Genomic DNA, 56,082 nt, shown 5'->3' with positions numbered 1-56,082 from the left:
CGGCCGCATTTGCCGGCGTCCGCGGGCGAGGCGACCGGATTCGACGAGCTGGCCGAACCGCACCTGGCGTACCCGGCCGCGGGCGCGCTCGGTCCGGCGGAGGCCCCGGACTGGGGCACGGTGCTGCGCGAGTTGTGGCCCGCCGCGGTGGTCCGCGCGCTGGCCGGGTTCCGCTCCGGCGACTGGGTCGCGGCGGGGCAGTACCACCTGGCGCTCAGCGCGCTCGTACAGCGGCTCACCGGTTTGCTGGGCCCGCCCGAGATGGTGCGCCGGGCCCCGCCGGCGGTGCTGTCGGCCATGGACCTGGCGGATGCGGCGACCGACGAGGAACGGGAAGAGAGGACCGGATGAGCACGCAGCACTGGCTCCGGCGCTACGAGCCGGTCCGCGACCCCGTGGCGCGGGTGGTGTGTTTTCCGCACGCCGGCGGCGGGGCGCGGTTCTTCCGGTCCTGGTGCGCCGGCCTGCCGCCCGGCGTGGAGCTGTGCGCGGTGCAGTATCCGGGCCGGGAAGACCGGATCCGGGAGCCCTGCGCGAGCGAACTGAGCCAGATCGCCGACGCTGTGGCGGAAGAACTGCTTGCCCGGCAACGGGTCCCGACCGTCCTTTTCGGACACAGCCTCGGCGCGGCGGCGGCCTACGAGACCGCGTTGCGGCTGCGGCGGGCGGGGGAGGCACCGGCCGCGCTCGCGGTGTCCGGGCGGGCGGCCCCGCACGATCCCGGCCGGATGCTGCACCGGACGAGCGACGACGAGCTGTGGGACGACGTCTGCCGCAGCGGCGGGACCAGCGCGGAAGTGCTGCGCAGCGCGGAAATGCGCGAGCTGATGCTGCCCGTGCTGCGCGCCGACTACCGGCTGAGCGAGCGCTACCTGCCCGGCGCCGAGCGGCCGCTGGACTGCCCGGTGCTGGCCTGCAACGGCGACCGGGACCCCGAGGTCGATCCGGATTCGCTGCCGGGCTGGCAGGCCGTCGCCGCGCGTCCGCTGCGGCGCCGGACCTTCCCCGGCGGGCATTTCTATCTCGTCGACCAGCGGCCCGGCGTCGTCGCCGCGGTGCTGGACCTGGTGTCCGCCACGACCCCGGCCGCCGTGCGCTGGCCGAGCATGCCGTGACCGCCGCACCGCTGGAGGCGGGGCCCGCCGCGGCGTGGCAGGAGGGATTCGCCGCGCTCGCCGCCGCGGATCCGACGCTGGTGGAACTCGCGCGGCGCCAGCATGCCGCCCGCCGCACGCGGCTGAATCTGGTGGCCGCCGCGGGACCGACCCTGTCGGAAGTCGTGGCGGCACAGGCGCTGGGCTTCGGGTCGGTGACCGCGGAAGGCTACCCCGGGCGGCGTTACCACCCGGGAGCCGAGCAGGTCGACGAGGTGGAACGGCTGGCCGTGCGCCGCGCGGAGGACTTGTTCGGCGCTCAGGGCGCGAATGTGCAGCCGCTGTCCGGTTCGGCGGCGAACCTGGCGGTGCTCAGCGGGTTGCTGAAGCCCGGCGAACCCGTGCTGTCGCTGGAGTTGTCGCACGGCGGCCACCTGTCGCACGTTTCCGGACGGGCCAATCTGTCGCGGTGGGTCGAATCCGCGCACTACCACCTGACCGCCGCCGGCGAGCCGGACGAGGACGAGTTGCTGTCCCTGGTGCGCGAGGTCCGGCCGCGCCTGCTCATCTGCGGCGGCTCGGCCTGCCCGCGGAAGATCGACTTCGCGGTGTTCCGCCGGGCCGCCGACGAGGCCGGGGCGCTGCTGATGGCCGACATCAGCCACATCAGCGGGCTGGTGGCGGCCGGAGTGCACGCGTCGCCGATGCCGTATTGCGACGTGGTGTCGACCTCGACGTACAAACAGCTGTGCGGTCCGCGCGGCGGGCTGCTGCTGTGCGGCCGCCGATCGCCGGTGACCCGCGCGATGCTCGACCGGGCGGTTTTCCCCGGCCTGCAGGGGACCCCGGACTTCGGCGCGATCGCGGCGAAAGCCGTCGCGCTGCGGTTCGCGGCGGGCCCGGTGTTCGCCGAAGCGATGCACCGCGCGACGCGGTACGCCGGTGTGCTCGCGGACGCGCTGACGGCCAGCGGAGTCGCACTGGTCGGCGGCGGCACCGACACCCACCTGATCCTGGCCGACCTGCGCGGCGCGGCGGCGACCGGGGCGCAGGTCGAGGACGCGCTGCGCGCGTGCGGGGTGCTGGTGAACAAGAACCTGGTCCCGGACGACCCCCGGCAGGCGGGCGAGACGAGCGGCATCCGGCTGGGAACGAACGAACTGGCCTTCCGCGCGCTGACCGACGACCAGGTGGCGGCGTTCGCGGCGGAACTGGCGGAGGTGGTGGCCCGTCTCCGCGACGGGGAATCGCCCCGCGAGTGCCAGGCCGCGCGACGGCTGAAGGCGACGGCGGAAGGGCTGGCCGCGGAAGGGTTCGTGGCGGGTTTCAGCGGCTAGCCAGGACGGCGGGCCCGGCTACTGCCTCTCAAAGGTGCTGGAAAACGCGCCGGTCTCGCGCTGGCCGTGTCGGCGATCGCGTTGCGGCGGGCCACGCGGGCGCCTGCGCGGCCGAGTGCGGCGGCGTGGGAGCCGTGGCCGGTGGGCGGCGTTGGTACCGGACGTGCTCTCGCCGCGGACTGCCGCGGCGCCCGCCTCCTCACGCGATCCGCAGCGGAAGCTTTTCCAGCCCTCGCAGGCTGAACGACGGCACCCGCCGTTCCTCGCGGTCCGCCTGCTCCAGTACCGGGAAGCGCGTAATCAGCTCGCGCAGGGCCGCCGCGGTCTCCACCCGGGCCAGCAACCCCCCGACGCACGCGTGCGCACCGCGGCCGAAGCCGAGGTGCGCTTTGCCCGAGCCGCGGTCGAAGCGGAGCTCGTCCGGGTCCGGGTAGCGTTCCGGGTCGCGATTCGCGGCGCCCAGCAGGAGCATCACCGTGGCGCCTTCGGGGATCACCGTCTCCCCGATCGGATAGTCGCAAGCGGTCACCCTGGTCGCGGTCTGCACCGGGCTGTCGAAGCGCAGCAGTTCGTCCACCGCGACGTCGACGAGCGACGGATCGGCCCGCAGCTGCGCCAGCCGCTCCGGGGCGCGCAGCAGGGCGAGCATTCCGTTCGCGATCAGGCTGACCGTGTTGTGGTGCCCGACCATCAGCAGGAACACCCCGTTCACCAGCAGCTCCGGCAGGCTCATCCGGCGGTCCGCGCGCATGGCGGCGACCCACCGGCTCAACAGGTCGTCGCCGCCGCGCCGGCGGTGGCGCACCAGGCGGCCGAAGTACTCGCCGCATTCGCGGGTCGCCTCGGCTCCCGCGCTCCGGGCCTGTCCGGTCAGCAGCCAGTCGGGATCCGAGACCGCGCCGAACGCGCGCGACCAGCGCTCCAGGAGCGGCCAGTCCTCCTCGGGGATGCCGAACAGCGTGCCGATCAACGAGATCGGCAGCGGATAGGCCAGATCCGCGACCAGGTCGACGACGCCGGGCGCGCGGGCGGCGAGCCGGTCGACCGCGGTCCGCGCCGCTTCGGCGATCGCCGGGCGCATCCGCTCGACCGCGGCGGGCAGGAACTCGGCCGAGACCGCGGTGCGGATGCGCGGGTGATCGGGCGGGTCCAAGGCGTTGAGGGGCAACGGAAACCGGTCGTCGATGCCGCGCGAGCGGAAGTACTCCGCGTATCCGTCGCCGCGGGCGAGATCGCAGCTGAGCCGCGGGTCCCGCAGCCCTGCCGCGACGTCCGCGTACCGCCCGGCCAGCCAGACCCCGGTTTTCGTGCGGACCGCGGCCGAGCGGCGGATCCTGGCCAGGCGCGGGTACGGATCGTCCGCGTAGCCGGCGGTGACCGCGTCGTCGAAGAAGTCGCTGGCGTTCATATTCGCGTCCCCAGGAAGTGGCGGTGCACGGACCGGTCGTAACACGATGTCCGGCGGAACCGTTCCATCATCCCGGAAAGGGCGGCCGATTGTGAAAATCGTGGTGACCTGCCAGCCCGCGGTCGGGCATTTCCACGCCGTCGCCCCGCTCGCGCGCGCAGCCGTGCGCGCCGGGCACGAGGTGGTGGTGGTCACCGGGCGGGGCATGGGAAAGTGGGTGCGCGACGCCGGTTTCGACGTGGTCGAGACCGGGCCGGAGTGGCTCGCCGGACGGCCGCGCGCCGGGTCGTTCGACAACGAGCGCCGACGGCTTCGGCTGATGTCGATGGGCACCGCCGCCCTGCTTCCCGGAATCGTCGACGCGCTGCGCACGCTCGGCGCGGACCTGCTCGTGCACGAGTCGCTGGAATGGGCGGGCCCGCTGGCCGCGGACGTCGCCGGGGTCCCGTTCGCGTCGCTCGGCCAGCTGCCGCGGATGCCGCGCGCCCTGCAGGCCGAAGCTCTTGCCCCGCCGTGGAATTCGGCGCGGGAACGGCTGGGCCTCCCGGCCGACCCGAAGCTGGAACGGCTGTGCCCCTACCTCTACCTCGACGCGTACTTGCCGAGCATGCAGCCGCTTTCGGAGGATCCCTTGCTGTGGTTCGGCTCGCGGGAGGAGGACGCGATCGCGCATCCGGTCCGGCCGCCGCTGTGGCAGGCCGCCGCCGAGACGCTGCCGGACTGGCTGTCCGAACCGGACGGACGGCCGCTGGTCTACGTGACCATGGGCACCGCGTTCAACACCGAGCCGGAACTGTTCGCCACCGTCGCGAACGCGTTGCGCGGCGGCGATTTCCGCGTCGTGCTGACGGTCGGCAAGGGCGTCGACCCCAGCGGGCTCGACGGCGATGGGGTACACGCGGTGGAGTATCTCCCGCAGTCGCAGGTGCTGCCGAAGGCGGACGCCGTCGTGCACCACTCCGGCTATCTGACCACCGTCGGCGCGCTCGCGCACGGACTGCCGATGGTGCTGCTCCCGGTCGCGGTCGACCAGCCCTACCACGCGCACCGGCTCTCCGCCGCGGGCGCGGGAATCCGGCTGGACGCCCGGAATCTGACCGCGGGCCTGGTGCGGGACGCGGTCGAAGAGACGCTGCGCGAACCGCTCTACCGGGCCAACGCGAACCGGCTGCGCGCCGAATTGTGGTCGATGCCCGCCGAGGACGAGGCGGTCGGCCTCCTCGAAAAGCTGGGCGCGCGCGGCGAACCGGTCCGCCGCGCCGCCGGATGAGGTCTTTCCCCGCGGATTTCCCCAGTGCAGAGGAGTTGGACATGGATGCGGTTGCCGGAACCGAGTGGGTCCCGGCCGGGCTGCCGGTGCGGCGGGTCCTGCTGACCGGGGCCACCGGACGGGTGGGCGCGCGGTTCCTGCCCCGGCTCAAGCAATCGGGCGCGGAAACGCGGCTCATGGTGTGGAGTCCCGGCCCGGGAGTGCGGAGCAGCGCGACGATGATCGTCGGCGACCTCGCCGAGGCCGGCGCTTGCCGCGCCGCGGTCGAGGGAATGGACGCGGTCGTGCACATCGCCGCGGCTTTTCAAGGGCTCGGGCCGGATCAGTCCGAGGAGGTGAACTTCCAGGCGACCCGGCAGCTGGCCGTCGCTGCCCGCGACGCCGGGGTGCGGCGGTTCGTCCAGCTCAGCAGTTCCCTGGTCTACGCCGACGGCCCCGGTGCCGCGGCCGAGGACGCCCCGGTGCGCGAAAGCGCGGCGGCGAGCTTCCCCGCGGCCAAGCTGGGCGCCGAGCGCGCACTGTCCGATGTGGACGGGCTGGAAAGTTCGGTGCTGCGCCTGGCGTTCACCTACGGCGAGGGCGATCCGCACCTCGCGGAAGCGATCAGCTGGGCGCGGCGTGGCGGTGCGGGGCGCATGCATCTGGTGCACCACGCCGACGTCCGGCAGGCGATCCTGTGCGTGCTGGCCGCCCCGGAACTGCCGCGCCGGGTCTACAACGTCGCCGACGACCGCCCGGTCGAGCCGGCCGAATTGCTTGCCGCCACAGAAGGATTCGCGGTGCGCGGGCAGGTTGAAGAAGGCGCGGTGACGGAAACGGAACCGGGCGCGCAGCCGTTCGGACGAGTGCTGGCCGCCGAGGCGATCCGACGGGAGCTCGGGTTCGCACCCGAGTTCCCGAGCATCGAAGCGGCCGCGGAAGAGGGGGCGTTGTGAGCGTGCTGGACGTGTACAACCCGGCCGACGGTTCGCTGGCCGGCCAAGCGCCGGTCTGCGACGAGGCGCGGCTGGGACAGGTGATCGAGCAGGCGCATCGGGCCTGGCCGGGCTTCCCGCCGGAGGAGCGGCGAGAAGCGCTGCTCGCGGCGGCGAAAGCGGTGTCGGCTCAGGCACGTGCGCTCGGCGAGCTGATCACCCGCGAACAGGGGAAGCCGCTGGCGATGGCGGTGGCCGAGGCGTTCGCGGCCGCGGCTTTTCTGCGGTACAACGCGGGTCTGGCGCTCGAACCGGAGGTGCTGCGCGAGGATCGCCGCGGCTACGCCGAACTGGTGCGCCGGCCGCTCGGAGTCGTCGCGGCGGTGACCCCGTGGAACTTCCCGGTCGCCGTCGCGGCCGCCAAGCTCGCTCCGGCGCTGCGGGCGGGCAACGCGGTGGTGCTCAAGCCGTCGCCGTACGCGCCGCTGGCGACGGTGCGGCTCGGCGAAATCCTGGCCGCGGCGCTGCCGCCCGGACTGTGCACAGTGGTCTGCGGCGACGGCGCGCTCGGCTCGGCGTTGGCGACGCATCCGCTGGTGCGCAAGGTGAGTTTCACCGGATCTACGGCGACCGGACGGGCGGTGGCCGGACAGGCCGCCGACGGGATCAAACCGGTGCTGCTGGAACTGGGCGGGAACGACGCCGGGATCGTGCTCGACGACGCGGACCCGGCCGCGCTGGCCGAGCAGGTGTTCTGGGACAGCTTCGCGAACAACGGACAGGCCTGTGTGCTGATCAAGCGGCTGTACGTCCCGCGGTCGCGGGCAGGGGAGTGGGTCGAAGCGCTGGCCGCGCAGGCGGATTCGGTGGTCGTCGGCGACGGGATGGTCCGCGGCACGCAGCTCGGCCCGGTGAGCACCCCGGCGCAGCACGAGCGGATCGCCGGGCTGGTCGCCGCGGCGCTGCGGGACGGCGCGAAGGCCGCGGCGGGAGGGAAACCCGGCGAAGGCCCCGGCCTGTTCTACCCGCCGACGATCCTCGCCGACGTCACGGACGACATGGCGGTGGCGGCGGAGGAACAATTCGGCCCGGCGCTGCCGGTGCTGGCCTACGACACCGAGGACGAGGCGCTGGCGCGCGCGAACGACAGCAATTTCGGCCTCGGCGGTTCGGTCTGGTCGGCCGACCCGGAGCGGGCGTGGCCGCTGGCCGGCCGGCTGGAATGCGGCACCGCGTGGGTCAACGCGCACGCGGACTTCGCGCCGGACCAGCCCTTCGGCGGGCTCAAGCACAGCGGCATCGGGGTGGAGAACGGGACAGCGGGCCTGCACGAGTACACCGCCGCGCAGGTCCGCTGCCGTCCGGCGGATCAGGTCAGTCCGCTGTAGAACATCGCGCCGATCACCGCGCGGTCGTCCTGCGGCAGCCGCGCGTGCGGCGTGGCCCGGCCGACCAGCGCGAGGCACTCCCGCGGCTGGTAGACGAAATCCTTGCCGCCGCGGGGGAACTGCCCCTCGGAGACCACCCAGCGGCCGAGCGAGCTCGCGGTGTCGGTGGCCTGGTCCAGATAGGAGCGCATCGGCCCCGCCTCGCCGTCCACGGTGAACAGCAGGGACACCTCGCAGGTCGGCATGTCGGTGTGCACGCCGAGGAAATCGCCCTTGCGGTAGCGCAGGTAGGTGCAGCGGGTCGGGTACATCGCGCGGCCCATCCGCCTGCTCACGTCCGCCACCAGCACCGGGTCCTCGTGGATCTGCACGAGCGTCGGGCCCGCGCCGAGGTACATGTTGCTGGACTTGCTGGTGAGCGCGTCGTGCAGGACGTCCCAGCCGGGATCCGGGCCGCCGGCGAAGGCCATCCCGGCTGCCGGGTCGAGGTGGTCCAGTTCGGCCGCGCACCGGCGCAGCGTCTCCGCGGAGACGAAATCGTCGATGTGCCACCAGAACGAGTCGTTGTCCAGTTTGGACAGATAAGCGTCGCGGCGGCGGGTGGACTCGGCGAGCAGCCGGGCGTAGTCCTCGTCGTCGCGTTCGCCCGGAGCGCGGACCACCCGGCCCTGCAACGCTTTCGTCACGAGCGGGCCCTGCGGGAACATCTCGTCGTAGCCGTCGGTGATCGGGGCGATCCCGGCGCTCTCGAAGTCCATCGCGGACACCGCGGGCCCGCCGCCGGACACGATCAGCTTTTCGAAGAGGCCGATCGAGGCGGGCGGGTCGTCGGCGGCCCCGAGATGGCGGCGGATGCGCCACCGCCGCCATTCGAGCTCGACCTCGTTGACCCGGAACCGCGGCCACCGGTACTTGCCGCCGGCGTCGTACAGGAGTTCGCGGACCGGGCCGGCGTCGATCTGCTGATTGAGTGCGGCCGATGTGGCCACAGCTTCGGGAGAAAAGGTCGGCATGTCCCCAGTTTCCCGCTGTGGCAACGAAAAGTCAGCAGCGTGCGACGTCAGGAACTGAGCAGCGCGACCACGTCGGCGGCGCAGCCCCACGAATACATCACGCCGCTGCCGCCGTGGCCGTAGTTGTGCACCACCACCGAGCCGCCGTCGCGGTCGGCTTCCAGCCGGACCTCGTCGCGGCCGGGCCGGAACCCGACGCTCGCCTCCAGCAGCTCCGCGCCGGCCAGCCGCGGCTCCACCCGCACGCAGCGCTCCAGGATCGCGGCCACCTCGGCGTCGGACGGCTCGGGGTCGGCTCCGCCGGTCTGGACGCCGCCGAGCACGACGTGGTCCCCGTGCGGCAGGTAGGTGGCCCACTCCGGGTTGATCGGAGCCTCGAGGAAGAAGCTCTCGAGCCCGGGGTCGGCGACGACCACCTTGATCCCGCGCACCGGCTCCACCCGCTCGTCGGCGGCCAGTTCGCGGGCGGCCAGTCCGGTGCAGTTGACCACCGCCGGGCACTCCTCGCTCGCCTCGGCGAGTGAAGCGGCCGGGCGCACCTCGAGGGTCCCGCCGCCCGCCTCGAACTCCGACCGCAGATGCTGCAGGTACTTCGGGGTGTCCACGATCGGCAGCGTGACCCAGAACCCGGTGCCGTAGCCCTCGGGCAGTTCGGCGGGCTCGCACAGCCGGAACCCCTCGGTCTGGTCGGCGCCGGGCGGGATCGCGCCAGCCGGGCGGGCGACCAGCCTGCCGTCGAGGACGCGCACGCCGGGCGGCGCCGCGCGGAGCCGGCGCAGGGTCTCCTGCTGCCAGCGGTGCCCGGGCGAGCCGGGCGGGTCGAGGTTGGGCCCGACCATCGCCGCGGCCTTCGTGGAGGTGGTCTCCTCCGGCGGCGCCGCGGTCCGGATCCGCACCCGGCTCCCGGCCTCCTGCAGGGCCAGCGCGGTGGTCAGGCCGATGATCCCCGAGCCGAGCACCAGCGCGTCGGGCGCTGCGGTCATGTCAACCTCCCTGGAGCCGGCCGGCTCCTTCCCGCGGGAGGTCGCCGTCGGCGAATCGTCGCCACAGTTCGCGGCGCCGAGGCTTCCCGCTGGTCGTGCGCGGGATCGTGCCCGTCGCCGCGGAGAGCATGATCAGCTCGGCGCCCGCGGCCAACCTTGCCAGGTCGGTGCGGGCCAGGTCGAGCAACGCGGGGTCGGCGTGTTCCGCGACGACCACCGCGACCTGCACCCCGTCGGCCACGCCGAGCAGCACCGCCTGCTGCCGGCGCGGCAGTCCGTGCGCTTCGAGCGCCGCTTCGAGGTCTTCGGCGAACACCGGCCGTCCGCGCACCTTCATGCTGTCGCCCATCCTGCCCAGCACATAGAGCTGTCCGCCGCTCAGGAAGCCCGCGTCCCCGGTGCGCACGGCGCCGCCGGCGAACCGGGTGGTCTGCGCGACCGCTCCGGCGTGGTAGCCGTCCGCGACCGAGGGCCCGGCCACGGCGATCTCGCCGACGCGGTCCTCCGGCAGCGGATCGCCGGAGTCGTCCACCACCGTCACCGAGACCCCGGACAGCGGGCGGCCGCAGCCCACGAGCGTGACCGCTTCGCCGCCGGCCTCGGCCGGGGCGATCGACCGGGTGGTCCACCGTTCGTCGAGCCGGGAGCCGGTGACCGCGAGCGTCGCCTCGGCGAGTCCGTAGGCGGGCAGCAGCGATTCCGGGGCGAACCCGTACGGCGCGAGCAGGTCGGCGAAGGCGCGCAGCGTCGGCTCGGCCACCCGCTCGGCGCCCACGATGACCGCGCGCCACTCCGAGAAATCGCAGCCGGACAGTTCGGCGGGCCGGACCCGGCGCAGGATGTGTTCGAGGCCGAAGGTGGGCATCGCGGTCAGCCGCGCGCCGGATTCGCCGAAGCAGCGCAGGTATCGCGAAGGCCGCCGGAGGAACTGCTGGGGCGAGCACAGCCACAGGTCGGTCTGGTTGGTCACCGGCGTGAGCAGGCAGCCGATCAGGCCCATGTCGTGGTGCATCGGCAGCCAGGACGCGGTCGGGTCGTCCGGTCCCATCGCCAGCCACTCCCGGATCGCGCGCACGTTCGCGGTCAGCGCGGGGAACGGGACGCGCACGCCGCGCGGGCGGCCGCTCGACCCGGAGGTGAACTGCAGCATCGCGAGGTCGGCGGCGGGGACCGGCGGTACCGGCCCGCCGCCGGGCGCGCCGTCGAGCAGCACCGGTTCCGGGCCGACCGCCTGGCGCACGGTCTCGGCCAATCCCGGTGCGGTGCAGACGAATCGCGGCCGCGCCGTCTCGGTCAGCGAGGCCAGCAGCGTCCGCCACTGCGCGAGATCCTGGCCGAACAGCGGCGGGCTGGCGGGGGCGGGCACCGTGCCGGCCAGCATCGCACCGAAGTACCCGGTGACGAAACCGGGTCCGGTCGGTTCGACCACCAGCACCACGTCGCCCCGGGCCGCGCCGCGCTCCAGCAGTTCGGCGGCGCGCGCGTGCACGGCGGCGGCCAGCCGCGGGTAGTCCCAGCGGCTCCACTCTTCCTCGTCCCCGGCGAACCGGATCCCGGTGTCCGGCCTGGGTTCCCACAGCCACCGCAGGAGCGCGAGCCGGTCGGTTCTCGGTGCGTCCATGCGGCCATCGTCGCGTACGGGCGTCCCGCGCGTCTCGCGTGCAACCGGGCCGTCCGACGTTGCGGGTGCCGCGACCGGTCCGGCACCGTTCCCTGCGCGCGTCCCGCGCTCGCCGCGGGCGTCCGGCGGGTGTCCGACTGGGGGATTTCCCCACTTGCACGGACCGCCGGCAGTCCTCCAGGGAGGTAGTCAAGTGTCGCGATCCGACGTCGTCTGCGGGCTCAAGCTCACCCATGACGGTGCGGTGGCGGTGATCGACGGCAGCAGGCTGGTGGCGTCGGTCGAGGCGGAGAAGATCGGCAACCGGCCGCGGCATTCGGCGCTCGACGACGCCGCGGAGATCGTGCGGGAACTCGCCCGCGACGGATTCGGCCCGGACGCGATCGACCGGGTCGCGGTCGACGGCTGGGCGGCCGAACAGGACGGCCCGCCCGCGGTCGGGTTCACCGCGCTCGACGGGCAGCGGATCGCCCTCCCGGTCGCCGGCTACGCGGACGAACCCGGTCCGGCCGCGCCGCCCGCGGCGTTCTCCGGGACGCACGCGGTGCTGGGCGAGCGGGGGCCTCGCGGCTACGCCGGCTACACGCACGCCACTGACCATCTGCTGTCCAGCTACTGCACCAGCCCGTTCGCCAAGGAAGGCCGCGCGGCGCTCGGCATTGTCTGGGACGGCGGGATGCCGCCGTTTCTGTACCTGGTGGACCCGCGTGAGTCAGCCATCACCCCGATCGGCACGCTCACCGGCGTTTCCGGTGCGCTGTACCCGGTTTTCGCCTCGCACTTCGCACCGTTCCGGGTGGACCGGCGGACCGCGGACCCGGACCGCCGGTTCGGGATGGAGGCGCTGTTCCCGGTCTCGGGCAAAGCGATGGCGTACGCGTCGCTCGGCAAGCCGATCGAAGCGGCGGTCGACCGGTTCGAAGAGGTCACCGCCTCGACCGCGCCCGCGACCACCCCGATGCGGTGCTACCAGTGGAGCGCGGAGGCACTGCGCCGGGTGCGCCCGCTCGGGCTGTCCGACGCGGAACTGCTCGCCTCGTTCCAGGAAGCGCTTTACCGCGGGCTGGAACGGGGCCTGCGCGCGGTTTTCGCCGCACGGCCGGAGCTGGCCGGACTGCCGCTGTGCGTGTCCGGCGGCTGCGGGCTGAACATCAAATGGAACGCGCGGCTGCGCGGCAGCGGCCTGTTCCCGGACGTGTGGGTGCCGCCGTTTCCGAACGATGCCGGGTCCGCGATCGGGGCCGCCTGCGCCGAAATGGCGCGCACCACCGGGAAATTCGCGCTGGAGTGGACGGAATTCGCCGGACCGCCGGTGCGCTGGGACGGCGCGGTTCCCGACGGCTGGTCGGCGCAGCCGTGCGACGTCGCGGGCCTGGCCGCGCTGCTGGCGCGCACCGGGGAGCCGGTCGTGGTGATCACCGGCCGTGCCGAACTGGGGCCGCGGGCGCTGGGCAGGCGCAGCATCATCGCGCCGGCGACCGACCCGGCGATGCGGGACCGGCTCAACGAGATCAAGGGCCGGGAGTCCTACCGCCCGGTGGCCCCGATCTGCCTCGAACACCGCGCGCCGGAAGTGTTCGATCCCGGCACGAGGGACCCGTACATGGTTTTCGACCACGCGATCCGGCCCGGCTGGCAGGACCGGGTCCCGGCGATCGTGCACGTCGACGGCAGCGCCCGGCTGCAGACCGTCGGACCGGACAACCAGCCCGCGCACGAACTGCTGTCCTGCTACGAGCGGCTGACCGGGATCCCGGTGCTGTGCAACACCAGCGCGAACTTCGCCGGCCGCGGCTTCTTCCCCGACCCGGGCTCGGCGATGAGCTGGGGCGGCACCTCCTACGTGTGGTCGGAAGGCACGCTCTACCGCCGGGACGAGCGGCAGTGAACGGCGAACTGGCCCCGCTGAGCGCGGCGGGGGAGAAGCTGGCCGGACTCGCGCAGCGGCACGCCGCGGAGTTCGAGCCCGCGGCCGCCCGGCACGACGCGGAGAACTCCTTCGTCACCGAGAACGTCGAAGCCATGCGGGCGAGCCGGTTCCTGGCCGGAACCGTGCCCGAGAGTTTCGGCGGTCTAGGCGTGACGTCGCTGCACGACCTCGCGGTGGCGGTGTCGCGGCTGGCGCGCGGCTGCCCGGCCACCGCGCTGTCGGCGAACATGCATCTCGGAGCGGCGCTGCTCCTCGCGCGCAGCGCGGACACGGCCGGCCTCGACCCGGCGCACCAGCGCGGCCTGCGCGGTCTGCTGATGCTGCTCGGCCGGTGCCGGGTGGTGCTTTCGCACGCGGGCACCGAGCCGGGCGCGAGCCTGTTCGCGCCGGCGACCGAGGCGGTTCCCGGCCCGGAGGGCTACCGGGTGACCGGGCGGAAGTCCTTCGCCACCAACGCGGAAGTCGCCGACGTGTTCACGGTTTTCCTGCGCGTGCCCGGCTCCGACGGCGAACCGCGCGCGGGCACCGCGATGATCCGCCGGGACACGCCGGGACTGCGCGTCGAACGGACCTGGGACGCACTGGGCATGCGCGGCACCGGAAGCCACGACGTCGTGTTCGACGGCTGCCTGGTCCCGGCGGACGCGGTGCGGGTGCGCGGCAGGCTCGGAGTCGCCTCGGCCGAGGAGTGGATCGGCGTCCTCGCGGTGAATTACCCGATGCTGGGCGCGTATCTCGGGATCGCCGAATCCGCCGCCGAACGGGCCCGGCAGGCGGTGCGCGCCAGGGCGCGGCCGGGGTCGGCCGAGCAGCTGGCGGAACTGCGGCTGCTGCTGACCGGGGCCAGGTCGGCGTTGTCGCGCACCGGGCAGTTGCTGGACGAGAACCTGGCCGGGCCGCTCGGGGACGGCGAGGCCGAGCAGCTGATGGCGGAATTCCAGTGCGCCAAACTGATCCTCAACCGCGCCGCGGTGGACGCGGCGGACCTCGCCATGGCGGTGGTCGGCGGCCGCTCCTACCGGTCCGGCGACCCGCTTTCCCGGCTCTACCGCGACGCCCGCGCGGGCGGGTTCATGCAGCCGTTCTCGCCGGGCGAGGCGCGCGCGTTCATCGGCGCGGCCGCGCTGGCCGATCCGCGCGAAAAGTGTTGATGCACAGAGGTTTTCGCTGACGCCGGAGGTTCGTAGGATCACCGTGTGACGACGCGAACCGAAGCGGAGGTCCGCAGCCAGATCCGGGAGATCGTCCTCGAACTGGCTCCGGGCTCGCCGGAAGAGACATCCACCGACCCGCTGCTGGTCGAAGAGCTCGAGTACCACTCGCTGGCGCTGCTCGAGCTCGCCTTCGCCCTCGAGGACGAATTCGACCTGCCGCCCATCGACGAGACCAGCGTGCAGGCGATCAAGACGGCGCGGGACATCGAGGACTACGTGCTGAGCCAGCTCGGCAAAGCCGGGTCCGGGGTTCCCGCCGAGCCCGCGCCGGCGGAGTGAGCCCGCGATGGCCGGGCAGGAGATCGTCTGCGGCCTGAAGGCCACCCACGACGGAGCCCTCGCCGTGTTCGAGGGCGACCGCCTGGTGTTCTCGGTCGAGGCCGAGAAGCTGGAGAACCGGGCCCGGCATTCGCGGCTGGCGGACATGTCCGACGTGATCGCGCTGCTGGCCGCGCACGGGCTCGAAGCGCGCGATCTCGACCGGGTCGCGGTGGACGGGTGGGTGCAGTCGGGCGACGGCCGCAACGCCGTGGAGGTGCTGAACGACGGCCCGCATCTGCTCGACGTCGCCGGGTACAGCGTGCTCGGCTCCCCGGAACAGCCCCTGGACGCGCTGGTGCGCACCGCGGGCAGCGGGCTGCCGATCGGGGAGAAAACCTTCGAGTACTCCAGCTACACCCACGCCACCGGGCACGCGATGGCGAGCTACTGCACCAGTCCGTTCGCGAAAACCGGCGAGCCCGCGCTGGTGCTGGTCTGGGACGGCGGGATGCCCGCCACCGTTTTCCGCTTCGATCCGGATTCCGCGTCGCTGCGCTCCTACGGCGCGGTGCTGCCGGTCGCCGGCTCGCTGTACCCGATCTTCGCGTCGTTGTTCGACCCCTTCAAGGTTTCCGGGAAACAACGCCGGGACAAGGGCGACTTCGGCGATTTCGCGCAGCTGGAGGCGCTCCTGCCGGTTTCCGGCAAGGCGATGGCCTACGCGGCGCTGGCGGAGCCGGACGAGCGCGCGGTCGAGCTGATGATCGAGCACACCCGGAAGGCCGGGCAGATCGGGGTCGCCGGCGCGTTCGTCTGGAGCCACCGGGTACGCGCGGCGCTGGCCCCGCTCGGCTTGTCGGACGCGGCGGTGCTGGCTTCCTTCCAGGAACACCTTTTCCGCCTGCTGCTGCGCGGATTGCGCGACGGCCCCGTCGCGCGCCTGGTCGCCGACGGCCTGCCGCTGTGCCTGTCCGGCGGCTGCGCGCTGAACATCAAGTGGAACGCGCAGCTGCGGGAGAGCGGCGTCTTCTCCGCGGTGTGGGTGCCGCCGTTCCCCAACGACGCGGGTTCGGCCATCGGTACCGCGTGCGCGGAAATCGTGCGCACCACCGGGAATCCGGCGGTGCGGTGGTCGGTGTTCTCCGGTCCGGACGCCGGGCCGGTGTCCGGACCGGAACCGGGGTGGCTGGAGCGCGAGTGCCCGATCGAGGACGTCGCCCGGCTGCTGCACCAGGTCGGCGAGCCGGTGGTGCTCGTCAGCGGACGCGCCGAGCTCGGCCCCCGTGCGCTCGGCCACCGCAGCATCGTGGCCCCGGCCGCGCCCGCGGCGGTGCGCGATCGGCTCAACGAAATCAAGCTGCGGGAGTCCTACCGGCCGGTCGCGCCGATCTGCCTCGAAGAGCACGCGCCGGAGATCTTCGACCCCGGGGTTCCCGATCCGTACATGCTGTTCGAGCACCAGGTCCGGGCGCAGTGGCAAGAGCGGGTGGCCGCCGTCGTGCACTCGGACAACAGCGCGCGGCTGCAGACGGTCTCGCCGGAACACCCGTTGCTGCACCGGTTGCTCACCGCCTATCACGCGCTGAGCGGGGTTCCGGTGCTGTGCAACACCAGCGCCAACCATCCCGGCAGCGGCTTCTTCCCGGACGCGGCCTCGGCGATGCGCTGGGGCGGGACCCGTTACGTGTGGTGCCGCGAGCGGCTCTACCACCGGCCGGACGCGCCGGTGCCGGACGCGCCGTGACCGGCCCGCCGCGCCGGGCGCAGATCTCGCAGCGGCTGGAGATGCTGCCCCCGATCGCGTTGCGGGTGGCCGCGACGCTCGGGCTCGCCGACCTGATGGAATCCGGACTGTCCGATGTGGAGGAACTGGCCGCCGCGGCGGGCTGCGACGCGGACGCGCTCGGCCGCCTGTTGCGCTACCTGGCGCAGCTGAACGTGTGCCGGGCCGAGGACGGCGGCTACCGGGTGACGCCCGCGGGACGGCTGCTGCGCAAGGACCATCCGGCCGGGCTGGCCGGCTGGCTCGACCTCGACACGGCGGGCGGGCGGATGGACCTCGCGCTGACCGGGCTGCTGCACGCGGTGCGCACCGGGGAACCGGGCTACGACGCGGTGTTCGGCCGCTCGTTCTGGGCGGATCTCGGCGCGGACGAGACCTTGTCGGACTCGTTCGACCGGCTGATGGCGGGCAAGGCGGCCGCGGTGGCGGGCGACCTCGCCGCGCACGCGGATTTCTCCGGCGGCGGCGAGGTGGTCGACGTCGGCGGGGGCAGCGGGCAGACGCTGGCGGCGATCCTGCGGGCCCATCCGGACCTGCGGGGCTGCCTGTTCGACCAGCCCGGCCCGGTGCGCGCCGCGCGGCGGACCGTCGACGCCGCCGGGGTCGCGTCGCGGTGCCGGCTGGTGGAGGGCAGCTTCCTCGACGGCGTACCGGCGGGCGGCGCGGTGTACCTGCTGGTGGACATCCTGCACGACTGGGACGACCGGACCGCGGAACGGATTCTGCGCGCGTGCGCGGCCGCCGCGCGTCCGGGCGCGCGGATTCTCGTCGTCGAACGCATTCCGGACGAGGACATGGGCGGCGACGGCGCGGCCGCGGACCTGAAGATGCTGGTGCTGTTCGCCGGGCGGCAGCGCAACGCCGCGCGGATGCGGGAACTCGTTGCGGCAGCGGGGATTTCGCCCGGAACCGTGCAACTGCTTCCGTCCGGATTCTCGGTTTTCGAGGGTAGAGTCGAAGCATCGGCGATCGCCGGCTGAAGCCGCAGAAAACACTTGTCGCGAACAATTCCGGGGAATGTGAGTGCGCAATGGGTCGAATGCTGGTCACCGGGGCTTCCCGGGGCATCGGGCGCGCGATCGCGGTGCACCTGGCCGGGCAGGGGCACGACGTCGCGGGGTGCTTCCGCACCGGGAGCGAGGAAGCCGCCGCCGTCGAGGCCGAGGTGACCCGGTGCGGCCGGCGGGCGTTCTTCGAACCGTGCGACGTCGCCGACGCGGACGCGGCGGACGCGTTCTTCGCCGCCGCGGAGGAAAAACTCGGGCCGATCGACGCGCTCGTCACGAACGCGGGGATCACCCGGGACGCGATGAGCCCGCTGATGTCCCCGGCGGACTTCGCCGAGGTCGTCGCCGTCAACCTCACCGGGGCGTGGAATTTCTGCCGGGCGATGGCGTTCCGGATCGTCAAGCGGCGCGGCGGCGCGATCGTGGCGATCTCGTCCGCGGCGGGCGTCTACGGCCACGCGGGCCAGTCGAACTACGCGGCGGCGAAGGCCGGGATCATCGGCATGACCAAATCGATCGCCAAGGAGATCGCGCCCTACGGCGGCCGGGCGAACGTGGTGGCCCCCGGGTTCATCGAAACCGACATGACCGCCGCGCTCGGGGCGAAAGCGCGCGAGCGGGCGAAACAGGCGATTCCGTTGCGGCGCTTCGGTTCTCCCGGCGACGTGGCCTCGCTGGTGTCCTTCCTGCTCTCGGAAGAGGCGGGCTACATCACCGGCGGGGTGTTCCCGGTCGACGGGGGGATGGTGCTGTGAGCGAGCGGAGCGCGCCGGCGAGCGCGTGGCCGCAGCTGCGCGAGGTCGCGGTCGTGCCGGGCGACCCGGTCCGGGTGACCGCGTCCGCGGTCGTCGTGCCCGCCGGGAACCCTTATCTGGAAGCGCATTTCCCCGGCGGCACGATTCTGCCCGGGGTGTTCGTGCTGGAAGCGGTGGGGCACGCGGTGCGCGCGGCGGCCGGCGCCGGGACGGAACTGCTGGAACTGACCTCGGCCCGGTTCACGCGCCCGGTGCGCGAACACGACCGGATCGAGCTGGAAGTGCTGGTGTCGCGGGAAGAATCGGGACGGCTGAAGGCGTCCGCGAGCTGCCGGCTCGCCGAGGGACCGCGCACCGCCACCGTCGAAGCGGTTTTCGGCAGGCGATCGTGACCGGCGGCGTGTGCCTCGACTTCGGCGACATCAGCGCGCTGCTGCCGCACGGGCGGGCAATGGTGCTGGTGGACCGGATCTGGATCGCCGCGGACGGCCGGTCGGCGGTCGCGACGAAAGCGGTCAGCGGCACCGAATACTGCTTCCGCGAAGCGGACGCCGGATGCGGCTACCCGGAATCGCTGGTGGTCGAGTCGTTCGGCCAGACGGCCGCGGTGCTGTGGCTGCACGGCCGGGCGGGCGACGGGAGGCTCCCGATGTTCGCCGCCGCCCGCGACTGCGTTTTCACCGGGCGGGTGCCGCCCGGGACCACCCTCACCCACGAACTGGAACTGGAACACGCGTCGGACGGTTCGGCGATGGTGTCGGGCCGGACGAGAGCGGGCGCGGAGCCGGTCGCGACCTTCGGGTCGCTGATCGCCGTCGCCCGCGCGGCGCCCGGAACGGACGCCGAGGACGGCCCGCCAGGGCGGGAAGAAAGGTGAGACAGGGATGAGCACGGCGAACGAACGGCTGGAGGAACTGCGCGACGTGGTCGCGGAGGTCCTGGAGGTGGAGACCGAGGAGCTCACCGACGAGGGCGACTTCCAGGCCGACTACGAGGCGGACTCGCTGCGCGCGATCGAGATGCTCGCGCGGATCGAGAAGAAGTACCGGATCGAGATCCCGCAGAAGGAACTCGCGGAGATGCGGAACCTGAAGACGGTCTACGAGGTGACGGCCCGCCACGCCGGATGGCAGCCGGTGACCGCGTGAGGCAGTGACGGGCACTGCGCGCGAACGCGCGCCGACGGCGGGCAGGAGGCCCATGAACCGGGTATTCATCACCGGACTCGGCCCGATCTCGAGCATCGGGGTCGGTTCGGCCGCGTTCGAGAGCGGCCTGCGCAGCGGGCACAGCGGCATTTCGCCGATCACGTCCTTCGACACCGCGGGTTTCCCGAAGGTGCTGGCGGGCGAGGTGAAGGCGTTCCGGCCGGAGACGGTGCTGCGCCGGCTCGACGTCAAGGCGTGGGGCCGCAGCAGCGTGTTCGCCGCCGCCGGCGCGCGGCTGGCGGTGCGCGACGCGGGCCTCTCGACGGACCAGGCGCAGCCGCACCGGGTGGCGGTCGTCGTCGGCACCACCAGCGGCGAGGCCAAGATCACCGAGGAGTTCGGCCGGGCGCTGGCCGAGGGCGGGTTCCCGGCGGTGCCGCCGGAGGTGTTCGAGCAGCTGCCCGCCGACCGGCTCGCCGCGGCGGCGAGCGAGGAGCTGGCGGTGACCGGCGAATCGATCACCCTGGCGACGGCGTGCTCGGCGAGCAACTACGCGCTCGGCTACGCCTACGACCTGATCCGCCAAGGCGAAGCCGATGTCGTGGTGAGCGGCGGCGCGGACTCGGTGTGCCGATGGGCGCACGCGGGCTTCCTGCGGCTCGGCGCGGTCGCCGACGAGGCGTGCGCGCCGTTCGACCGGGACCGGTCGGGCATGGTCACCGCGGAGGGCGGCGCGATGCTGGTGCTGGAGAGCGAGGATTTCGTGCGGGCCCGCGGCGCCTCGCCGTACGCGGAGGTGCTCGGCTACGCGACCAACTGCGACGCGACGCACATGGTGGCTCCGGACGCCGCGTCGATCGCGAGGTGCATGCGGCTGGCGCACGCCAACTCCGGGGTCCGGCCCGACGACGTCGACTACGTGTGCGCGCACGGCACCGGAACTCCGGCGAACGACGCGACCGAAGCGGCGGCGCTGTACGAAACGTTCGGCGGCGCGGTGCCGCCGGTCAGCTCGATCAAATCGATGCTCGGGCACGCCATGGGCGCCGCGAGCGGCTTCGGCGCGATCGCTTCGGCGCTGGCGCTGTCGAGGGGATTCCTGCCGCCGACGGCGAACTGGCGCAGCCGGGACCCGGAGATGGCCTGGCTCGATCCGGTGCCCAACAAGGCGCGCGCGGCGGACGTGCAAGTGGCGCAGAACAACGGTTTCGCCTTCGGCGGGAACAACGCGATCGTGATGCTGGGGGCGGTCTGATGGGCGTGCTGGCGATCACCGGGTTCGGCGTGGTGAGCCCGGCCGGGGCCACCGCGGCGGAATTGGCGGGCGCGGTCGCGGCGGGCCGGTCCACCGCCCGCGCGGTGGAATGGCCGGAGGTCACGCTGCCCACCGGGACCGCGCACCATCTTCCGGAATTCAGCGCGCGGGCCGAGCTGGGCCGGCGCGGGACCGGGTTCTTCGACCGCCGCACCGGGCTGGCCGTGGTCGCCTGCGGCCGCGCGATCGAGGACGCCGGCCTGGACATCGGCGAGGACGGGCACCGGACCGGGCTGGTGCTGGGCACCACGGTCGGCAGCGCGCAGGCGGCGGTCGACTACGCGGCGGAGACGTTCACCGAGGATCCGCCTTATCTGGTCAATCCGGCGCTGTTTCCCAACACCGTGCTGAACGGCGCGGCCGGGCAGGCGGCGATCCGCTTCGGGCTGCGCGGGGTCAACGCGACGGTCGCGGGCGGACCGGTCGCGCTGCTGTCCTCGCTTCGCTACAGCGCCAACGTTTTCCGCACCGGGCAGGCGGACGTCCTGCTGGCCGGCGCGGTCGAAGAATTCACTCCCCACTCGGCGTGGCTGTGGGCCGGGCTGGGCGGAGCCGGTGCGCCCGGCGAAGGCGCCGCGGTGTTCGTGCTGCGGCCGGCCGAGTCGCTCGGGCACCGGCCGGACGCGGAGATCCTGGCGACCGCGGCCGGGTTCTGCCCGAGCGGGGAGGACCGGGTGTACGCGCTGGCCGACTGCGCGCGGCGCGCACTGGAGCAGGCCCGCGTCGGAGCGGAGTCCGTCCGGACAGTCGCTTCGGCCTCCGGCGCGGACGAGGTGGCCGGCTGGCGGGCGCGGACCGAACTGGAGGGCCTGCTCGGGGTCGAGGGCGCGGAGCATCTAGCGGCGGGCGAGCTGGCCGGGAACTCCCCGTCCGCGACCCCCGCGGTCGAGCTGGCGCTGATCCTCGCCCGGCACCGGGCCGAGCCCGCGCGCGACGGCCAGATCGCGTTGCTGGTGGCGAGCAGCCCGGCAGGCGCGGTCGCGGCCGCCGTGGTGAGGGGGTGGAGCCGTGGCGACGATCGCGGCTAGCGCGGTGCGCAGCTGCCTCGGCGACGGCCCGGCCACCTTCGCCGCGCTGCTGGCCGGGCGCGGCGGAGCCGCCCCGCTGCGGTACGTGGATCCGGATCTGGTCAACGTCGGCGCCGCGTACGAAATCGACGAGGAGACTTCGCACCGGAGAGCGGGCACCTGGCTGGCCGCCTGTGTCGTGGAGGCCTTGCGCCAAGCCGATCCGCGGGTGCCGCGGGGTTCGGTCCCGGTGCTGGCGGGCACCGGGCTCCGGGAGCTGGGCGCGGCCGAGAAGTGGTCGGCGGGCGCGGCCGGGATGACTGTCGAAGACCTGCATTTCACCGGTGTGCTGCGCGAAACCGACGATCGGCTCGGGCCGGTGGTGACGGTGTGCAACGCCTGTTCGGCGACGGGGCACCTGCTCGCGCTGGCGCAGGACCTGGTCGACAGCGGCGCCGCGCCCGCGGTGGTGGTGGCCGGGGCGGACTCGCTCACCGTGTCGATGCTGGCGATGATCGGGCGGGTCGCGCCGGATCGCACCGAGCGGATTCGCCCGTTCGACGCGGACCGCACCGGCGTGCTGCTCGGCGAGGGCGCGGCGGCCGCGGTCGTGGTGCCCGACGGCGCCGCGGCGGCTCCGCTGGGGCGGTTGCTGGCCACCGGGATGTCCTGCGACGCCGCGCACGAGACCGCGCCGGACGCCGACGGCATCGCCAGGGCGATGCGCGAGGCGCTGGACCGCTCCGGCCGCACGGGCGAGGAGGTGGACCTCGTGCTCGCGCACGGGACCGGCACCGAGCTGAACGACCGGGTGGAGGCCCGGGTGCTGCGCGAGCACCTCGGCGAAAACGGTCCGCTGGTGACCGCGATCAAGGGCGCGACCGGGCATACCTCGGGCGCGTCCGCGCTGATGAGCCTGGACGTGGCGCTGCGCTGCCTGGCCACCGGCTGGGTGCCGCCGGTCGCCGGGCTCGACCGCCCGGCCGCGGATTGCGGCGGGGTGCGGCTGGTCCGGTCGGCTCCGGTGCGGGCCCGGCCGCGGCTGGCGCAGGTCGACGCGTTCGGGTTCGGCGGGGTCAATGCCGTCACCCTGGTCGGGGCGGCCTGATGCGGGCGGTCGCGATCCGCGCGTGGAGCGCGCACCTGCCCGAGCAGTCCGGGCCGCTGCCCGGCGGATGGTCGCCGGGCCCGGCGTGCCCGCCGGAGCGGGCGGCGGACCTGTTGGGGCGCAAGGGATTGCTGTACAAGCAGCCGGCCGAGCGGCTCGGCCTGTGCGCGGTGCACCGGGCGCTGGGACTGGCCCCGGTGACCGGGCGCTGGACGCCGCCGGAGCCGGATCCGCGCACCGCGGTGGTCGCGAGTTCCAACCTCGGCAGTCTCGAGACGGTCTGCGCGGTGGCGCGCACCGCCGGAGCCGGGTCGCTGTCCGACGTCAGCCCGCTGGACGCGCCGAACGTGTCGAGCAACGTGCTGGCCTCGACGGTCGCGATCCGGTTCGGATTCGGCGGCCCGAACCTCATGGTGTGCTCGGGCCATCCCGCCGGACTGGACGCGATGCGCCTCGCGCAGCTGCTGCTGGCGGCGGGCCGCGCGGACCGGGTCGTGGTGGTGGGCGCGGAGCCCGCGGACGAGACCGCGGCGGCGCTGGCCGGCGCGGACCTGCGCGCGGGCGCGGCGTGCGTGGTGCTCGAACCCGCCGCCGCGGACAGCGCGCTGGTGCTGCACCCGGTGCACGACCACGCCGATCCGGAGTCGTGCGAGCCGGCCCGGCCGGTCCGGTTCGGGCAGTTCTACGGGGCCGCGGGCGTGCTGGCGGTGGCCGCCGCCGCGGCGGCGAACCGGACCGCGCGGGTGGTCGCGGGCAGCGACGCCGACGGCTGGCGTTGCGCGGTGGTCGAAACCAAGGGGGACCGGTGAAACCCGACGCACCCAGGGTGCATCCGCTGAACGAGGGCGCCGGCCCGGTGCTGGTTTTCGCGCACGGGCTGGAGGACCACTGGCGCACCTGGAGCGCGGTGGCCGAGCGGCTGCCGGGGTGGCGGGTGCTCTCCATCGATCTCCCGTGGCGCGCGGGCAACGACTACCGGTGGCGCTTCGAAGGCTCGCCCTCGGACTGGATCGCCGCCGCGCTGGACACCGTCGACGACCCGGCCCCGGTGCTGGCCGGGCATTCCTTCGGCGCCAACGCGCTGCTGGAACTGCTCTCGCGCGAGCCGGAACGGCCGTGCCCGGCCGCGGTGCTGGCCATGCCGTTCTACCGGCGGGCGGAGGCGACCGTGACCTGGCGGACGCTGGAACGGTCCCGCGAGACCTTCGAACGGCAGATCCGCGGCGGCCTGCTGACCCGGCTCGGCTCCCGCGCCGCCGGGCTGTGCGGCGAGGTGCTGGAGAAGATGCACGCCAAGACCGCCGAGCGGATCGGCCCGGTCGGGTTCCTCGCGGTGTTCGAGCAGTACGTGGCCAGCGGGCACCTGCCGCTGGCCCAGACGACGGCGCCGGCACTGGTGCTCGGCGGCGAGCGGGACATCGGGTTTTCCCTGCGGGACCTCGAAGCACTCTCCGGCGCGCTGCCGAGGGGACGGCTGCACTGCGCGCCGCACTTCGACCATTTCTGCCATCTGCACAGCGCCGCGGAGGTGGCCGCGATCGTGGACGGATTCGCCCGCGACCGGGTCGCCGCGCCGGAACGGGAGAGAGGAAGCCGGACATGACGTCGCTGGCCGACGAGCGGACCGGGTTCGCGCTGCGGCCCCGGTACGCGAGCGCGAACATCCGCACCTGGATCGGGTTCAAGCAGTTCATGGCGATGGCCGAGGAAGCGGTGCTGTGCTGGTTCCGCGAACGCGGACTCGGCCCGCAGGCGCTTTACCACGACCACGGGCTCGGTCTGTCCATTGTGGATTCTTCGGTGCAGCTGCCCGCGGTGCTGGAGATCGACGACGAGGTGCGCGCGCGAGTCGAGGCAGTCGGGCCGGGCCGGTTCCGGATCGTCTTCGAGACGGCCGGGAACCGGGTGCTGCGCGGGAAAACGACCGTCGCGCTGGTGCGCGAACAGGAGCAGGCCCGCGCCTGCCCGGACGAGCTCGCGCCGCTCGTCGGCCCGGCGGCGGCGGAAAGCGACCGGCCGGCCGAACCGGACCCCGCGGCGTTCTCCTGGGACTGGACCGCCCGCTATTTCCAATGCCAGTTCTCCGACCGCGTTCAGCACGGCGCCTACGTGGCCGCGCTGGAGGAAACGGTCGACCGGTTCCTCGCCGAGCGCGGTCTCGGGGTGCCGCGGCTGCTCGCGGAGCGCGGCTGGATCCCGGTCGTGTCCCGGGCCAGGGTCCGGCTGCTCGGCGACGCGCACATGGGCGAGACGGTGCGCACGACGTTCGCGGTGACGGATTTCGTCAAGGACCGCGCGTTCGACGGCGTCATGGACTGCTGGACGCTCGGCGCGGGCGGGGCCCCGCGGCTGGTGGCGACCGCGAGCATCCTGCACGGCTACGCGATCAGCCGGGGGCCGGAGGCGGGCACGCTGGCGACTCTCGACCCGGACACGCTCGCCGCGCTGGCCCCGGGAGCGCCGCGGTGACCCGCCGCCGGACGCCGCGGGTGCACTTCTCGTTCCGCAGCCCGTTCAGCTGGATGGCGCTGACCGAGCTGTACCGCAGGATTCCGGACGCGGACGAGGTGCTGGAGTTCGTCCCGTACTGGGATCCGGACGAGCAGACCGCGGCGGCGCTGGCGGACCGGGGCGCGGAGATCCCCTACACCCCGATGAGCAAGGCGAAGCACCTCTACATCCTGCAGGACACCCGCAGGCAGGCCGCGCGGCTCGGGCTGTCAATGACCTGGCCGGTGGACGACGACCCGTGGTGGGAGCTGCCGCATCTCGCGTGGCTGCGCGCCCGGCGGCTCGGCGTGGCCCGCCGGTTCTACGAGGCGGTCGTCGAGGCGCGCTGGGAGCACGGGCGAGACGTGTGCGAACGCCCGGTGCTGCGCGAGGTGGCCGAGGCCGCCGGGCTCGATCCGGAACCGCTGCTGTCCGCGCCGGAGTCGGCGGACATCCGCCGCGAGAGCGTCGACTGCCTGGAGCGGGCGTTCGAGGACGACATCTTCGGCATCCCGTACTTCCGGGTGGGCAGGCACCGGTTCTGGGGCCTCGACCGGCTCGACGGATTCCTCGCCGAGCTGGCCGTGGCCGGCCCGCAGCCGCCCGCGTCGCCGGAACCGGCGGCGGCCCGGGTCGGCGCCTACGACACCGACACCGCGGGAGGCTGCGGATGAGCACTCCCGGCCAGCTCTCCGGTGCCCCGGCGGTCTTCGACCCCTTCGACCCGGCGCTGATCGAGGACCCGTACCCGGTGTTCGCCCGGCTGCGCGAGGAGGCGCCGGTGCTGCACCTGCCCGACTACGGCGTGTGGGCGGTGACGCGGTACGCGGACGTGCTGCGGATCGTGCGCGATCCGGTCTCCTTCTCGTCCAAGGTCGGGATGAGCCCGGAGTTCGCCGCGCGCGGCGGCGCCTCGACGGGGGTGGGCTACCGGATCGGCGCGCCGAAGGTGCGCGTGCTGATCGCCACCGATCCGCCCGAGCACCAGGTGTTCCGGCACGCGGTCGCGGCCGCGTTCACCCCGGCGTCGGTGCGGTCGCTGGCGGACAAGGTGCGGGAGTTCGCGCGGCAGCGGGCGGACGCGCTCGTGCGGGCGGGCACCGGGGATTTCTTCGGCCTGGTCGCCGAACCGCTGCCGGTGCTCGTGCTCGCCGAGCTGCTCGGTGTGCCGGAGGAAATGCACGACGAGTTCCGGCACTGGTCGCGGGTGATCACCGGCGACCTCGACCAGGTCGGCCGCACCGAGGAGCACCTCGGCCGGGGCATGGGCATGTTCCGCTACTTCAGCCAGCAGCTTCGCCGCCGCCGCGGCGACGGGCGCACACTGTTCGACTCGATCGCCCGCGCCGGCCGCAGCGGCATCAGCTCGCAGGAGGTGCTGGCGTTCTGCGCGTTCCTGTTGGTCGCCGGGATCGAGACGACGACCAACCTGCTCACCAACGCGATGGCGGTGCTGCTGAGCGAGCCGGAGGTTCAGCACCTGCTGCGCGAGCGTCCGGAGCTCATCGACACCGCGGTGGACGAAGCGATCCGCTACGACACCTCGGTGCAGGCGCTGTGGCGCGGCACGACTGTCGAAACCGAGCTGTCCGGCGTCCGGATCCCGGCCGGGCAGCGCATTCTCGTCGTGTTCGGCGCGGCCAACCGCGACGGCGCGAAATTCCCTGAACCGGACCGGTTCCTGCCCGGCCGGGGCGCGACCGACCACGTCGGCTTCGGTGCCGGACCGCATTTCTGTCTCGGCGCGCACCTCGCGCGGCTGGAGATCGCGGAGGCGCTGCGGGCGGTGCTCGGGGCGACCCGGTGGATCGAGCAGGCGGGACCGGGGAAGCGCACGCGCAGCGTGGTGCTGCGGGGATTTCTGGAACAGCCGGTGCGAGCGGAGCCGAGATGACCGAAGAACGAAGCGGCGCGGTGCTGGTCGACGCCGTGCGGACGCCGATCGGCCGCCGCGGCGGCGCGCTGAGCGGGCTGCGGCCCGCGGAACTGCTGCGCCAGGCCCTGCTGGCCCTGCTCGACCGCAACGGCCTGCCGCCGGGCGCGATCGAGCAGATCATCGGCGGATGCGTCACCCAGGTCGGCGAGCAGGGGCTCAACGTGACCCGCAACGCGTGGCTGTCCACCGGGCTCGACTACGGCGTCGCGTGCTCCACAGTGGACGTCAGCTGCGGTTCGTCGCAGCAGGCAAGCCATCTGGTGTCCGCGCTGATCTCCAGCGGGGCGATCGAGATCGGGATCGCCTGCGGGGTCGAGTCGATGAGCCGGGTGCCCGCCGGGGCGAACATCCCCGGCGGCCGCACCGACTACCAGACCGCCGACTACCCGTGGGACGACCCGCCCGGGCTCCAGTTCGGCGGAGCCGAGCGGATCGCTCAGCGACAGGGGCTCTCGCGCGAGGATCTCGACTCCTACGGCGCGCTTTCCCAGCAGCGGGCGGCGAAAGCCTGGGCGGACGGGCGGTTCGACCGCGAGATCGTGCCGGTGGCTCTTCCCGGGCCGGACGGCTCCGCGACGGTCGAGCGGGACGAAGGGCTGCGCGAGACGACGCGGGAAAGCCTGGCCGCGCTGCGTCCGACGGTGCGCGGGGGCAGGCACACCGCGGGCACCACGTCGCAGGTCTCCGACGGGGCGGCCGCGGTGCTGTGGATGTCGCCGGCCGCCGCGGACCGGTACGGACTCGCGCCGCGGGCGGAGATCGCCGACCAGGTCGTGGTCGGGGCCGATCCGTATTTCCTGCTGGACGGCCCGGTGACGGCGACCGAGCGGATCCTGCGCCGCACCGGGCTGAAACTGTCCGATGTGGACGTCGTCGAGGTGAACGAGGCCTTCGCGGCGGTGGTGCTGTCGTGGCTGGAGCGCACCGGGGCCGATCCGGACCGGGTGAACGTCAACGGCGGCGCGATCGCGCTGGGGCATCCGATGGGCGCCACCGGATCCCGGCTGCTCGCCTGCGCGCTGGGCGAACTCGAGCGCCGCGACGGCGAGCACGCGCTGGTGACCATGTGCTGCGGCGGGTCGATGGGCACCGCGACCCTGCTGCGGAGGCGGTGACCCGGCGATGCGGATCGGACTTCTGCTGCAGCGCTTCAGCTGGCCGCCGGGCGCGGCCGGGCCCGCGCTCGCGCGGATCGGCCGCGACGCCGAACGGGCCGGGCTGTCGAGCATCTGGGTCAACGACCACTTCCGGCAGATCCCGATGTTCGGCGATCCCGGCGAGCCGTTCCTCGAGGCCTACACCGCGCTGAGCTTCCTCGCCGCGGCCACCGAGCGGATCGGGCTGGGCACCATGACCACCGCGGTCACCCACCGGCATCCGGCGCTGCTGCTCAAAACGCTCACGTCGCTCGACGCGCTGTCCGGCGGCCGGGTGTGGCTGGGGCTGGGGCCGCCGTGGCACGAGGAGGAACACCGCGCGTTCGGCCTGCCGCTGGGCCCGTGGAGCGAACGGTTCGAGCGGCTGGAGGACACCCTGGCACTGACCCGGCAGGTGCTGTCCGGGTCGACGGAACCGTTCGAGGGCAAGCATTACCGGCTGCCGGAGCCCTGGTTCGCGCCGTCGTTCACCCGCCCGCCGCCGGTGCTCGTCGGCGGTGCGCACGAGCGCCGCGTCCTGCGGCTCGTGGCCCGGTACGGAGACGCGTGCGGCCTGCACGAGGACGGGAATCCCGCGGTGGTCGGGCTGAAGCTGCGCATGCTGCGCGACTACTGCGCCGAACTGGGCAGGCCGTTCGAGGAGATCACCGTGACCACCTACGGCACGGCGAGGCTGTCCGCGACCGGGGAACCGGGCACGGTCACCGTGGCCGAGGCGGCGCGGCGCTACGGCGAACTGGCCGCGCTCGGCGTCCATCTGTCCATTGTGGACCCTGGGGTGACCGTCGGCCCGGAAAACGTCGAACTGCTCGGCGAACTGGCCGCCGCGCTGGCGCCGACCTGACCGCCCTTGCCGTCGCCGGGCCGGGCGGCCAGACTCCTTACCGGGGTCCGGCGACGCGAATTCCGAAGCACGCCAACCACTTTCTTCTGACTGGAGGACCGGAATGACCGTGACCGTCGAGCGCGCCCGGTCGAGGACCGAGGTCCTGGCCGCAGCAGCCGCATTGGCACCGCAGATCAGCGATCGGGCGCTGGAGGGGGAGCAGGGCGGGCGCGTCCCGCCGGACCTGCTCGCCGCGATCTCCGACGCCGGCCTGCTCGACCTGCTGCTCCCGGAGAGCCTCGGCGGGCTCGAGATGGATCCGGTGACCGTGCTGGACACGATCCGGGAGATCTCCCGCGCGGACGGTTCGGCCGGCTTCGCCGCGCTGAGCCTCAACGCCACGTTTTTCGTCGCCTGGCTGGAACCCGAGGTCGCGCGGACCATCCTCGCCGCGCGCCCGCGCGCGGTGGCCACGGTGTTCGCGCCGCTGGGCAAGGCCGAGCCGCGCCCGGACGGCGGCCTCCTGGTCAACGGGCGCTGGCCGTTCAACACCGGGGCCCGCAACGCTTCCTGGTTCGCCAACGGGGTCATGGTGCAGAACGGCGGGAAACCGGCGATCGTGGCTCCGGGACGGCCGGACTGGCGGCTGGTGTTCGTGCCCGCGTCCGATGTGGACGTTCTCGACACCTGGCACGTCGCCGGGCTGAAGGGCACCGGGAGCAACGACGTGTCGGTCAGCGACCTCGTGGTGCCGCCGGAGTACACCGCCAACCCGATCTTCGAGCGTGCCCGGCACGAGGGCGCGATCTTCAACTGGTCGTTCTTCGCGCTGATGGGCGTGCTGTTCGCCGGGTTCCCGCTGGGCATCGCGCGGCGCGCGCTCGACGAATTCCGCGAGCTGGCCCCGAACAAATCGCGCGGCAGCCGTCCGCTGGCCGAGGAGCAGTCGGTGCAGATCGCCTACGCCAGGGCCGAAGCGGGGCTGCGTTCGGCCGAGGCGTACGCGCGCGACGTGCTGGGCACGGCGTGGGAGCGCACCCTCGCCGGGGACGAGACGACGATGGCGGACCGCGCCTCGGTGCGGCTGGCGACCGGCCAGGCGATCCGCACCGGCGTGGACGTCGTGAACACCGTGTTCCAGCTGGCCGGCGGCAGCGCGCTGTTCGACCGATCGCCGATCCAGCGCTGCTGGCGCGACATCAACGCGGGCAGCCACCACGGCTATTTCTCCGAATACCACGAGACGCGGGTGGGCCGGTCGCTGTTCGGCCTCCCGGTCCCGGACCCCTGGATGATGTGAGCGGATTCCGCAGGAGGGAAGAAACACCATGACCACTCGACCGAGCGAGCAGGTGGCCGGCGCGGGAGATCCCGCCCCGGTGGTGGCGAAGGTCGTGAGCGAGGTGGCGGAGGTCGAGGTCGCGCCCGACCAGAGCTTCTTCGACCTCGGGCTCGACTCGATCCAGCTGATGGACATCTGCAACCGGCTGAACGAGACCTACGGCGAGGTGATCGACCTGTTCCTGCTGTTCGAGAACCCGACGGTGACCGAATGCGCGGCGATCATCCGCGAGCACCAAGCCGCGGGCTGAGCGGCGCGGCCGGCGAAAGGCGGAGGACGACATGCCAGAGCACGAGGTCATCTGCGGGCTGAAGCTCACCCACGACGGCGGTTTCGCCGTGATCGAGGGCAACCGGCTGCTGGTCTCGGTCGAGGCCGAGAAGCTGGGCAACAACCCGCGGCACAGTCCGTTCGCGGAGCCCGCGGAGATCGCGCGGCAGTTGCGCGCGCACGGGATCGAGGACGTGCGCGCGCCGGTGTTCGCGGTCGACGGCTGGGCGCGCGGCCGCGAGGGCGAGAGCTGGGTGGAGATCCGCGACGGGCAGGGCGCGGTCGAGCCGGTCGAAGTCGCGCTGTACCACGACGAACCGGGCGCGGGTTCGGCGATGCTGACCGGGGTGACCGGGCAGAGCCCGCTCGTCGGCGGCGCGCCGGTGCCGTTCCGCAGCTTCACCCACACCACCGACCACGTCATGTCCTCCTACTGCACCAGCCCGTTCGCGCGGGAGCGCAAGCCCGCGCTGATGCTGGTGTGGGACGGCGGGGTGCCGCCGGTGCTGTACCGGTTCGACCCGGTCGGGCCGCGGCTCGAGTGCTTCGGTCCGGTGTGCGGCGTTTCCGGCGCGCTGTACCCGATTTTCGCGTCGCACTTCGGCCCGTTCCGGGTGGACCACGACGCCCGCCGGGCCACCGATCCGGGGCCGGGGCTCGAGGCGCTGCTCCCGGTTTCGGGCAAGGCGATGGCGTACGCGGCGCTCGGCCCGTCTTCGGAGGAAGCCGTCGCGGTGATGGCGGAAGTCGACGCTCAGGTCGGCGAGATCGACGGGGCGATCCGCGCGTATCTGTGGAGCAGGCGGGTGCTCAGCGGCGTCGCGAAGCTCGGGCTGTCGGACGCGTCGATCCTGAATTCCTTCCAGGAACACCTGTTCCGCCGGCTGCGGGACGGTCTCGGCGAGGTGCTGCGCGCCCGGCCGGAGCTGGCCGGGCTGCCGTTGTGCCTGTCCGGCGGCTGCGCGCTCAACATCAAGTGGAACTCCGGGCTGCGGGCGAGCGGGCTGGTGCCGGAGGTCTGGGTGCCGCCGTTCCCGAACGACGCGGGTTCGGCCATCGGCGCGGCGTGCACGGAAATGGTGCGCCGCACCGGGACGTCGTGGCTGGACTGGTCGGTGTTCTCCGGCCCGCCGGCGCGCGAAACCGCCGCGGCCGAACCGGGCTGGACCGCGAAACCGGCCTCGGTGGAGGACCTGGCGGCGCTGCTGGCCGAAGCGGGCGAACCGGTCGTGATCGTCGACGGGCCCGCCGAGCTCGGTCCCCGTGCGCTGGGGCACCGCAGCATCATTGCGCCGGCCGGGGACGAGGCGACGCGGGACCGGCTGAACGCGATCAAGGGCCGCGAGTGGTACCGGCCGGTGGCCCCGGTCTGCCTGGAAAACCGGGCTCCGGAGGTGTTTTCCCCCGGCACCCGGGACCCGTACATGCTGTTCGACCACTTCGTCCGCCCGGAATGGCAGGGCAAGATCCCGGCGGTGGTGCACCTCGACGGCAGCGCGCGGCTGGAAACGGTCGGCGCGGACAACCCGTTTCTCGAACGGCTCCTGACCGCCTACGAGGCGCGGACGGGGATCCCGGTGCTGTGCAACACCAGCGCCAACCATCCGGGCCGGGGGTTCTTCCCCGACGCGGCCTCGGCGATGCGGTGGCACGGCACGCGGCACGTGTGGTCGGCGGGCACCCTGTACTCGACCGACGCGGTCCCGGAGTCGTGGTCGCGCAAGCCGCGCGGAGCGGCCGGATGAGCGGGGCGGCGGCGATTGTCACCGAAAGCGGATCGATCAGCCGCGAGGAGCTCGAACGGGAGGTGACGCGCTGGGCCGCGCTGCTGCGGTCGCGCGGTGCCGGCCCGGCGGGACGGGTGGCCTGGCTGCTGCCCAACCGGCCGGAGGTGCTGACGGTCGCGCTCGCGGCCCGGCGGATCGGCGCGCAGGCCGTCGCGCTCGGCGGCCGCTCCACCCCGGGCGAACTCGCCGGGCGGCTCGCGGTCGCCCAGCCCGCGGTGGTGGTGGCCAGCGGCACTGCCCGGGAGCTGCTGGAGCTGTTGCACGGCAAGGAGAATGTGCTCGACGCGGACGATCCGGGTGCCGTCGCACACGACGCTGATCTTCCGCTCGCGCCCGCGGACAGCGGAAGGCTGGGCGCGGGAGCGTCGCTGCTGTTCACGTCCGGGACCACCGGCAGCCCGAAGGCGGCGCTGCGCACCCGAGGCGATCGGCGGCTGTCGGACGCGATCGCCCGCGGGTTCCGGCTCGGGCCGTCCTCGCGGTTCCTCGTCGGCGGGCCGCTCTACCACTCGGGCCCGTGGACCTGTGCGCTGATGACCCTGTCGCTCGGCGGAGCCGTCTTCCTGCTGCCCCGGTTCGACGAGCGGACCTGGCTGGACTTCGCGGTCGAGCACCGGTGCGACAGCGGGTTCCTCACCCCGACCCAGCTGGCGCGGCTGGTGGCCTTCGCCCGCGACCGGCCCGGGCCGCGCCCGCCGCTGACCCACGTCGTGGTGTCCGGCGAGCCGTTCCCCGACCGGCTCAAACGAGCCGCGCTGGACGTCTTCGGCGAGGGATTCGTCGAGTGCTACGGCTGCACCGAACTGGGCCCGATGTGCGCGTTGCCCGCCGAGGAGTTCCTGGCTCGCCCCGGTTCGTGCGGACGGCCCTTCGACGGGGTGCGGATCGCGGCGTTCCGCGGCGCCCGGCGGCTGCCCCCGGGCGAGTCCGGGACGCTTCGCGCGCTCACTCCGCTGGCGTTCGACGGCTACGTGTCCGGTCCCGGCCAAGCTCCCGCCGGTCGCGACGGCGACTGGGGGAGCGTCGGCGACGTCGGGTTCGTCGACGAAGACGGCTACGTGCACCTCGACGGCCGCGACGACGACCTGATCATCACCGGCGGCGTGAACGTCTTTCCGTCCGATGTGGAGGAAGTGCTGGCCGGGCATCCCGACGTCGAGGCGTGCGCGGTGTTCGGCCTGCCCGATCCCCGCTGGGGCGAGGTGGTCGCGGCCGCGGTGCGCAGCGGACGGCGGCTGGAGCTGGCCGAGGTGCGCGACTGGCTGCGCGGCCGGCTCGCCGACGACCGCCGTCCGCGCCGGTTGTTCCTCGTGGACGAGCTGCCGGTGACCGGGACCGGGAAGCTGTCGCGGCGGGAGCTGCGGGACCTCGCGGCGCGCGAGCCGGTGGCGGGGTGAGCCGCGAGTGGACCGGCCAGTGGATCTGGTGCGCCGACGGCCGGATCGCCAAGACCGGCGAGTTCTCCGACGTGCCGGTGGTGCCCGCCGCGGCGCACGACCGGCGGGTGCAGTTCCGGCGCGTCTTCCCGCTTGACCTCGTGCCCGCCGCCGCTCCGCTCCGGATCACCGCGGACTCCCGGTACACGGTGTGGGTCAACGGGCACGAGGCGGCGCGCGGTCCGGGTCGCGGCGCGGCCGGACGGCTGCTGTACGACGTCGTGGACGTCGCCCGGTGGCTGGTGCCGGGGGACAACGCGATCTGCGTTCTGGTGCGCTTTTACGGCGAAGCGAACGCGTGGTGGCGGCCGGTCACGCCCACCTTCAGCCACGGCGCCGGCGTGTTGCTCGCCGAGCTCGAGCTGCCGTCCGGGGTGCTCGGCACCGACCGCAGCTGGCGTCACCAGACGAGTCCGGCGTGGACGCCGCAGAAGCCGTCCGGGGTCGGGCACGCGGTGCCGGAAGTGCTCGACGGCGCGCTGTGGGATCCGGCCTGGCTCGAACCGGGCTTCGACGACACCGGCTGGGCGCCCGCCCGCGTGCTCACCACCCTGCACCTCGGCGGCACGGCCCGGTCCACGCCGCCCGCCGACCCGTACGGCCCGCTGCTGGAGAACCCGGCGCCGCCCGGCGAACCGGTCGAACGTCCGGTCCGGTGGCTGCGCGAGCGCCGCGGCCCGGATCCCGGCGGCGAGCACGGACCGGCCGATCTCGTCGCGGCCGTGGACGCCGAAGCCGGTCCGGACTCGGTCCCGGTCGAACTGCCCTTCACGACCGTGCTGGAACCCGGCGTCGCGGTGCTGCTCACCGCGGGCTGGGACCAGGTGGTCGCGGGCACCCTGGTCTTCGAGCTGGACGCGCCGCCCGGCGTGCTGGTCGACGCGCGGCCCGCCGAGGACCTCGACGAGCGCCTGCGGCTGCGTCCGTTCCAGCACGGGTACGCGGCGCGCTACCGCACGCGCGGCAAGTCCGACCGGTTCTGCTCGGCCGATCCGGTCGGCGGCCGGTTCGCGCTGCTGGTGCTGCGCGGCGAAGGCGAGGTGACGGTTCGCGGGCTGTCCGTGGTCGAACGCCTCCGCCCGCGTCCGCCGGGCCCGTTCTTCGCATCCGACGACCCGGTGCTCGACGCCGTCTACGCGGCCGGGCTGCGCACCGTGGACCTCACCGCGCAGGACGCCTACATCGACTGCCCCACTCGCGAACAGCGGGCTTGGACCGGCGATTCGGTGGTGCACCAGTCGGTGGACCTGCTGGCCAATCCGGACTGGCGGCTCGCGCGGTGGCATCCCCGGCTGGCCGCGTCGCCGCGCCCGGACGGGATGCTGCCGATGGCGGTCGCGGGCGACTACGAGCACCGCGACGGGGTGTACATCCCGGACTGGGCGCTGCATTGGGTGCGTTCGGTGCACAATCTGTACCGGTGGACCGGCGACGCCGGCCTGGTCGCCGAGCTGTTGCCGGTCGCCGAGCGGGTTTTGCGCTGGTTCGAGCCGTTCTCGCGCGAGGGATTGCTCACCGACGTGACCGGGTGGGTCCTGCTGGACTGGGCGAGCGTTCAAGGCCGGGGCGCGAGCAGCGTGCTGAACGGGCTGTGGGGCCGGGCGCTGCGGGACTTCGCGGAGATGGCTGAGTGGCTCGGCGACGCGGGCCGGGCGCGCTGGGCGCGCGGGCGACACGACGAACTGGCCGCCGCCTTCGAGCAATACTGGGACGAGGACCGGGGCGGCTACCGCGACTGGCTGACCGCGGCCGGGGTCGCGCCGGCGATGAGCGAGCACGCAACCGCCGCCGCCGCGGTCGGCGGACTGATTCCGCCGCCGCGCCGCGCCCGGGCCTTGGCCTTCCTGCTGGACCGGACCGCTTTGGTGCGACGCGCGTGGTCGTTCGGCCTGATGCCGCTGCGGGCCGCGATGGGCCCGCCCGCGCCGGACTGGGACGTGGAGCGGGAAGTCGTTGCCGCACAGCCGTTTTTCCGCTACGTCGTGCACGACGCGGTCGCCCTGCTCGGCGGAGCGGATCACATCGCCGCCTTGTGCCGGGACTGGTCGGAGCTGGCCGGCGACGGCACCTGGCGCGAGGTGTGGAGCGGCGGGTCGTACTGTCACGGCTGGTCGAGCACTCCGAGCCGGGACCTGCCGCTGTACGTGCTGGGCGTCAGCCCCGCCGAGCCCGGGTTCGCGCGGGCGAGGATCGCGCCCCGGCCGGGCGCGCTGACCCGGGTGGCCGGCGCGGTTCCGACGCCGCACGGCCTGGTGGAGGTCCGGCTGGACCGGTCCGAGCTGGCCGTGTCGAGCCCGGTGCCGTTCACGGTGGAGCTGGACGGCTGGTCGCGCGATTGTCCTGCGGGGCGGTTTTCCTGGTCGCGGAAGCAGGCGGGCTGAGGGAGGTTTCCCGGCCGTGGCAAGGGAATTCCCGTGCCACGGCTCATGCCGGCCGAGAGGTTCCCCCGCCGTGGCCGGGAAACCCGCCCGCGAAGTTCACGAGGCTCGGCGCGCCTTTCGCACCCGGTACGGCTGCCGGGGCACCGTCCCGATCGCCTCGGCCGCGCGCAGCGCCGTCAGTTCCTCCGGCGGCATCCCGAGCCATTCCGTGAGCACCTCGTCGGTGTGCTGGTCGTAGCAGGGTGCCGGGCGGACTGTCGCCAGCCCTTTCCCGTCCATGCCGACGGGAATGCCGAGATACCCGCGTTCCCCGGTCACCGGATGGCGGACCCGTTCGGCCCAGCGCAGCTCGCCGTTCTCGAACAGCTCCCGCACCGACCGCATCCGTTCCGCGCGGAAACCCCTCTGCCGCAACGCCCCCACCACCGTCACGCTGTCGTGCTCCGCCGCCCACCGCTCGTCCGCGGCTCCTCCGACGAAGGCCACGTACCCGTCCGAGGTCGCCAGCACGCCCGCCGGGACGTCCGGTTCGCTGTTGCCGATCCGGCGCGGCGAACGTCCTTCGCGGGAGGCCAGCACGATGCCTTCGCCGAGCTGCAGCCACAGCGTTTCCTGCTGGGACAGATCGATTTCGCGGCCCCGCCCGGTCGTTGCCCGCGCCGCCAGCCCGGACAGCACCGCGACCGCCGCATGGGCGCCGGCCACCGCGTCCGGGTAGTAGGTGGGGCTCACCTCGGCGCCGGCGGAGGGCGGTCCGTACCGGGCGGCGAACCCGCCCATCGCCTCGGTCAGCATGCCGAAGCCCGGCATCGCCCGGTGCGGGCCGCTGCTGCCGAGCGCGGGCATGGTCACCAGCACCAGCCCCTCGGCCACCCGCGCGCGCACGTGCGCGGCGACGCCCCGGTCCTCGAGCACACGGTGGTTCATGTTCACCACCAGCACGTCCGCGGCGTCCACCAGCTCGCGGAAGACCCGGTTCCCGTCCGGTGCCGACAGATCCAGCGACACCGCGCGCTTGTTGCGGTTGACGCTGTTGAACTGGGCCGCGGCGTCCCAGGTGTACTCGTCCGGGGCGGCGCCCTCGGGCAGCGGGGCCCCGGTCTCGGCGAAGCGGAACCGGGTGCGCCAGCCGTCGGGATGCCGTCCGGACTCGACCCGCACGACATCCGCGCCCAGCGCGCCCAGCAGCCGGCCGGCGAGCGGCCCGGCCCAGGCCCAGGTCAGTTCGAGCACCCGCAGCCGGTGCGGATCCGGCAGCCGGGGCAGCAGGGGCGGCCGGTCGCGGTCCGCGCCGGAGCGGAACCATCCGTTGTCCCCGGCGGGTTCGGAGAGCCGCGCCGAGCCGGGCACCGGCACGGCGGGATCCCGCCACGGCCGGACGATCGCGCGGCCCGCCGACGCGCCGCGGACCTCGCCGAGGAACTCGCGAGCGGCCAGATGCGGGTCGTCGAGGGCGTCGGCGGCGTCGAGCACCTTGCCCACAGACCAGCCCGCGGCCAGTCCGGCGTCGAAGACCTCGCTCCGGGTGCGCCCGGCGTACCAGCCGGCCAGTTCGCCGCGCAGCAGCTCCCGGTTGGCCCACCGGCGCGCCCACACGAAGCGTTCGTCGCGCAGCAGGTCGCCTCGGTCGTAGAGCAGGCACTGGCGGTTCCAGTCCTCGCCGCGCACGGTGCCCGGCACCACGAACCCGTCGGCGCAGCGGAACACCCCGGACGGGAACGTGCGGGTCTGGAATCCGGCCTGGCGCCGTTCCTCCTCCGGATCGGCGGCGTTGGCCGAAGTCGCGGCGTACAGCGCGGCCGCGGCCTGCGATTCCACCGCGGAGGTCGCAGCGGCGAGCCAGGTCGTCTCCGCGTGACCGCCGGGCCGTCCGGCCAATGCGGCCGCCGCGGCGTACGTTCCGGCCAGATACTGCGTTTGCCAGCCGGGGAACCGGTCCGGTCCGCCGTCCTCGTGACAGGTCGCGGCGAGCAGCCCGGAAGCCGCCTGCACCAGCATCTCGTCGGACGGCTCGCCCGCGCTCTCGGCATCGAGGCCCCAGGCGGTCACCGAAACCAGCAGCGGCGGCTCGGCGACGCCCGCGCGCAGTTCCCACGGCCCGAACTCGCCGCGAACCCGGTCGCTGAGCGCGACGTCGGCCCATTCCAGCAGTTCCGGGACCGCGGCCGCCTCCGGGGACAGCAGCCGCTTCCCGGCGTTGAGGTGGACGAAAACCGGGCTCGGGTCCCGCTGCGGTTCGCCGTCGGCCGAAAGCCGCCGCGCCGGGTCCCCGCCCTCGGGTTCGACCTTGGCGACCGTCGCGCCGAGCATGGCCAGCAGCCTGCCCGCGTAGGGGCCGGCCACTCCGGTCGCGGTCTCGAGCACCCGGAGCCCGCGAAGCGGCCCGAACTGACTTTCGTGTTCCATTGTCTTCCTTGCGCGATAAGGGAAAGCATCTGAATGCTGGTGACCGTCGAAGTTCTGGTCGATCTCTTACGCGGGGTGAGCAACGAGTATGGATCGGGTTCCGGCGGGCGCGCAAACCACCACTGTCCACAACGGATCCGCGGCCGGGCGGCTGCGCGGCGACTTGGCAGCGCTCGCCGAATCGGCGGCCCGCGGCGCCGGGAACAGCGGTGCGGACGACGCGCTGCTGGCCGCGATCCAGGCCGCTCAGCTTCTCGCCGACGCGCGCATCGCGGCGGGTCCGGCGCGGGCGGAATGCCTGCGCGCCGCCCAGCACTGTCTGCGCGCGGCGTCGCTGGCCACCCGGTTCGCCATCGTCGCGGCGGCCGACGACTGCCGCCGGCCGCGCTGACCGTTAGGCTCGCGGCATGGGCCGACCGGACTCCGCGACCGCGAAAAGGGCACGCGTGACAGAACTCGCCGAAGCGCTGCCGGAAGTGCTGAGCAAGGGCGAGCAGCATGTCGCGTTCTCGGTGCGCGGGAAGAACTTCGCGTACTTCCTCGACGACCACCACGGCGACGGCAAGATCGCGATCGCGTGCAAAGCCGCGCCGGGCGCGCAGGCCGAGCTGATCGAGCAGGAGGGGGAGCGGTTCTACGCGCCCGCGTACCTCGGCTCCCGCGGCTGGGTGGCCCTCGACCTGGAAGCGGGCAAGGTCGACTGGGCCGAGGTGCGCACCATGCTCACCGACGCCTACCGGCTGCTGGCGCCGAAGAAGCTGTCGGCGCAGCTCGACCAGTAGTCCCCGGGCGGGCGCATATCGGTCCGGCAGCTCCCGGTCAGTAGCCCGGCGGCGCCTCGAATCCGCCGGTCACCCGCTCCACGATCCGGGCCACCGCGAGCCCCGTGCGGTCGTGCCACCGCGGCGCGATCACCTGCACCCCGAACGGGAGCCCGGCGGCGCTGCGGCCGAGCGGCACGGTCGTCGCGGGCAGGCCGGACAGGCTCGCCGGGGTCGCCCAGGCCATCTGGGCCAGGTACGGCGCCTTCCGGCCGTTGACCTCGAGTTCCCGGGAAAGCGGGGTTCCCGCCGTCTGGTGGGGGAAGGCGGTCAGCGGCGCCGCGGGCGTCAGCACGGCGTCCGCCTCGGCGAACACCGAAGCCCATCCGGCGGTGATCCGGGCGCGCTGCTCGTCGAGGTCCTGCCATTCCCGGTAGCTGAGCGTCACGGCGCGGCCCAATTCGACCGCCGGGCGGCGATCCTCGGGTGCCGCCCGGCGGGCGATCCGCCCCAGCCGCCGGAAAACGGGTTCCGGGAAGCTCTGGGCCAGGACCGCGAGCAGCAGCCGTGCGTAAGTCTGGTGGATCTCGTACAGCGGGCGCGGCGGCCGCACCTTGCGCTGCACCCGCACGCCGAGGCCGGCCAGCGCCTCGGCGAGATCGTCGAGGGCGGCCCGGATTTCCGGGTCGGTGCGCAGCGCCGGATGCTCGGGCCACACCGCCACGCGCAGTTCGCCGGGGCGCACCGCGGCGGCCGGGAGCGTTCCGCCGGGCACTCCGGCGAGGTCGGGGCCGACGAGCACGTCCAGGGCGAGTTCGAGGTCGGCCACGCACCGGGCCATCGGGCCGGGCGAGCCCAGCGGCGGAACGGCGAGGGAGCCGGGCGCGCCGGGGATGTGCCCGCGCGCGGGGATCGCGCCCCAGGTCGGGAGGTGGCCGCAGACCCCGCAGAAGTGGGCGGGGGAGCGGATCGACCCGGCGACGTCGCTGCCCAGTTCCAGCGGCGTGAGCCCGGCGGCCAGCGCGGCGGCCGAACCCCCGGACGACCCGCCGGGAGTCCGGGCGAGGTCCCACGGATTGCCGGTGGCGCCGTAGACGTCGTTGTAGGACTGGAAATCCCCGGCGTAAAGCGGCGCGTTGGTCTTGCCGAACACGACGGCCCCGGCGGCCCGCAGCCGGGCCACCGCGTCCGCGTCCCGGTCGGGCAGGTGCCCGGCCAGTTCCGGGGCTCCGGCCGCGGTGACCAGACCGGCGGTCTCGAACGTGTCCTTCACGGTCATCGGGAGCCCGTGCAGCGGCCCGAGCCGGATTCCGCGGGCGGCGGCCGCGTCGGCGGCCTCCGCCTGCGCCCTGGCACCGGCGACGTCGAGCGCGACCACGGCGTTCAGCGCCGGATTGTGCTCCTTCACCCGGCCCAGGAAGTACTCCAGCGCGGCGGAGCTGCTGACGCGTCCGACGGCCAGGTCGGCGACCAGCCCGGTCGCGGTCGTGCGCACCGGCTCAGTTCGCGACGAGGGCGAACAGCACCGGGTCGACCGGCGACTCCGAGCCGCCCGCGTACTGGCCGGCGATCCGGAGCCCGGCTTCGGCGAACAGGTCGCGATACTGGTCGACAGTGCGCTCCCGCCCGCCGACGGTCACCAGCATGCGCAGGTCCAGCGCGGTCATCGCGAACCGGTTCCCCGGCGTCACCGGAGCCTGCATGACCAGCACCGTGCCGTGCGATCCGGCCGCTTCCGCGCACCGGCGCAGCAGCGCGACCGCGCGGTCGTGCGGCTCCTGGTGGACGATCAGCGAGAGCAGGTAGGCGTCGGCGCCTTCCGGCAGCGGGTCGAAGTAGCTGCCCGGAGCGCTGCTCACGCGGTCGCCCAGCCCCGCGTCGCCGAGCGATTGTTCCGCCCTGGCCACGATTTCCGGCAGGTCGACGAGGGTCGCCCGCAAGTGCCCGAAGGCGAGCAGCAGCCGCCGCAGCACCGCGCCGTGCCCGCAGCCGACGTCCACCACGTGCTTCGCCGACGCCCAGTCGAACCCGCCGGCCACCGTCGGCTCGGACCACGCGCCGAACATTTCGTGCAGGTGCTCGAAGCCCGCCACCAGTTCCGGATGCGCGACCGTGTCCGTCCACAGTGGAGCACCGAAGGTGTTCTGGTACCCCGGTTCCCCGGTGCGCACCGAGTGCAGCAGGTTGGCGCAGGACGAATCGCTGCGCCCGACGAAGGTTTCCAGGTCGAGGGTGGCCCGCAGCCCGGCCGGGTGGTCGTCGCGCAGGATGGCGCCCGCTTCGGTGACCCGGTAGGAATCCCCGTCGGCGGCGAAAAGGCCGGTGACGCAAAGGTGGTCCAGCAGCCGTGCGAGCGCGGAGGGATCGGCGCCGGCCGCTTCGGCGAGCGCGGCGGCGTCGCGGGAGCCGTCGCCGATCAGGTCGGCGAGGCGCAGGGTCGCCGCGCAGCGCACGGCGAACGGCGTGACCACGTCGGTCAGCGCGGGGAAATTCACCGCCGGGGCCTCCTCGGACGCGGCGGCACTCTGCTCGGTCGTCGACATGACACCTCGGTTTCGGCGCGGGAAAACGGGAACTGGCAAGCGAAAGAGCGGGGACCAGGATGGGGCCAGCGTATCGGCGGGGCCGCCCGACTGGGGACAATCGGCAGTTGCACACCGCGCGGTTTTCCGGGGGCGGGCGGGTGTTCTACCTTCAGCACCGGTTGTTTGTCGCGGTTCGCGTCCGGCCGCGCCCCTGCAGAGGAAGCGGAAACTCCATGACCTCAGTGCACACGTCCCCGGCCGGTGTCTCGGCCCCGCCCGGGCCGGCCGCGTCGAAATTCGGCCAGACCCGCAATTTCGTCCGGGACCCGATCGACTATCTCGACGGCCTGCACCGGCAATTCGGCGACATCTTCAAGGTGACGCTCGTCGGCATGCCGCCGATCGTCTACGTGGCGAACCCCGAGCTCGCCCGGCAAGTCTTCGCGACCGACCGCAGCGTCGGCGAGGCGGGCAAGACCCGGGCGGATTTCCTGCAGCGCATGGTCGGCGACAACTCGATCCTGGTCGAGGACGGCGAAAGCTGGCTGCGCCACCGGAAACTGCTCGGGTCCGCCTTCCACGCGCGCTATCTGCAGCGCTACCGCGAGCAGATCGCCGAGATCGCCGCGGAAGAGGTGGCGAAGTGGACCCTGGAACAGGAATTGGTGCTGCGGCCCCGGATGCAGGTGATCGCGCTGGACGTGCTGCTGCGCGTGGTGTTCGGCATCCACGACGTCGAGCGGGTCGCGCAGTTGCGCGAGATGCTGCCCCGGCTCACCGCGGCCGCGGCGCGGATGGAGACCGTCGCGTTCGTGCTGTCCCGCGCGGCCTGGACCGGCCTGGAGTCGATGCTGCGCAAGATCCCCGGCAGCGCGGCCGCGCGGTTCGCGGTGGCCAGGGCCGACGTCGACCGGATCCTCTACGACGAGATCGAGCGGCGCCGCGCCGCCCCGGACATCGCCGAGCGCACCGACCTCATGTCGCAGCTGCTGCGCGCGTCCGACGACGACGGCGAGAAGATGACCGATCTCGAACTGCGCGACGGGCTGATGACGTTGCTGGAGGCGGGATACGAGACCACCGCGACCGCGATGGCGTGGGTGTTCGAGCGGCTGGTGCGCCATCCCCAGGTGCACGACCGGCTCGTCGAGGAGGTCGACAAGGACGACAAGTACCTGGAAGCGGTGATCAACGAAACGCTGCGCACCCGCCCGATCGTCCCGGTCATGCCGCGCGCGCTGTCGGGCGACCTGGAGCTGGCCGGCTATCACATCCCGGCGGGCTGGTGGGTGGCGCCGTCGGTGCCGCTGCTGCACGGGCGCGAGGCGTCGTTCGACGACCCGGAGGTGTTCCGCCCGGAACGGTTCCTGGACGCGGACCTGCCGCGCGGGACGTTCCTGCCCTTCGGCGGCGGACGGCGGCACTGCCTCGGCGCGCAGTTCGCGATGCTGGAGATGAAGGCGGTGATCCCCGAGGTGATCAAGCGGGTCCGGCTGCGCACCCGGCCCGGTGCGCCGGACGAGCAGCAGCGCGGCTCGCACGTGCTGCTGACGCCGTCCGAAGGGTGTTTGGTGATTCCCGGAAAGCGGTGAGCACGCGACGAAAAAGGGGGACCCGCGCGCGGGTCCCCCTTTTTTCGCGCCCGGGTCAGCGCAGCGCGGCGGTCAGTTTCGCGGCCGGCGCGTCCGGTGCGGCGAGCATTCCTTCGGCGAGCACGCGGTACGAGCGCAGCAGCCCGCGGACCCACTCGCGGTCGAGCTGGTTGCGGTCGTAGGAGAGCCGGACGTCGAACCGGTCCTCGCGCGGGATCACGGTGAGGTTGAGCCCGAACCGGCTCAGGCCGTGGTCCGGGCGGAACGTGTCGATGCGCAGCCCGCCTCCGGCGTCGATCGGCGACCACGAACCGGGTTTGCGGTCCGGCAGCATCTGGAAGACCACCTCGTTGACGCGGCCCGGGGTCCGCTGCAACCGCGACATCGGCAGCATCTGGCAGGGCACCGCCTGGTGGGTGGTCGCGTCGAGCACGGTGCGGCGGGTGGCGGCGAGCAGGTCGGCGAACGGCCGGTCCGGCTCGACTTTCGCGCGCAGCACCAGCATGTTCGCGAAGAACCCGACGGTCGAGGTCACCTCGCGCCGGGTCCGGTTGGCGAAGAACGACGCCACCGCGAGGTCGTCCTGCCCGGTTTCGTGGTTCAGCAGCAGGTAGTACAGCGCCAGCAGCACCGAGAACAGCGTGTGCCGCCTCCGCTGCGAAAACTCGCGCAGCCCGGCGGCGGTCTCTGCGGACAGCGACAGGGTTTCCAGCCCGGGGGAGGGCCGGGGCGAGCCCTCCGGGGCCAGCCACGGCAGCGGGGCCAGCTTCATGCCGTCGAGCTGTTCGCACCAGAAATCCTGGTGAGCGCGCAGTTTCCCGGACTTCTCCTGTTCGGCCTGCCAGGTCGTGAAATCGGAGTACTGCCAGGACGGGGCTGCCGGGCGGCGGCCGCCCAGCAGCGCGATCAGGTCGGCGATCACGACTCCGCACGACCACGCGTCGGAGACGAGGTGGTGCATGTTCACGCACACCACGTGGTCTTCGCGGCCCAGCCGCCACCAGCTCGTGCGCACCGGCTCGCGGCCGGGTTCGAGGTCGGCCGCCTGTTCGGCGCGCAGCAGCGCGAGCATCTCCTCCTCGCCGCCGGAAACGTCCACAACGGACAGTGCGGGACGGACGACGCCGTCTTCGTGCACGTGCTGCAGGAGGTTCCGGCCGTCGCGGGAAAGCGTGGTGCGCAAGGCTTCGTGCCGGCGCGCCAGGTCGGCGAGCGCGCCGCGCAGCAGGTCGCCGGAGAGCTTTCCGGAAATCCGGAAGGTGGCGGGGCAGTTGACCGAGGAAGTCTCGGAACGGTAATGCTCGAGAAACCACACCAGCCGCTGGCCGATCGAGGCCGGGAAATGCGCAGTGCCCATTTCGCGGAGTCTAGCCGGAGCGCGCGGCGATTCCGGCGAAGTCGTTGCCCGCCAACCTGAACGCTTCATCGGCGGGCCGCGCGGTGGTACTGATGAGCTATGTCTGATGCCACGCCGGCCGGCCGGCGCACTTCCGTCCTCGTAGTCGGCGCGGGCTACGCCGGGCTGACCACCGCGCTTTTCCTCGCCTGGCGGGGAATCCGGGTCACGCTCGTCGAGCGCCATCCCGACACCTCGGTCCAGCCGAAGGCGTTCGGGATCGTGCACCGCAGCATGGAGCTGCTCCGCCAGATCCCCGGGCTGGCGGAGCGGATCGCGGCCGCGAACGTGCTCGATTTCGCCGCCGAGGCCACCATCACCATCGGGCGCGACCTGCGCGACGAGAACCAGTTCGAACTGCTCGTCGGCGGCGACGAGGTGATGAAGGAGCTGGCGTCGATGACGCCGGCCGCGTTCGGCGCGCTGCCCCAGTCGAAGATCGAGTCCGTGCTGCGCGCGACTGCCGAGGAGAACGGCGCGGAGCTGCTTTTCAGCCACCGCCTCGAATCCTTCGAGCAGGACGCCGAACAGGTGCGCGCGCGGGTGCGGGATCTGGGCTCCGGCGAGGAGTTCGCCGTCGAGGCCGACTACCTCGTCGCGGCCGACGGCTGGCAGGCCCCCGTGCGCGAGCAGCTCGGGATCGGCACACACGGGCTCGGCGAGCTGTGGCGGTGCCGCACCATCCTCTTCAACGCCGACCTCGACGAACTGCTCGCCGGGCGCAAGGCGCTGCTGACCTACATGCAGAACGAGCACTTCTCCGGCCTGTACTCGTATCTGGAGAACGCGATCGAGGTGTTCGGCGTCTCCGGCGCGCACCTGCTCGGCGTGAACTACTACCCGGAGCGGGGCGACCGCGACGAAGACTTCACCGACGAGCGCTGCGTCGAGCTGATCCGCGTCGCGACCGCGACGCCGGACCTGGAGGTGGAGATCACCGACCAGTCGACGTTCGTGATCGCGCACCGGGTGGCCGACGAGATGCGCCGCGGCCGGGTGTTCCTGGCCGGCGACGCCGCGCACGTGATGCCGCAGACCGGCGGGCTCGGCGGCGCGACCGCGCTGCAGGACGGCCACGACCTCGCCTGGCGCCTCGCCGCGGTGCTGCACGGGCACGCCGGTCCGGCGCTGCTCGACGGGTACGCCGCGGAGCGGCAGGAGATCGGCGAGTCCACCGCGGACCGCCAGCTCGCCCGGCTCGCCGACCGGATGGCCCCGCACCTGCAGGGCAAATACCCGTTCCCGCCGGAGGTCCCGGCGCAGTGGGAGCACCTCGGCTACCGGGTCGCCTCGGCCGCGGTGCCCGGCGCGGAGCGCGGGCCGGAGACGCTGCTGGAGGACCCGGCGAAGGCGACCGCGGAGCCGGGCAGCCGGGCCCCGCACGTATTCGTGGACAAGGACGGCACGCGGATCTCCGTGCTGGACCTGACCGGGCGCGGGCACGTGCTGTTCGTCGGCTCGCCCGGTTCCGGCTGGCTCGCCGCGGCCAAGGAGGCCGCCCGGACGCTGGACGTGCCGCTGCCCGCTTACAGCCTCGGCGGGGACCTGACCGACGACACCGGGAGCATGCTGCGGCGCTACCGGCTCGAGCCCGGCGCAGCGGTGCTGGTGCGCCCGGACGGGTACGTCGCGTGGCGGGCGGACGAGGAGTCCGCGGACGCGGCGGCGGAGTTCGGCCGGGCATTGGCGACAGTGCTGGCCAGGACCGCCGCGGGCTGAGGAGGACGCGAAGTGGTGCGGATGGTCATCGTCGGCGCCGGGATCGCCGGTCTGTCCGCGGCGTTGTTCGCGGCCCGGCGCGGGCACGAGGTGGTGCTCGTGGAGCGCGACGCGGCGCGGCCCGAGGGCGGCGCGGACGAGGTGTTCGCGTCGTGGCGGCGGCCCGGCGTGCCGCAGTTCCGGCATTCGCACAAGTTCCTCGGCCGCGCGGTGGGCGTGCTGCTCGAAGAGGAACCGGCGCTGGTCGCCGAACTGCTGGAAGCGGGGGTCCGCAAGACCCCGGTGAACCGGTTCGACGCGGGCCGCGGCGAACCGGCCGAGTACGCGCTCGCCGCGCGCCGCCCGGTGTTCGAGGCGGTGTTGCGGCGAGCCGTCGAGCGCCGGGCGGGCGTGGAACTCGTGCTCGGGCGCCGGGTGACCGGCCTGCGGGCCGACCGGGGCGGCGACGGGTCGGTGCTGGTGCGCGGCGTCGAACTGGACGATGGCCGGAGGCTGGCGAGCGGCCTGGTGGTGGACGCGTCCGGGCGGCGGTCGCCGGTGCTGCGCCGGATGCTCGGCGCGCCGCTGCCGCCGGCGGAGGTGCAGCACTGCGGATTCGTGTACCTGAGCCGGCATTACCGGCTCAGCCCCGGGCGCGAGCTGCCGCCGATGGACCGGCCGCTGGCGTTGCACCTCGGCTACGCCGCGGCGCTGGTTTTCCCTGGTGACAACGACACGTTCTCCCTGTCGCTGACCTTCGCCACCGAAGACCGGCTGCGGCACGCGCTGCGCGATCCGCGGGTGTGGGACCGGTTCGTCGCCGCGGTGCCGCACACCGCGCGCTGGGCCGAACGCGGTGTGCCGCGCGGCGGGGTGGACGCCATGTCCGGCATCGACAACCGCTGGCAGCGGATGCCCGCCGCGGACGGTCCGGCGATCGGCGGGCTGGTTTCGATCGGCGATGCCGCGATCCAGACGAATCCCACCTACGGCCGCGGCGCGGCGATGGCGTTGATGCACGCGCAGCAGCTGGCGCGGAGCGCGGGGGAGGCGGAAGACGATCCGGCCGGCTACGTCGCCGGGTTCGCCGCGTGGACCGAACGGCATCTCGGCGTGTGGTTCCGCGCGCAGCTGGCCGCGGACCGGACCGGCGTCGCCAAGATCGAGGCCGGGCTGCGCGGCGCCCGGCACGAGGACGCGCGCGATCCGTTCGCCCGGCTGATGGCGGGCATGGAGGCGATGGCGAGCGAGGACGAGGTCGTGGGGCGGGGGCTGGGCCGGATGGCGCATCTGCTGATCACCCCGGCCCAGCTGCTGTCGGACCGGGAAGTCGTCCGCCGGGTCACCCGCAGGCTGGGCGAGACGGCCGTGCCGGAACCGCGCGCGCAAGGGCCGAGCAGGGCGGAATTCGAATCGCTGGTCGCCTGCTGAGGGCGGCCGCCGGGAAGGACGGCAGCGTGCGCACTGACGAACCGGCGGGGTGCCCGTTCACCTCCGCCGCCGACGAGGACTTCGACCCGTTCCGCGGCGCCTACCACGAGGATCCGGCGGAGGCGCTCGCCGCAGCGCGCGCCGGACGACCGGTGTTTTACAGCCCGCGCATCGACCACTGGATCGTGACCCGCTACGCCGACGTGCAGCGCGTTTTCGCCGACGCCGCGACCTTTTCCGCGGCCAACGCGATGGATTCGATCCGGCCGCCGGGCCGGCGCGCGCTGCGGGCGCTGGTGCGGCACCGATTCGCCGGAGCCCCGGTGCTGGCGGTGGAGGACGAGCCGGGGCACCGGCGGCGCCGCCGCGCGCTGGCGCGGCCGTTCACCCGGGCGCGGGTGCGCGCGTGGGAGCCGCGGATCCGGGAACTCGCCGCCGCGCACATCGACCGGTTCGCCGGGCGCGGGCACGCCGATTTGATGGCGGAGCTGCTGTGGCCGGTGCCGTCGCACGTGATTCTGGCGTTCATGGGGATTCCCGCCGAGGACATCCCGCGGGTGCACGAGTTTTCCGTGTCGCAGGCCCGGTTCACCTGGGGCGAGCCCACCGAGGAGGAACAGGAGCGGTCGGCGGACGCGCTGGGCCGGTATTGGGAGTACACCGGCGGATTCGTGGCCCGGCTGCGCGAACAACGCTTTCCGCCGGGCTGGATCGGCCACGCGGTGCGCGCGCAGCGGCGCGATCCCGAGCTGTTCTCCGACAACTACCTGCGTTCCTTGGTGCTCAACGGATCGACCGCCGCGCACGAAACGACTTCGGGGGCCGCGGCGCACGCGGTGCGCGAGCTGTCGGCCCGGCCCAGTCTCTGGGCCGCCGTGGCCGAGGATCCGCAACTGGCCGCCGACGCGGTGGAGGAGTCGCTGCGCTACCGGCCCGCGGTGGTGTCCTGGCGGCACCGGGCCCGGCACGCCACGACCCTCGGCGGCGTGGACCTGCCCGCCGGGGCGAACCTGCTGCTCGTCACGGCGTCGGCGAACCGGGACGAGCGGGCCTTCGACCGGCCCGGCGAATTCGACCCGCACCGCCCCGATGCCCGGCGGCACCTGACTTTCGGCGACGGCGACCACGTGTGCCTCGGTGCGCACCTCGCCCGGCTCCAGGTGCGCGTGCTCGTCGAAGAGCTCGCCCGCCGCTTCCCGGACCTGCGCCTCGAACCGGCGGGCGCGGACGCGTACGTGCCCAACACGTCGTTCCGCACCCCGGTGCGGCTGCCCGCGCGATGGTCGGTCGCACGCCCTGTCCCGGCCCCGTCCGGGACTCTAAAATCGTTGCCATGACTGAGAAATCTTCCTTCTTCCCGTGTCTGCTCTACCGGGACGCCGCGGCCGCGATCGACTGGCTCAAGGAGACCTTCGGGTTCACCGAGAACTTCCGCGTGCCAGGCCCGGACGGCAGCGTCGTGCACGCCGAACTGGGCTGGCGCGGCGACACCGTGATGGTCAACTCGGCGGGCGACGGGCCGCGGCTGGCGACCGAGATCGGCCAGGCGGGCACGTACCTGGTGGTCGACGACCCGGACGCGCACCACGCCCGCGCGGCGGCCGCCGGCGCGGAGATCGTGCGCGAACTGAAAGACGAGGACTTCGGCGCGTCCCGCGGCTACGCGGCGCGCGACCCGGAGGGCAACGTGTGGGTGATCGGCACCTACCAGCCGGGCACGGTGCCGGTTCCGCCGCCTGCGTGACCGGCTGCCGGGCGGGCCGGTCAGAGCCGGTCCGCCCGCTCCCGCACCGCGGTGCCGAGCATCTGCTGCCCGGCCGAGGCCAGCAGCCTGCCGTCGCGGGTCCACACCGAGCCGCGGCCGTGGAACGTCCCGCGGTGCGCGGCGGTGCCGGTCGTTTCCACCAGCAGCCAGTCGCTGTCCGAGCCAGCCCCGTGGAACGCGACGTACAGGTCGAGGCTCGGGGCGAACAGCACCGTTTCCCGTTCGGGGAACGCGTTCATCACCGCGGGCCATTGCAGGCTGTCGAGCAGGATCACCGAGCGGCCGGCGTCGACCCAGCAGTCGTCGAAGCACCGGCGCGGCTCGAACCGGGCCCAGCAGCGCACCCGGGGTTCTCGTTCCGCGCCGCCGGTGCGCCCGGAAAGCTCCCGCAGGGTCACGTTCCCGTGCCAGGCCGGGACTCCGCGTCCCTCGGCGGCGAGATGGGTGCGCAGATCGGGCACGCCGTCCGGTCCCGGAACAGACGGGGCGGGCGTCCAGTCGGCGTTAGGCCCGGACAGGCCGGACTGCGCCGCCCAGACCAGCGCTTCCAGCACCGGACGGTCCGTTCCCTGCTCCATCCGCACCCGCACGGCGGTCGCGCGCCGCGAGGCCCGCAGCACCTCCGCCCGCACGTGCACCGGCCCGAATCTAGGCCGGGCGAGGAACTGGCAGGACAGGCTGAGCGGCTGCGCCGGCCCGGCGTGCGCGGCCGCCGCGCGCAACGCGATCGCCGCCAGGTATCCGCCGTTCGGGCCCATCAGGTCCCAGTCGCGGCTCAGCTCCGCCTGAAAGGTGTTCTCGCCCAGCGCGGTGAGCGCGGTGTCCTCAGCCAGGTCTCCCACGCGTCACTCCGTCGCCGCGGGGGCCTGTTCCGCGGGCGCCGCCTGGCGGGCGCGGCCCGGCATCAGGAACGCCACCAGCGTCCCGGCGAGCAGCAGCGCGCAGCCGACGAGCATCGCCCGGGTGTACCCGGCGGTGAGCGTCTCGGCCGCCGGACCGGTCCGGCCCGCGGTGGTGGTCGCGGCGACCGCGGTGAGCACGGCGAGCCCGAGCGCGCCGCCGAACTGGCGCGTGGTGGAGATAATCCCGGACGCGAGGCCCGCCTCCGCCGGTTCGATCCCGGCCGTCGCCGCCGCGGTGATCGGCACCATCACCAGTCCCATCCCGAGCCCGATGGCGAGAGTCGGCCCGAGCAGGTCGGCCGCGAAGCCGCCGTCGGCGGGGCACTGGGCCAGCCAGGCCATGCCCGCGGTCGCGACCAGCCCGCCCGCGATGAGCAGCGGTTTCGGACCGCGCGCGGGCAGCAGTTTGGTGGAAATCCCGGTGCCCGCCGCGATAGTCACGGACATGGGCAGGAACGCGAGGCCGGCCTGCAGCGCGTCGTAATTGAAAACCCGTTGCAGCAGAAGCGAAACGAAGTAGAACACGGCCACCGTGGCGGCCCCGCCGAGCGCGGCGAACAGGTTGGCCGGCCCGACGTTCCCGCGCCGGAAGATGCCCAGCGGCACGATCGGCCGCGGCACCCGGGTCTCGGCGACCGCGAACGCCGCGAGCAGCAGCACGCCCGCCAGGAGCGGGACGAGCACCGCGGGCGAACCCCACGCGTGCCCCTCGAGCTGGGTGACCCCGAGGATGACGGCCGCGAGCCCCGCGGTGACGGTGACCGCGCCGGCGAAATCCGGTTTGCCCCGGTCCCGTCCGGGGGCGAACTCGGTGAGCGACCCGAGGGCGAGCAGCAGGATGACCGCGCCGAGCGGCACGTTCACGAACAGCACCCATTGCCAGCCCGCCGCGTCGGTGAGGAGGCCGCCGATCACCGAGCCGACCGCGCCGCCCGCCGCCGAGGTCGCGCTCCAGACGCCGATCGCTTTGGTGCGCCAGGCCGGATCGGCGAACCCGGTGGTGACCACGGTGAGCGTGGCCGGGGCGAGGACCGCGCCGCCGAGGCCCTGCACCGCCCGGGCGACGACCAGCCACGTGCCGTTCTGCGCGAAACCGCCGAAGAGGCTCGCCGCGATGAAAAGCACGAGCCCGCACAGGAACATCCGGCGGCGGCCGAACAGATCGGCGAACCGGCCGCCGAGCAGGAGGAAACCGGCGAAGGCGACGGTGTAGGCGTTGACCACCCACTGCAGGCCCGCCGGGCTGAGCCCGAGACTGTCGCGCATGCTCGGCAGCGCCACGTTCACGATGGACACGTCCAGCACGACCATCAGCTGGGCGAGGCACGCGACTGCGAGCACGGCGCCGTTGCGCGCGGGTTTCCCCGCGGGCGTCCCTCCGCTTTCGACCATGACAGTCCCTCCAGGGAAGATCGGCTTGCCATATAGTGGCGGCGGAGCCAGTGCCGCCGCAACAGACGACCGGGGGATCGCCATGGCAGACAACGACAAGGCCGGATTCCGAGGAATCGGCCCGTATTTGTACTACGAGAACGCCGCGGCCGCGCTGGAGTGGCTGGCCGAAGTGTTCGGGTTCGCCGAGGTCGCGCGGTACGCCGACGAGAGCGGAGTGGTGCGCGAAGCCGAAATGCGGGCGGGCGACGCGCAGATCTCCTTGCACGGCGCGGATCCGGGCTATTGGGCCGCCCAGGGCGTGCCCGGCCCGGTGGGGCACATGTGCATTGTGTACGTCGACAATGTGGACGCGCAGTGGGAACGGATCCGGGCGGCCGGCGTGGACGGGGTCGCTCCGGAGGACAAGCCTTACGGCGCGCGGATCGCGATGGTCACCGATCCCGGCGGGCACCAATGGACGTTCTGGCAGCACCTGAGCGACGACGTCGAACTGGACGAGGGCTGGAGCGAGATCAAGGCCGAGCCACCCGGGCTTTGAGGCGCTCCGCGGTCGCGGCGGAGAGCACGCGGAACCGCGCTTGCGCGTGCGTGCACTCGCGCGCCGAGTCGTCGGTGATCATCGCTTCGGCGCGCACTTCCCCGGTGTCACGGGCGAGCACGGCGGCCCGGACGGAGTAGCCCGACCCGATGCGCAAGGGCCGCCGGAAGTCCGTCGTCATCGAGGCGGCCACGGCGAAATCGCCCGTTTCGCTCACCACCGCCCAGGCCATCGCCTCGTTCAGCACCGCGAGCGCGATCCCGCCGTGCACGAAGGTCGGCGCGCCGGACTGGCCCTCGCCGAAGCTGAACCGGGCGTGCACCTCCTTCGCGACGTCGTCGTAGTCGAAGGGGATGCGCAGCCCGGATTCGTTGGTGGGACTGCAGACGAAGCAATGCGTTTCCCGATGCGTCGTCCCGGTGAGCCGGTGCACCGTCATGGCCGGGCCTCCCGCAGCAGCCGTTTCTTGTCGATTTTCTGCGCGCCGGTCATCGGCAGTTCGGCGACGACGTCCAGCCGGTCCGGCAGTTTGTAGGCCGCCGCGCCCTGTTCGTGCAGAAAGGTGCGCAGCTCTTCGAGTTTCGGCGGCACCGCGGCGGGCACGACGAACGCGCGGATGCGCTCGCCGAGGCCGGGGTCCGGTTCCGCGACCACCGCCGCCGTCGCCACGCCGGGGTGGCGTTCCAGCAGCGCTTCCAGTTCCTGCGCGCCGACTTTCTCGCCGCCGCGGTTGACGATGTCCTTGATCCGTCCGGTCACCTGCAGTTCGCCGCGCGGGGTAAGCCGCACCAAGTCGCCGGTGCGGAAGAATCCGTCGGGAGTGAAGGACCGCGCGTTGTGCGCGTCGGCCCGGTAGTAGCCGCGCAGCGTGCACGGTCCGCGGTAGAGCAGTTCGCCCTCTTCGCCTGCTGCGACGGCGTTTCCATCTTCGTCGAGCACCATCAGCTCGTCCGCGGCGAACAGGGGAGTGCCTTGGGTGGTGGCGACGGTGTCCGCGGGGGCGTCGAGGCGGGTGCAGCACAGCACTCCCTCGGCCATCCCGAACCACTGGGTGATCCGGCATCCGGCGTCCGTCATCTCCCGCGCGAGCTCCGGGCGCAGCGCGGCTCCGCCGACCTCAAGCAGGACCTTTTTCAGGTCGGCCCCGAACAGCGGGGCGAGCTCGAACCACACCGGCAGCAGCGACGGCATGAGCGTCGTCAGCGTCACGCCTTCGGCTTCGATCAGCGGCAACGCGTCGTCGGGGCTCGGCGTCGGGCTGAGCACGACGCGCCCGCCCGCGCGCAGGGTGCCGAGCACGCCCGGACAGCCCAGCGCGGCGTTGTGGCCGGCTGGCAGCGCCGCGAGGTACACGCTGTTTTGGTCCACCAAAAGCACTTCGGCGCAGGCGCGCAGCTGGCAGACGTAGTCGTCGTGGGTTCGGGGGATCAGCTTCGGCACGTCGGTCGTGCCGCCGGACAGCAGCAGGAACGCCACGTCCTCGCCGCGCGGCGAAGGCAGCGGTCGCGGCGGGGCGGACAAGTCGGCGAGGCGGCGGTGCTCGCCCGGATCTCCGTCTGTCACGACGAATTCGAGGTCCGGGGCGTTCGCGGCGACCTCTCGGGCCAACGCCCGGTAGTCGAATCCGCCGTGCTCGGCCGGCCCGAAATACGCGCGGGCGCCGGTGAGTTCGGCGAAGCTGCCGATTTCCAGTGCGCGATGCGCGGGCAGGGCGAACACCGGCACGACGCCCAGCCGGAACAACGCCAGAGTGACCTCGACGAACGCGACGGTGTTGGACAACTGCACGATGGCCCGGTCCCCGGGGCACAGTCCGAGTTCGGCGAGCCCGGCAGCCAGTTCGTCGGCACGCCGGTCGAGTTCGGCGTACCCGACGCGGCGTTCGCCGCTGACGATCGCGGTCCTCGTGCCGTCGGCGCGGGCCCAGTTCCGCCCGAGTTCGGCGAGCGTCTCCCCGGTCCAGTAGCCCTCGGCACGGTACCGGGCGGCGAATTCCGGCGGCCACGGATGTGCTCCGGCAAGCATGGTCGTCCCCTTCCGGTCAGCCTGAGGTGATCGACTGCGGACGACCGCCAGTTGCACGCCCGGCCGCGCCGGCCTCGGCGCCGGGGGCGGTCCGGCCGAGGAACCACAGGTCGATGCCGCTGACCGTGACGGTGCGGTCGAGGTCCCAGCCGAGCGCGCGGTAGAAGCGGACGTTGGCCTCGGTGTCGGTCTCGCCCCAGGACGGGCTGCCGTCGGCGTCCATGATGGCGATCAGCGCGCGCATCAGGGATTCGCCGATGCCGCGGCCCTGGAACCGCGGTTCGACGCCGACCGGCCCGACGTGCCAGTGCGGCTCGGCGAGGTCGTGCAGCACGTAGTGGGCGCGCACGTAGTCGCCGATCGCCGGGTCGCCCGCCGAGGGCGCCGGCCCGGTCGTTATTTTCGCGGCGTCGCCGGGAAAAGTGCTGCCGATGCAGTGTCCCGGCGGGCTGGCCGCGGCGGTGCCGACGAGGCAGCCGCGGTAGAACGCGCCCAGTTGCGGGGGTGCCTGCCGGTGGAAGAACGCGGTCCACACCGCTTGCATCCCGGCCAGCCGGTCGAGCGGCTCGGCCCCGAACATCGCGTACGTGGTGGGGTTGTCGCGCATCGCACGGGCGGTGAGCCCGGCGGCGGCGAGCCGTTCGGTCTTGCGCAGGTCGCGGATTTCGAGCCGGGGAAGGTCGTCCGGCGGCGGCGGTTGCTGAGGCACCCCGCCACGGTAGAGCCGCCTCCCGCGTGCGGGCCAGCACTGTGCAAGCCGGGAAGACGTTCGCCCGCAACGGTTTCCGGCCGTTGACAGCCAGTGACCGGACTGTCACCGTTGATCTTTGCCGACAATGGCGGAATGTTGCCAAGTCACCGTCGGAATTCTCCATCGCCAACGTTTGTCCACAGTGGAAGGAGCTTGTTCCGCATGTTTCGCGATCGACAGAAATCCCTGCCCCTGCTGGTGAAGGCGGCCGCCCCGCTCGCCGCCGCGGCGGCAGCGCTCGCGCTCGCCGCGTCCCCCGCGTCGGCTGCCGGGCCCGCGGTTTCGGTGAGCCCGTCGACCGGTCTGTCGGACGGTCAGCAGGTAGCCGCCACCGGCACCGGCTTCCGCGCCGACACGGACACCTTCGTGGGCCAGTGCGCCACGGTCGGCTCGGAGATCCTGTGCGACAGCGACACGCTGACGCAGGTGAAGTCGGATTCCTCCGGGACCGTGAAGCACTCGCTCGCCGTGCACGCCACGTTCCAGGGCACCGACCCGGAGACCGGCAAACCGGTGAGCACGGTGGACTGCACGAAGGTCGCCTGCCGGATCGGCATCACCCAGGACCACCAGACCGGGGCCAGTGCCGAGATCTCGTTCAGCTGATTCCCGCTGTGGGGCGGGGGGTGGGGGTACAGCGCCCCCCCACCCGCCTCACCCTGGGACGGCGACCCTCGCTAACCGCGCGACCACCGCGGCACCCACGGGCGAGGCCG

At 73.3% G+C, this 56,082-nt stretch carries 52 protein-coding genes (1 of these 52 running past the window's edge); 39 read left to right on the top strand and 13 right to left on the bottom strand.

Translation table 11 applies throughout. From position 1 onward, the window contains the following. The 3 genes in view from ACFXI3_RS08040 to glyA are tightly spaced (each overlapping or abutting the next) and all read left to right on the top strand, a layout consistent with a single transcriptional unit that may run on beyond the window. A protein-coding gene (locus ACFXI3_RS08040; protein WP_378398805.1) for a Gfo/Idh/MocA family oxidoreductase crosses the window boundary here: on the top strand, window positions 1–351 show its 3' portion. The gene continues 765 nt to the left of window position 1, outside the view; 351 of the gene's 1,116 nt are visible here — the last part of the coding sequence; the start codon falls outside the window, past its left edge; it ends in the stop codon at window positions 349–351. Then, window positions 348–1,115, top strand: a complete 768-nt coding sequence (locus ACFXI3_RS08035; protein ID WP_378398803.1) for a thioesterase II family protein — start codon at window positions 348–350, stop codon at window positions 1,113–1,115. Before ACFXI3_RS08040 ends, ACFXI3_RS08035 begins: the two co-directional genes overlap by 4 nt. Beyond that, window positions 1,112–2,431, top strand: a complete 1,320-nt coding sequence (gene glyA, locus ACFXI3_RS08030; RefSeq protein WP_378398801.1) for a serine hydroxymethyltransferase — start codon at window positions 1,112–1,114, stop codon at window positions 2,429–2,431. Before ACFXI3_RS08035 ends, glyA begins: the two co-directional genes overlap by 4 nt. A 199-nt stretch (window positions 2,432–2,630) precedes the next feature. Here the strand turns inward: glyA and ACFXI3_RS08025 are convergent, their stop codons facing one another. Further along, the gene (locus tag ACFXI3_RS08025; RefSeq protein ID WP_378398799.1) at window positions 2,631–3,839 is read right to left on the bottom strand and encodes a cytochrome P450; all 1,209 of its coding nucleotides are present in this window, start codon (window positions 3,837–3,839) and stop codon (window positions 2,631–2,633) included. Between the two features lie 91 nt (window positions 3,840–3,930). Here ACFXI3_RS08025 and ACFXI3_RS08020 point away from each other — a divergent pair, with 91 nt between their 5' ends. The 3 genes from ACFXI3_RS08020 to ACFXI3_RS08010 are packed head-to-tail and all read left to right on the top strand — an operon-like array spanning window position 3,931 to window position 7,411. Next, the gene (locus ACFXI3_RS08020; RefSeq protein WP_378398797.1) at window positions 3,931–5,109 is read left to right on the top strand and encodes a glycosyltransferase; all 1,179 of its coding nucleotides are present in this window, start codon (window positions 3,931–3,933) and stop codon (window positions 5,107–5,109) included. Window positions 5,110–5,150: 41 nt separating this feature from the next. Then, window positions 5,151–6,044, top strand: a complete 894-nt coding sequence (locus ACFXI3_RS08015; protein ID WP_378398795.1) for an NAD-dependent epimerase/dehydratase family protein — start codon at window positions 5,151–5,153, stop codon at window positions 6,042–6,044. Continuing rightward, window positions 6,041–7,411, top strand: a complete 1,371-nt coding sequence (locus ACFXI3_RS08010; RefSeq protein WP_378398793.1) for an aldehyde dehydrogenase family protein — start codon at window positions 6,041–6,043, stop codon at window positions 7,409–7,411. The genes ACFXI3_RS08015 and ACFXI3_RS08010 overlap by 4 nt, the downstream gene beginning before the upstream one ends. On the opposite strand, the gene ACFXI3_RS08005 is transcribed toward ACFXI3_RS08010, so the two are convergent. From ACFXI3_RS08005 to ACFXI3_RS07995, 3 genes are read right to left on the bottom strand one after another with little or no spacing between them, the layout of a single operon-like run. Beyond that, window positions 7,393–8,424 (bottom strand): hypothetical protein, encoded by a 1,032-nt coding sequence (locus tag ACFXI3_RS08005; protein WP_378398792.1) that lies wholly within the window; start codon window positions 8,422–8,424, stop codon window positions 7,393–7,395. The two genes, ACFXI3_RS08010 and ACFXI3_RS08005, sit on opposite strands and share 19 nt — an antisense overlap. A gap of 47 nt (window positions 8,425–8,471) precedes the next feature. Continuing rightward, window positions 8,472–9,407: an FAD-dependent oxidoreductase gene (locus tag ACFXI3_RS08000; protein ID WP_378398790.1), complete on the bottom strand. Its 936-nt coding sequence runs from the start codon at window positions 9,405–9,407 to the stop codon at window positions 8,472–8,474. Between the two features lies 1 nt (window position 9,408). Further along, the gene (locus ACFXI3_RS07995) at window positions 9,409–11,028 is read right to left on the bottom strand and encodes an AMP-binding protein (RefSeq protein ID WP_378398788.1); all 1,620 of its coding nucleotides are present in this window, start codon (window positions 11,026–11,028) and stop codon (window positions 9,409–9,411) included. A 193-nt stretch (window positions 11,029–11,221) separates the two neighbouring features. On the opposite strand from ACFXI3_RS07995, the gene ACFXI3_RS07990 reads away from it, so the two are divergent. The 24 genes from ACFXI3_RS07990 to ACFXI3_RS07875 all read left to right on the top strand — a co-directional run bounded on the left by ACFXI3_RS07990 (window position 11,222) and on the right by ACFXI3_RS07875 (window position 36,181). Continuing rightward, window positions 11,222–12,916, top strand: a complete 1,695-nt coding sequence (locus tag ACFXI3_RS07990) for a carbamoyltransferase N-terminal domain-containing protein (RefSeq protein ID WP_378398786.1) — start codon at window positions 11,222–11,224, stop codon at window positions 12,914–12,916. Beyond that, window positions 12,913–14,109 (top strand): acyl-CoA dehydrogenase family protein, encoded by a 1,197-nt coding sequence (locus ACFXI3_RS07985; RefSeq protein WP_378398784.1) that lies wholly within the window; start codon window positions 12,913–12,915, stop codon window positions 14,107–14,109. The genes ACFXI3_RS07990 and ACFXI3_RS07985 overlap by 4 nt, the downstream gene beginning before the upstream one ends. A 45-nt stretch (window positions 14,110–14,154) precedes the next feature. Beyond that, entirely contained in the window at window positions 14,155–14,451 is a 297-nt protein-coding gene (locus tag ACFXI3_RS07980) for a phosphopantetheine-binding protein (protein ID WP_344274892.1), read from the top strand. A gap of 7 nt (window positions 14,452–14,458) precedes the next feature. After that, on the top strand, window positions 14,459–16,177 hold the full coding sequence (locus ACFXI3_RS07975; protein WP_378398782.1) for a carbamoyltransferase N-terminal domain-containing protein: 1,719 nt from the start codon (window positions 14,459–14,461) through the stop codon (window positions 16,175–16,177). Beyond that, window positions 16,174–17,196, top strand: coding sequence for a methyltransferase (locus ACFXI3_RS07970; RefSeq protein ID WP_344274898.1), 1,023 nt, complete (start codon window positions 16,174–16,176; stop codon window positions 17,194–17,196). Before ACFXI3_RS07975 ends, ACFXI3_RS07970 begins: the two co-directional genes overlap by 4 nt. A gap of 50 nt (window positions 17,197–17,246) precedes the next feature. After that, window positions 17,247–17,978 (top strand): 3-oxoacyl-ACP reductase FabG, encoded by a 732-nt coding sequence (gene fabG / locus ACFXI3_RS07965; protein ID WP_378398779.1) that lies wholly within the window; start codon window positions 17,247–17,249, stop codon window positions 17,976–17,978. Beyond that, window positions 17,975–18,370, top strand: coding sequence for a hypothetical protein (locus tag ACFXI3_RS07960; protein ID WP_344274902.1), 396 nt, complete (start codon window positions 17,975–17,977; stop codon window positions 18,368–18,370). Before fabG ends, ACFXI3_RS07960 begins: the two co-directional genes overlap by 4 nt. Then, window positions 18,367–18,855 carry a beta-hydroxyacyl-ACP dehydratase gene (locus ACFXI3_RS07955; RefSeq protein WP_344274904.1) on the top strand — a complete coding sequence of 163 codons (489 nt, stop codon included), beginning with the start codon at window positions 18,367–18,369 and terminating at the stop codon, window positions 18,853–18,855. The genes ACFXI3_RS07960 and ACFXI3_RS07955 overlap by 4 nt, the downstream gene beginning before the upstream one ends. 7 nt (window positions 18,856–18,862) lie before the next feature. Next, a complete protein-coding gene (locus ACFXI3_RS07950) occupies window positions 18,863–19,126 on the top strand; it encodes an acyl carrier protein (protein ID WP_067588342.1) in 264 nt (87 codons plus the stop codon). Between the two features lie 52 nt (window positions 19,127–19,178). Next, window positions 19,179–20,381 (top strand): beta-ketoacyl-[acyl-carrier-protein] synthase family protein, encoded by a 1,203-nt coding sequence (locus ACFXI3_RS07945; RefSeq protein WP_344274913.1) that lies wholly within the window; start codon window positions 19,179–19,181, stop codon window positions 20,379–20,381. After that, the gene (locus ACFXI3_RS07940) at window positions 20,381–21,469 is read left to right on the top strand and encodes a beta-ketoacyl synthase N-terminal-like domain-containing protein (RefSeq protein WP_344274916.1); all 1,089 of its coding nucleotides are present in this window, start codon (window positions 20,381–20,383) and stop codon (window positions 21,467–21,469) included. The genes ACFXI3_RS07945 and ACFXI3_RS07940 overlap by 1 nt, the downstream gene beginning before the upstream one ends. After that, window positions 21,450–22,556 carry a beta-ketoacyl synthase N-terminal-like domain-containing protein gene (locus tag ACFXI3_RS07935; RefSeq protein WP_378398776.1) on the top strand — a complete coding sequence of 369 codons (1,107 nt, stop codon included), beginning with the start codon at window positions 21,450–21,452 and terminating at the stop codon, window positions 22,554–22,556. The genes ACFXI3_RS07940 and ACFXI3_RS07935 overlap by 20 nt, the downstream gene beginning before the upstream one ends. Then, entirely contained in the window at window positions 22,556–23,365 is an 810-nt protein-coding gene (locus ACFXI3_RS07930; protein WP_378398774.1) for a beta-ketoacyl synthase N-terminal-like domain-containing protein, read from the top strand. The genes ACFXI3_RS07935 and ACFXI3_RS07930 overlap by 1 nt, the downstream gene beginning before the upstream one ends. Beyond that, window positions 23,362–24,159, top strand: a complete 798-nt coding sequence (locus ACFXI3_RS07925) for an alpha/beta fold hydrolase (protein WP_378398772.1) — start codon at window positions 23,362–23,364, stop codon at window positions 24,157–24,159. The genes ACFXI3_RS07930 and ACFXI3_RS07925 overlap by 4 nt, the downstream gene beginning before the upstream one ends. After that, the gene (locus ACFXI3_RS07920) at window positions 24,156–25,025 is read left to right on the top strand and encodes a thioesterase family protein (protein ID WP_378398770.1); all 870 of its coding nucleotides are present in this window, start codon (window positions 24,156–24,158) and stop codon (window positions 25,023–25,025) included. Before ACFXI3_RS07925 ends, ACFXI3_RS07920 begins: the two co-directional genes overlap by 4 nt. Beyond that, window positions 25,022–25,720: a DsbA family protein gene (locus ACFXI3_RS07915; protein ID WP_344274935.1), complete on the top strand. Its 699-nt coding sequence runs from the start codon at window positions 25,022–25,024 to the stop codon at window positions 25,718–25,720. The genes ACFXI3_RS07920 and ACFXI3_RS07915 overlap by 4 nt, the downstream gene beginning before the upstream one ends. Next, entirely contained in the window at window positions 25,717–26,940 is a 1,224-nt protein-coding gene (locus ACFXI3_RS07910; protein WP_378398768.1) for a cytochrome P450, read from the top strand. The genes ACFXI3_RS07915 and ACFXI3_RS07910 overlap by 4 nt, the downstream gene beginning before the upstream one ends. Continuing rightward, entirely contained in the window at window positions 26,937–28,097 is a 1,161-nt protein-coding gene (locus ACFXI3_RS07905; protein ID WP_378398766.1) for a steroid 3-ketoacyl-CoA thiolase, read from the top strand. The genes ACFXI3_RS07910 and ACFXI3_RS07905 overlap by 4 nt, the downstream gene beginning before the upstream one ends. A 7-nt stretch (window positions 28,098–28,104) precedes the next feature. After that, a complete protein-coding gene (locus tag ACFXI3_RS07900) occupies window positions 28,105–28,983 on the top strand; it encodes an LLM class flavin-dependent oxidoreductase (RefSeq protein WP_378398765.1) in 879 nt (292 codons plus the stop codon). 103 nt (window positions 28,984–29,086) lie between these two features. After that, window positions 29,087–30,265 carry an acyl-CoA dehydrogenase family protein gene (locus ACFXI3_RS07895; protein ID WP_378398763.1) on the top strand — a complete coding sequence of 393 codons (1,179 nt, stop codon included), beginning with the start codon at window positions 29,087–29,089 and terminating at the stop codon, window positions 30,263–30,265. A 28-nt stretch (window positions 30,266–30,293) separates the two neighbouring features. Further along, on the top strand, window positions 30,294–30,557 hold the full coding sequence (locus ACFXI3_RS07890; RefSeq protein WP_067588314.1) for an acyl carrier protein: 264 nt from the start codon (window positions 30,294–30,296) through the stop codon (window positions 30,555–30,557). A gap of 31 nt (window positions 30,558–30,588) precedes the next feature. After that, entirely contained in the window at window positions 30,589–32,322 is a 1,734-nt protein-coding gene (locus ACFXI3_RS07885; protein WP_378398761.1) for a carbamoyltransferase N-terminal domain-containing protein, read from the top strand. After that, window positions 32,319–33,761, top strand: coding sequence for a class I adenylate-forming enzyme family protein (locus tag ACFXI3_RS07880; protein ID WP_378398759.1), 1,443 nt, complete (start codon window positions 32,319–32,321; stop codon window positions 33,759–33,761). The genes ACFXI3_RS07885 and ACFXI3_RS07880 overlap by 4 nt, the downstream gene beginning before the upstream one ends. Then, a complete protein-coding gene (locus ACFXI3_RS07875) occupies window positions 33,758–36,181 on the top strand; it encodes an alpha-L-rhamnosidase N-terminal domain-containing protein (RefSeq protein WP_378398757.1) in 2,424 nt (807 codons plus the stop codon). The genes ACFXI3_RS07880 and ACFXI3_RS07875 overlap by 4 nt, the downstream gene beginning before the upstream one ends. Window positions 36,182–36,277: 96 nt before the next feature. Here the strand turns inward: ACFXI3_RS07875 and ACFXI3_RS07870 are convergent, their stop codons facing one another. After that, entirely contained in the window at window positions 36,278–38,587 is a 2,310-nt protein-coding gene (locus ACFXI3_RS07870) for a CoA transferase (RefSeq protein WP_378398756.1), read from the bottom strand. A gap of 88 nt (window positions 38,588–38,675) precedes the next feature. On the opposite strand from ACFXI3_RS07870, the gene ACFXI3_RS07865 reads away from it, so the two are divergent. Both ACFXI3_RS07865 and ACFXI3_RS07860 read left to right on the top strand, forming a co-directional pair. Then, on the top strand, window positions 38,676–38,978 hold the full coding sequence (locus tag ACFXI3_RS07865) for a hypothetical protein (protein ID WP_344274965.1): 303 nt from the start codon (window positions 38,676–38,678) through the stop codon (window positions 38,976–38,978). Between the two features lie 16 nt (window positions 38,979–38,994). After that, window positions 38,995–39,369, top strand: coding sequence for an MmcQ/YjbR family DNA-binding protein (locus ACFXI3_RS07860; protein WP_344274968.1), 375 nt, complete (start codon window positions 38,995–38,997; stop codon window positions 39,367–39,369). Window positions 39,370–39,406: 37 nt separating this feature from the next. On the opposite strand, the gene ACFXI3_RS07855 is transcribed toward ACFXI3_RS07860, so the two are convergent. Together ACFXI3_RS07855 and ACFXI3_RS07850 are read right to left on the bottom strand one after the other, a co-directional pair. After that, complete coding sequence (locus tag ACFXI3_RS07855; protein ID WP_378398754.1) at window positions 39,407–40,843, bottom strand: amidase; 1,437 nt, start codon at window positions 40,841–40,843, stop codon at window positions 39,407–39,409. 4 nt (window positions 40,844–40,847) lie between these two features. Continuing rightward, complete coding sequence (locus ACFXI3_RS07850) at window positions 40,848–41,891, bottom strand: methyltransferase (RefSeq protein ID WP_378398752.1); 1,044 nt, start codon at window positions 41,889–41,891, stop codon at window positions 40,848–40,850. Between the two features lie 215 nt (window positions 41,892–42,106). Between ACFXI3_RS07850 and ACFXI3_RS07845 the strand changes: the two genes are divergently transcribed. Then, window positions 42,107–43,465, top strand: coding sequence for a cytochrome P450 (locus tag ACFXI3_RS07845; protein ID WP_344274976.1), 1,359 nt, complete (start codon window positions 42,107–42,109; stop codon window positions 43,463–43,465). A 55-nt stretch (window positions 43,466–43,520) separates the two neighbouring features. Here the strand turns inward: ACFXI3_RS07845 and ACFXI3_RS07840 are convergent, their stop codons facing one another. After that, window positions 43,521–44,822, bottom strand: a complete 1,302-nt coding sequence (locus tag ACFXI3_RS07840) for a condensation domain-containing protein (protein ID WP_378398750.1) — start codon at window positions 44,820–44,822, stop codon at window positions 43,521–43,523. Window positions 44,823–44,921: 99 nt separating this feature from the next. Between ACFXI3_RS07840 and ACFXI3_RS07835 the strand changes: the two genes are divergently transcribed. The 4 genes from ACFXI3_RS07835 to ACFXI3_RS07820 are packed head-to-tail and all read left to right on the top strand — an operon-like array spanning window position 44,922 to window position 49,734. Then, window positions 44,922–46,580 carry an FAD-dependent oxidoreductase gene (locus ACFXI3_RS07835; protein WP_378398748.1) on the top strand — a complete coding sequence of 553 codons (1,659 nt, stop codon included), beginning with the start codon at window positions 44,922–44,924 and terminating at the stop codon, window positions 46,578–46,580. Between the two features lie 21 nt (window positions 46,581–46,601). Further along, a complete protein-coding gene (locus ACFXI3_RS07830) occupies window positions 46,602–47,990 on the top strand; it encodes an NAD(P)/FAD-dependent oxidoreductase (RefSeq protein ID WP_378398964.1) in 1,389 nt (462 codons plus the stop codon). A gap of 26 nt (window positions 47,991–48,016) precedes the next feature. Continuing rightward, window positions 48,017–49,327 carry a cytochrome P450 gene (locus ACFXI3_RS07825; RefSeq protein ID WP_378398747.1) on the top strand — a complete coding sequence of 437 codons (1,311 nt, stop codon included), beginning with the start codon at window positions 48,017–48,019 and terminating at the stop codon, window positions 49,325–49,327. Beyond that, window positions 49,324–49,734, top strand: coding sequence for a VOC family protein (locus ACFXI3_RS07820; RefSeq protein ID WP_067588281.1), 411 nt, complete (start codon window positions 49,324–49,326; stop codon window positions 49,732–49,734). The genes ACFXI3_RS07825 and ACFXI3_RS07820 overlap by 4 nt, the downstream gene beginning before the upstream one ends. 20 nt (window positions 49,735–49,754) lie before the next feature. On the opposite strand, the gene ACFXI3_RS07815 is transcribed toward ACFXI3_RS07820, so the two are convergent. Both ACFXI3_RS07815 and ACFXI3_RS07810 read right to left on the bottom strand, forming a co-directional pair. After that, window positions 49,755–50,597, bottom strand: coding sequence for an acyl-CoA thioesterase (locus tag ACFXI3_RS07815; RefSeq protein WP_378398745.1), 843 nt, complete (start codon window positions 50,595–50,597; stop codon window positions 49,755–49,757). Between the two features lie 3 nt (window positions 50,598–50,600). Next, window positions 50,601–52,049, bottom strand: coding sequence for an MFS transporter (locus ACFXI3_RS07810; RefSeq protein WP_378398743.1), 1,449 nt, complete (start codon window positions 52,047–52,049; stop codon window positions 50,601–50,603). 82 nt (window positions 52,050–52,131) lie between these two features. Here ACFXI3_RS07810 and ACFXI3_RS07805 point away from each other — a divergent pair, with 82 nt between their 5' ends. After that, entirely contained in the window at window positions 52,132–52,590 is a 459-nt protein-coding gene (locus ACFXI3_RS07805; protein ID WP_344274995.1) for a VOC family protein, read from the top strand. Here the strand turns inward: ACFXI3_RS07805 and ACFXI3_RS07800 are convergent. The 3 genes from ACFXI3_RS07800 to ACFXI3_RS07790 are packed head-to-tail and all read right to left on the bottom strand — an operon-like array spanning window position 52,565 to window position 55,324. After that, on the bottom strand, window positions 52,565–53,029 hold the full coding sequence (locus tag ACFXI3_RS07800) for a hotdog domain-containing protein (RefSeq protein WP_344274998.1): 465 nt from the start codon (window positions 53,027–53,029) through the stop codon (window positions 52,565–52,567). The genes ACFXI3_RS07805 and ACFXI3_RS07800 overlap by 26 nt on opposite strands. Then, a complete protein-coding gene (locus ACFXI3_RS07795; protein WP_378398741.1) occupies window positions 53,026–54,615 on the bottom strand; it encodes a (2,3-dihydroxybenzoyl)adenylate synthase in 1,590 nt (529 codons plus the stop codon). The genes ACFXI3_RS07800 and ACFXI3_RS07795 overlap by 4 nt, the downstream gene beginning before the upstream one ends. A gap of 16 nt (window positions 54,616–54,631) precedes the next feature. After that, window positions 54,632–55,324 (bottom strand): GNAT family N-acetyltransferase, encoded by a 693-nt coding sequence (locus tag ACFXI3_RS07790; protein ID WP_378398740.1) that lies wholly within the window; start codon window positions 55,322–55,324, stop codon window positions 54,632–54,634. Window positions 55,325–55,528: 204 nt separating this feature from the next. Here ACFXI3_RS07790 and ACFXI3_RS07785 point away from each other — a divergent pair, with 204 nt between their 5' ends. After that, the gene (locus ACFXI3_RS07785) at window positions 55,529–55,972 is read left to right on the top strand and encodes an enediyne antibiotic chromoprotein (RefSeq protein WP_344275007.1); all 444 of its coding nucleotides are present in this window, start codon (window positions 55,529–55,531) and stop codon (window positions 55,970–55,972) included. The last annotated feature ends 110 nt before the right edge of the window (window positions 55,973–56,082 follow it).

The sequence above is a fragment of the Amycolatopsis sp. NPDC059235 genome (assembly GCF_042754125.1).
GTDB classification, from domain to species: Bacteria; Actinomycetota; Actinomycetes; order Mycobacteriales; family Pseudonocardiaceae; genus Amycolatopsis; species Amycolatopsis albidoflava.
This window is presented reverse-complemented; position numbering and strand designations above follow the sequence as displayed.

Bases quoted from the DNA above. Each gene is read 5' to 3' on its own strand.
- ACFXI3_RS08035 (WP_378398803.1), top strand. From the start codon at position 348: ATGAGCACGCAGCACTGGCTCCGGCGCTACGAGCCGGTCCGCGACCCC.
- ACFXI3_RS08025 (WP_378398799.1), bottom strand. From the start codon at position 3,839: ATGAACGCCAGCGACTTCTTCGACGACGCGGTCACCGCCGGCTACGCG.
- ACFXI3_RS08015 (WP_378398795.1), top strand. From the start codon at position 5,151: ATGGATGCGGTTGCCGGAACCGAGTGGGTCCCGGCCGGGCTGCCGGTG.
- ACFXI3_RS08005 (WP_378398792.1), bottom strand. From the start codon at position 8,424: ATGCCGACCTTTTCTCCCGAAGCTGTGGCCACATCGGCCGCACTCAAT.
- ACFXI3_RS08000 (WP_378398790.1), bottom strand. From the start codon at position 9,407: ATGACCGCAGCGCCCGACGCGCTGGTGCTCGGCTCGGGGATCATCGGC.
- ACFXI3_RS07995 (WP_378398788.1), bottom strand. From the start codon at position 11,028: ATGGACGCACCGAGAACCGACCGGCTCGCGCTCCTGCGGTGGCTGTGG.
- ACFXI3_RS07975 (WP_378398782.1), top strand. From the start codon at position 14,459: ATGGCCGGGCAGGAGATCGTCTGCGGCCTGAAGGCCACCCACGACGGA.
- fabG (WP_378398779.1), top strand. From the start codon at position 17,247: ATGGGTCGAATGCTGGTCACCGGGGCTTCCCGGGGCATCGGGCGCGCG.
- ACFXI3_RS07950 (WP_067588342.1), top strand. From the start codon at position 18,863: ATGAGCACGGCGAACGAACGGCTGGAGGAACTGCGCGACGTGGTCGCG.
- ACFXI3_RS07945 (WP_344274913.1), top strand. From the start codon at position 19,179: ATGAACCGGGTATTCATCACCGGACTCGGCCCGATCTCGAGCATCGGG.
- ACFXI3_RS07940 (WP_344274916.1), top strand. From the start codon at position 20,381: ATGGGCGTGCTGGCGATCACCGGGTTCGGCGTGGTGAGCCCGGCCGGG.
- ACFXI3_RS07930 (WP_378398774.1), top strand. From the start codon at position 22,556: ATGCGGGCGGTCGCGATCCGCGCGTGGAGCGCGCACCTGCCCGAGCAG.
- ACFXI3_RS07920 (WP_378398770.1), top strand. From the start codon at position 24,156: ATGACGTCGCTGGCCGACGAGCGGACCGGGTTCGCGCTGCGGCCCCGG.
- ACFXI3_RS07910 (WP_378398768.1), top strand. From the start codon at position 25,717: ATGAGCACTCCCGGCCAGCTCTCCGGTGCCCCGGCGGTCTTCGACCCC.
- ACFXI3_RS07905 (WP_378398766.1), top strand. From the start codon at position 26,937: ATGACCGAAGAACGAAGCGGCGCGGTGCTGGTCGACGCCGTGCGGACG.
- ACFXI3_RS07900 (WP_378398765.1), top strand. From the start codon at position 28,105: ATGCGGATCGGACTTCTGCTGCAGCGCTTCAGCTGGCCGCCGGGCGCG.
- ACFXI3_RS07895 (WP_378398763.1), top strand. From the start codon at position 29,087: ATGACCGTGACCGTCGAGCGCGCCCGGTCGAGGACCGAGGTCCTGGCC.
- ACFXI3_RS07890 (WP_067588314.1), top strand. From the start codon at position 30,294: ATGACCACTCGACCGAGCGAGCAGGTGGCCGGCGCGGGAGATCCCGCC.
- ACFXI3_RS07885 (WP_378398761.1), top strand. From the start codon at position 30,589: ATGCCAGAGCACGAGGTCATCTGCGGGCTGAAGCTCACCCACGACGGC.
- ACFXI3_RS07880 (WP_378398759.1), top strand. From the start codon at position 32,319: ATGAGCGGGGCGGCGGCGATTGTCACCGAAAGCGGATCGATCAGCCGC.
- ACFXI3_RS07870 (WP_378398756.1), bottom strand. From the start codon at position 38,587: ATGGAACACGAAAGTCAGTTCGGGCCGCTTCGCGGGCTCCGGGTGCTC.
- ACFXI3_RS07865 (WP_344274965.1), top strand. From the start codon at position 38,676: ATGGATCGGGTTCCGGCGGGCGCGCAAACCACCACTGTCCACAACGGA.
- ACFXI3_RS07860 (WP_344274968.1), top strand. From the start codon at position 38,995: ATGGGCCGACCGGACTCCGCGACCGCGAAAAGGGCACGCGTGACAGAA.
- ACFXI3_RS07850 (WP_378398752.1), bottom strand. From the start codon at position 41,891: ATGTCGACGACCGAGCAGAGTGCCGCCGCGTCCGAGGAGGCCCCGGCG.
- ACFXI3_RS07845 (WP_344274976.1), top strand. From the start codon at position 42,107: ATGACCTCAGTGCACACGTCCCCGGCCGGTGTCTCGGCCCCGCCCGGG.
- ACFXI3_RS07840 (WP_378398750.1), bottom strand. From the start codon at position 44,822: ATGGGCACTGCGCATTTCCCGGCCTCGATCGGCCAGCGGCTGGTGTGG.
- ACFXI3_RS07835 (WP_378398748.1), top strand. From the start codon at position 44,922: ATGTCTGATGCCACGCCGGCCGGCCGGCGCACTTCCGTCCTCGTAGTC.
- ACFXI3_RS07830 (WP_378398964.1), top strand. From the start codon at position 46,602: ATGGTCATCGTCGGCGCCGGGATCGCCGGTCTGTCCGCGGCGTTGTTC.
- ACFXI3_RS07820 (WP_067588281.1), top strand. From the start codon at position 49,324: ATGACTGAGAAATCTTCCTTCTTCCCGTGTCTGCTCTACCGGGACGCC.
- ACFXI3_RS07810 (WP_378398743.1), bottom strand. From the start codon at position 52,049: ATGGTCGAAAGCGGAGGGACGCCCGCGGGGAAACCCGCGCGCAACGGC.
- ACFXI3_RS07805 (WP_344274995.1), top strand. From the start codon at position 52,132: ATGGCAGACAACGACAAGGCCGGATTCCGAGGAATCGGCCCGTATTTG.
- ACFXI3_RS07800 (WP_344274998.1), bottom strand. From the start codon at position 53,029: ATGACGGTGCACCGGCTCACCGGGACGACGCATCGGGAAACGCATTGC.
- ACFXI3_RS07795 (WP_378398741.1), bottom strand. From the start codon at position 54,615: ATGCTTGCCGGAGCACATCCGTGGCCGCCGGAATTCGCCGCCCGGTAC.
- ACFXI3_RS07785 (WP_344275007.1), top strand. From the start codon at position 55,529: ATGTTTCGCGATCGACAGAAATCCCTGCCCCTGCTGGTGAAGGCGGCC.